This is a genomic window from Citrobacter sp. Cpo069, from assembly GCF_030332785.1.
Lineage (GTDB): Bacteria > Pseudomonadota > Gammaproteobacteria > Enterobacterales > Enterobacteriaceae > Citrobacter > Citrobacter portucalensis.
Map to the genome: position 1 here is coordinate 57672 of NZ_JAOWHD010000030.1, position 56691 is coordinate 114362.

Below are 56691 nucleotides of genomic sequence, written 5' to 3' on the forward strand. Positions count from 1 at the left end.
GGCACCTCTTCCGCCAGCATCATAAACGGGCTGCGTTGTGCCAGTTCATTTTCCGTGACGCGACGTGCCAGATATTCATGACCGCGCAGCCCACCCGGTAATGGTAGCCAGCGGGTGCTGATTTTCGCCAGGTTGTCATCCAGTTGCTTTCTGACATCGGTTCGCAGGCAGGAGATATGAATATGCAGGTGATTTTGCGTACGCCCGCTACGAGAGTTAATGGTCAGAGAGACTGCTTTGTCAGGGATTTCCTGGCCGTATTTTTGGCTCATAAAGCTACGCGCCTGCCAGGCCAGCCAGAAAAAGTTCGGCGTGCCTGATTTCAACAGCAGCGGACTTTCCGTACCGTTGATCCGCCAGGTAGGCATCAACAGATATTGCAGTGGGCCGTTACGGTCTTTGAACACCACATATCCGGCATCCGGCTTTACTTCAGCGCATGGTGCGGGGTCCTGCTGCTGCAACTGGTGCGGCAGGCATTGCTGAAGAACGATCTGGCGTAACGCGTCCGGGTTGCCGGTGAATTTCCAGTACCCGATACCTGCAGCGGCGGCGACCACAATCACCGCCAGTAAAAGATAGCCTGCTTTTTTCATTACGCGTTTCCTGTATCCCATTGAAGGGCAAGAGTAACGCAAAACCATGACAAATAAAAAACCCGGTCGCGCTAGGCCACCGGGTCGGTAAATCACAGACTTATTTATCGTTTACTGATTTGGTCGAACGTACCGCCGTTAGAGAAGTGCTCTTTCTGCGCTTTCGTCCAGCCGCCAAACTCTTCGTCGATAGTGAACAGCTTCAGCTTCGGAAATGCGTTTTCGTATTTCTTCGCGACTTCTGCATCACGTGGACGATAGTAGTTTTTCGCCGCAATTTCCTGGCCTTCCGGAGAGTAGAGATACTTCAGGTAAGCTTCCGCCACCGCTTTGGTATCTTTCTTTTCCACCACTTTATCAACCACGGACACGGTCGGCTCCGCGAGGATAGATTCACTCGGGGTCACTATATCGAATTTATCTTTGCCCAGCTCGTTCGTTGCCAACAGCGCTTCGTTTTCCCAGGCAATCAGTACATCACCGATACCACGTTCAACGAAGGTATTGGTTGAGCCACGTGCACCAGAATCCAGCACCTCAACGTTTTTATACAGGGCCTTCACAAAGTCTTGTGCCTTGGTCTGATCGTTGTTGTTGTGGTGCAGGGCATAGCCCCATGCCGCCAGATAGTTCCAGCGAGCTCCGCCGGAGCTTTTCGGGTTTGGCGTAATGACCGACACGCCCGGTTTGATTAAATCGTTCCAGTCATGAATTTGTTTGGGATTGCCTTTGCGGACCAGGAACACGATGGTGGAGGTGTAAGGCGCGGAGTTATCCGGCAGGCGTTTAATCCAGTTTTTATCGATACGGCCACGTTCAGCAATGGCATCCACGTCGTAAGCCAGTGCCAGCGTCACAACATCGGCTTCAATGCCGTTGATGACGGAAGTCGCCTGTTTACCCGAACCGCCGTGCGACTGGCGGATCACAACGTTGTCGCCCGTTTCCTGCTTCCAGTGCGCGCTGAAGGCCTTATTGTACTGCTCGTACAGTTCACGCGTTGGATCGTACGATACGTTAAGTAACTGAATATCCTTTGCCAGAACGCTGGTCGATGCCAGCAATAATGTTAACCCTACGCCCCATTTGTTCATCGCCCAGCTCTCTTAGGTAGTGTTGTGATGAGCAAAGCGTGCCAGAAAGGCATCCAAACATTAAAGAATAAAAAAAGATTTGCTATAACTTGGGGGAATATATGGCGTCGAATTTTTGCCTGATGGCGCTACGCTTATCAGGCCTACGATTTGCATCATGTAGGCCGGATAAGGTGCAAGCCGCCATCAGGCAATTGCATTTAGTACAGTTTTTTCGCGCAGTCCAGCCAATCACCTTTGAACGGACGCTTCATGTTTTCGATAGCGTCGATGATGTCGTGGTGAACCAGCTGCTCGTTCTGAATACCTACGCAGCGACCGCCGTGGCCTTCCAGCAACAGTGCAATCGCATATGCGCCCATGCGGGATGCCAGGATACGGTCGTAAGGAACCGGGGAACCACCACGCTGGATGTGACCCAGTACGGTTGCACGCGTTTCGCGGCCCGTTTCCTTCTCGATGTAATGCGCCAGTTCGTCAACGTCACACATGTGTTCAGTGATCGCTACGATTGCGTGTTTTTTACCTTTCGCGATGCCCGCTTTGATTTCAGTAACCAAATCGTCACGGCTGAATTCCACTTCCGGAACCACCACGAACTCACAACCACCGGCAATTGCAGCCGCCAGGGTCAGGTCACCACAGTAGCGGCCCATCACTTCGACGATGGAAATGCGCTGGTGAGAAGAAGAGGTATCACGCAGACGGTCAATCGCTTCGACAACGGTACCCAGAGCGGTGAAGTAGCCGATGGTGTAGTCGGTACCCTTGATATCGTTGTCGATAGTGCCCGGCAGACCGATGCATGGGAAGCCCATTTCAGTCAGGCGTTTTGCACCCATGTAAGAACCGTCACCCCCGATAACAACCAGGGCGTCGATGCCACGCTTCTTCAGGTTTTCGATCGCCACCGCACGTACGTTTTCATCACGGAATTCCGGGAAGCGAGCAGAACCGAGGAAAGTACCGCCACGGTTGATCATGTCGGACACGCTGTAGCGGTCAAGCTGGACCATACGGTCTTCATACAAACCCAGGTAGCCATCATGGATCCCCATGACTTCCAGCCCTTCCGTCAACGCTGCACGTACAACACCACGGATTGCTGCGTTCATGCCCGGCGCATCACCGCCGCTTGTCAACACACCGATTTTCTTAATCATGACTACCTCTGAACTTTGGAATGCAAAATGAAATCTGCTGCCGGAAGTCGATTCCGCATATCGAAACGATCCAACGAATATGCAGATAGTATAACAATCACTTCCTGCTGAATTGATTCAGGTCAGGCCAAATGGTGGTAATTTATACACAAAATGCTGGCCCGGTTCACTTTTTTTACAACGAATTATGAAAGCTCAAACATCTTGCCTTCCTTGGGTACGACTGAACAGGGATCCTGATGAATGATGACATCCGATCCCGGGAAACGCCGTAAAATTGCCTGCTCAACCTGTTCAGCCACTAAATGCGCCTGAACGAGCGGCAGATTATCTTCCATTTCCAAATGAATCTGAATAAAGCGGGTCGGCCCTGACTGCCGCGTGCGAAGATCGTGAGCGCCGCTGACTCCAGGCCATGACGTCACTATATCAATAATTTCCTGACGTTCCTCATCGGGTAAAGCGCGATCCAGCAAAGATTGCACTGCCTCATACCCCATGCGTAATGCGCTATATAAAATATAGATGCCAATCCCCAGCGCAAACAAGGCATCTGCACGATGCCAGCCATACCATGCCAGCCCGAGCGCAATGAGAATCGCACCGTTCATCATAACATCAGACTGATAATGAAGCATATCTGCCCGAACGGCCTGACTTTGCGTACGCTTCACTACCCAGCGCTGAAACGAGACCAGAATGATTGTACACACTAACGCAATGATGGTGACAACCACCCCAACGCCCGGATCTTTCATCGGTGTGGGTTGGATGAGATGCTGAATCCCGGTCAGGAATAAAAACAGCGCCGAACCAGAAATAAACATGCTTTGCGCCAGCGCCGCCAGCGATTCCGCTTTTCCGTGTCCGAACGTATGTTCATCATCTGCGGGCTGCAGCGAATAGCGCACCACCAACAGGTTGGTTAACGACGCCGCGATGTCCACCAGAGAATCCACCAGTGCTGCCAGAATACTGACCGATCCGGTGTACCACCACGCGAAAATTTTGATCAAAAGTAACAGCGATGCCATCACGGTTGCCGCGATTGCCGCCCGGCTCACCAGCCGCCCATAGGTTTGATTCATAAACACTCCTGCCAGGATATGCCGCTAGTATAACGGATGAAGTAAAACAGTCAGGCAATAACCGAGGGACAAATTTTGGGCAAAAAAAACCCCCACATCATGTGGGGGAAGACAGGGATGGTGTCTATGGCAAGGAAAACAGGGTTACTACTGGGAACGTGAGTTGCTACTACTCAATAAATTCAACGATGAGCTTTTTTTCCAGTGCGCTACATCGCGCAGTTGCTCCATTCGTTGTTCATGTTTCTCATTTAAAACCGCTTGCTGCTCTGGCGTTAACAGGCGATACATCTGGTTGCGGATCCTGGCTATTTCAACCTGGCGGGCAACCTGTTCTTGCGCCATTCTTTCTGCCTGAGCGCGCACTGCGCTTTCATCAAATTTCTCTGCGGTGACAAGGCGATGCATTGTCTCCATTTCGCTAACATTAACAGGAGGCTGTTCGTGTCTTGCCTGCTGCATTAAATCTCGCATCTGTTGACGTTGATGTTCGGTTAAACTGATACCGTCAAACATGTGGCTCTGAACGCTGCGTTGCGATGAGCCTTCACCCAGGTGCCAGTGATCGCCTGTGACGACTTCAGCTGCATGGCTAAATGTACTGAGTGCCAGCGTTGAGGCCATGACGGCAGCGGTAACTTTGCCCATCACTTGCTCCCAAAATCTTTTCTGTCGCGATTCAACGAGAGACAGTTTACGATTCGGGCTGCAAACATGCGTCAGGGGGTGTAAAACAACGTAAAGTCATAGATTAGCGACGCCTGATGACGTAATTTCTGCCTCGGAGGTACGTAAACAATGAATAAAATCCTGTTAGTTGATGATGACCGAGAGCTGACTTCCCTGTTAAAGGAGTTGCTCGAAATGGAAGGTTTCGATGTGCTGGTTGCCTATGATGGGGAACAGGCGCTTGAGCTTCTGGATGACAGCATCGATTTACTTTTGCTCGACGTCATGATGCCGAAGAAAAACGGCATTGATACGCTGAAAGCACTTCGTCAGACACACCAGACACCTGTAATCATGCTGACCGCTCGCGGCAGCGAATTGGATCGCGTACTTGGCCTTGAGCTGGGCGCGGACGACTATTTACCTAAACCGTTTAACGACCGTGAACTGGTCGCGCGCATCCGCGCTATTCTGCGTCGCTCACACTGGAGCGAACAGCAGCAGAACAGCGATAACGGCTCGCCGACGCTGGAAGTAGATGCGTTAAGCCTTAATCCGGGTCGCCAGGAAGCCAGCTTTGACGGGCAAATTCTGGAGTTAACCGGCACCGAATTCACCCTGCTCTATTTGCTGGCTCAGCATCTCGGTCAGGTGGTTTCGCGTGAGCATCTGAGCCAGGAAGTGCTGGGCAAACGCCTGACGCCTTTCGATCGCGCGATCGACATGCATATCTCGAACCTGCGTCGTAAGCTGCCAGAGCGTAAAGACGGACACCCGTGGTTTAAAACCCTGCGTGGTCGCGGCTACCTGATGGTCTCCGCTTCATGATAGGGAGCTTAACCGCACGCATCTTTGCCATCTTCTGGTTGACGCTGGCACTGGTGTTGATGTTGGTACTGATGTTACCCAAGCTCGACTCACGCCAGATGACCGAGCTACTGGACAGCGAGCAGCGCCAGGGGTTAATGATTGAGCAACATGTTGAAGCTGAACTGGCGAACGATCCACCCAACGATTTGATGTGGTGGCGTCGCTTGTTTCGGGCGATAGACAAGTGGGCGCCGCCAGGACAGCGGTTATTACTTGTTACGACGGAAGGACGCGTGATCGGCGCAGAACGCAACGAAATGCAGATCATTCGTAACTTTATTGGTCAGGCCGATAACGCCGACCATCCGCAAAAGAAAAAATACGGTCGCGTTGAGATGGTCGGGCCTTTCTCCGTCAGAGACGGTGAAGATAACTACCAGTTGTATCTCATACGACCTGCCAGCAGCTCACAATCTGACTTTATCAACCTGCTGTTCGACCGACCGCTGTTGTTGCTGATCGTCACCATGTTAGTCAGCTCACCGCTATTGCTTTGGCTTGCCTGGAGTCTGGCGAAACCGGCGCGTAAGTTGAAAAACGCGGCGGATGAAGTAGCTCAGGGTAACCTGCGTCAGCATCCAGAGCTGGAAGCCGGTCCGCAGGAGTTTCTGGCGGCAGGCGCAAGCTTTAACCAGATGGTTACGGCGCTGGAACGGATGATGACCACACAGCAACGCCTGCTGTCGGACATCTCTCACGAGCTGAGAACACCGCTAACGCGTCTGCAACTGGGCACCGCTCTGCTGCGCCGTCGTAGCGGTGAGAGCAAAGAGCTGGAGCGCATTGAAACAGAAGCACACCGACTGGACAGCATGATCAACGACCTGCTGGTGATGTCACGTAATCAGCAGAAAAACGCGCTGGTCAGTGAAACAGTGAAAGCTAATCAGCTTTGGGGCGAAGTGCTGGATAACGCCGCCTTTGAAGCTGAGCAGATGGGTAAATCGCTCACGGTGAATTTCCCGCCGGGTCCGTGGCCGCTGTACGGTAACCCAAATGCGTTGGAAAGTGCGCTGGAAAACATTGTGCGCAATGCCCTGCGCTATTCACATACGAAGATTGAAGTTGGCTTCGCGGTGGATATCGACGGGATTACCATCACCGTGGACGACGATGGCCCAGGCGTTAGCCCTGAAGACAGAGAACAGATTTTCCGTCCGTTCTATCGTACCGATGAGGCGCGCGATCGCGAGTCTGGCGGAACGGGTCTGGGTCTGGCGATTGTTGAAACCGCAATTCAGCAGCATCGTGGCTGGGTGAAGGCCGAAGACAGCCCGCTGGGTGGTTTACGGCTGGTGATTTGGTTACCGCTGTATAAACGCGCTTAACAGGCTTCCCCGGTACGACATAATTACCGGGGAAGCATTCACGTTATGCCGCCGCAGCCGCCGCCGCTAGCTTTTGCTTTTTAATTCGCTTCACCAGAATGGTCGAACAGATAAAGCCCATTAAGCTGAACGCAATCATCACGCTAAAGACATAGTTGTAGCCAGTGATGCCGCTATTGGTATCCAGCAAATAGCCGTACAACGTGTACGCAAACATCGCTGGCATATAACCGATGATGCAACCAAATGCCATTGCCGAGCCCGCATACTCACGTGGGGTACCGATCTCATCCATCGGCGCGAAGAAAATGGCGCGCTGTGAGAAGATAATCGCTCCGAACCCTAATGTCGCCGCCATACCGATATACACGTTCATTGTTTGATGCGGTAACTGCATGAACACAAGCATCGCCACAGCAGAGATCAGGAACGTCCACTTCAGATACACTGTCGGTGATTTAGCAACTTTATCTGCCAACATTCCACCAATCGGCCCGCCTACCATTTTTAACGCATACTGGTTGATGATGCCGTACGCACCGACGAGAGCTACCGGCAGCATATAGATATCTTTTAAGAACGGGATAAAGTAAGTCAGTCCACAGTACGCGGCATAAACGAAGAAAATACCTAAAGAAGCCAGCCAAACATTAGGGCAGGACAAAACATGTTTGATACCCTTTAACACTTCCATGTTGGCACTGGTTTTCTCGCCGCCTTTCACTTTGTCATCATCGACAATAAAGTACGTCACAATACCTGCCACAAGCGTAATTACCGTATAGAACAACAGGCCCGCCTGCATCCCCGCTTTACCTTCACCAAACTGGACGAAGACAAACAGAGCACCAGATGCAACGATAACATCCACCACGCCACGTCCGGCTTCTAAAAAGCCGAACATGCGTCCTTGTTCTTCTTTCGTTCCCAGCAAACGAACGGCTTTCAGCAATACCGGCCAATAAACCACATCGGCAAAGAAAGCCATCGCGGCAAAGCAAATGAGATAACCAGTAAATGACGGTAGCGTTGCCAGATATAAACCACATAACCCAACGCCAATCAGACCGAACGGTAATAATATTTTCTTGGAGTAACGATCTGCGATATAGAGAGAAAGAAAAAGTCCAGTTGTCTGAACAATCGTATAAACCGTAAAGCTCAACCCAATTTGCGTATTAGTTAAACCCCAGTCATTCTGCATTGGCACATAGAAAACATCTTTCATACTTGAAAGCTTGAATATCGTGCCGCCGCCTAAAATCAAAAAACAGAGCCTTGCCCATTTATTCATGAACATGATTAAACCCTCATTGCTTGTTGAGAGAAATATCTAAATTAAATTGTATAATTAATAAAGCCAGGGGATTACTTTCATAATCCTTTCCGCATTTAATAATATTTTAAGAAAACTAATTAATTGCCTATAAACTTGTCACATATATCACGAATGTATTTTATTTGGGCAAGAGCATGTTCTTTTTCCTGCGCCAGTCGCGCATCAACCATGTTGCTGTCAGGCAGCGGCGTATAACTTGCATCGCGCCATGGGATCCATGGATTATCACCCTCATCGTCGAAGCGAAATGCAGGGGCATAATATTCAACTTCTTCTTCCAGGCCAAAAGCATGTACTTGCGGTTTATCTTCACCTAAAAGTAATAATGCCTTAAGCATTTCTTCCATGGGTAAATCGCCGTGTCCTGAACGACAAGCCTCATGCCCCCAGCCTTTACCTTCTTTAATAATTTTTGCGTCTTTGATATGCACCTGAGTGATCAGAGGAGACATAACCTCTAACGCAGAAAGCGGCTGTTCATTAGCATTAATCATGTTGCCAAAATCAAACAGAATAGAGAGATTTTTCATCCCGCTATTGTTAACCAGCGTCACCAGCTCATGGCCTTGCAGATCTTCATGCTGTTCGATAGTAAAGCTTAGTCCGCAATCGTCATACTGAGACAGCCATGCAATATCATTGGCAATCTTCGCCATAACATCGTTGAGATGCCCTTCATAACGCGGGTAGAAACGCACTGAAGTTGCACCAGTAGCAACAGCAATACGGATGGCATCCGTCAATGTCGCCTTATCCGATGCGCTTGTTTCGATATGCACATCCAGATTATATTTTTTGGCCTTCTCTTTAAAATCGTGTAGCTGCTGATCGTTCAGTTTCTGCAGTGATTGGGACTCACCATCCTCAACATGTATTTTTACACCCTTCAATTTTTGCTGATGCGCAATATCCAGAAGATCCCCCGGCAGGACTCTCTCGTAGCGCATATTCAGATGAAAAGCATAAGCATGTAGGTACAGCGGTATATTTCTCGCGCGTTCCGCAAGAAGTTCTTGGTTACATTTTCCCATTATTTTTCTCATTCATCGCGAATAACAAGTTCCACTGATTCAAGTCGCCAGTATTCGAAATCAACCTGAACCACTTTTTTATCTCGGGTAGCCCGATGTTTTTCTACTAAAATTCCATACGTATTAGGCGCAACACCCAGCTCTTTGCAGGCCACTTCTGGCATATTGACCGGTTTAAAAATCATTTCTTTGATATTTAAAACATGGCCAAACGCATCTTCCCAGACGCTGGCAAAAGACTGATTGCCCAATTTATTAATGAATCCTGGCGCAACATCAGCATCAATATAGGATTCATGGTAAAACACTTTATGTGAATCAAGACCGCACCAGCCGGTAACTAAATAGCGGTCACCGGAGGAGAGAAAAACATCATCAACATGATGCGGAACTGTATCAATGGTTTCTTTGGTTAAATAATCCCAAAAAGGCTTACGTCCCTGAGCACAGGCTTCAGCATTGAAACTGGAAAGTGATTTAGGGTTATAAATAAATCGCTTCGACGAAATAAACCAACCACTGCGGTTCTTGCGGAAAATACGCGCATCGATCTCAAGCTCAATCAGAACCTGACGTAAGGTCATACGCTTTGCATCCAGCAGCTCACATAACTCCCTTTCCGAAGGCAATTTGGACCCCGCTGGTAAATTCTTCTCGTTTAACCAGCTTTCAAAGCGCTCCCTGAGCACATCAACATTGTTTTTCTTTTTCATTTTGCTCATCTGGTTTAAACCAATTTGAAGCTAAGATATTTGAGTGCAGGAAATACTCAAGTTTTTTTTCAACGCAGAGTTTCTTTTTGTGGGCCAGGTATCAAGAATGGCTTTGAAGCAAACCGAGATCGTCAGGTTTTTGCCCGGTTTTGTACGCAGGGAGATGAACCACAGGGAGAGGTAAATCAGGTGTCGCCACCTGATTTAATTGCCAGATGAAGGTAGGTTTATTTTCCCCACAAACGACGGGAATTGTCTTCGATCTTGCCGCTTAAACGGCGCTTTTGCATCGTTCTGGTCCAGCTTTTTGATAACCCGGCAGCCGACAGCAAACGATGATATTGCGAATCATCAAACGGCATATGCCAGGCGATAGCAATTGCCTCCTGTACGCTGACGTCGCTCACGCGTGACGCCAGGATCAACGGCGCGTCTGCTGACACCTGACCAGGCGCGATGACGCTACACAGCCAGCCCGTCTTGCCCGCATCTTGCATCTGGCTGGCCATATCGCTGATGCCAAAATGGAAATTCAGCTTAAAGCACGGCGAGCGCGGCTGCGTGACTTGAATCATCGCCTCTCCCCACTGGAAAATGTCGCCAATATACACATTCTCTTCAGTTAGCCCCTCAGTAGAGAGGTTCTCACCAAACGCAGGCGCGACAAATAGCTCCGCCTGCTCCGGAAACGCTTGTCTCCAGTGCTGATAGTGTTCACGCGGATAGTGACACAGCGCGCGATCCGGCCCGCCGTGAATTTTCGTTTCCGCCTGTTCATCCCCCGTCAGCCCCAGTTCGGTCAGTATCAACTCACCGTCAATCTGGACTTTAGCAATCGCGCTGGGACGGCTTCCCGTGTAGTCCCGAACTTTGCCCGTAAAAACATCGACCGGATATCGCATCTGTTCCCTCTCCCGATAAATTTCCCCCATTACACCACATTTATTTTACCCCAGTCGCTCAAAATGAGAGCACGGTTCACATGAAACTTAGGGACACATGCTATCAATGTAATCTGGTTTTGAAACATCATTTCAAATAAGGAGTCGACAACGTGACTGGTCAATCGCAATTTGCTGGCGTCTGGTGTCCTTCCATTACGCCAATGGACAATGATGGCAAGATCGATCTCAACGGTCTAAGCCAACATCTCAAACGCCTTACCGAGGCCAAAATCGACGTGATTTTGCTGATGGGCAGCATCGGGGAATTTGCCTCCTTCACGCTCGAAGAAAGACTGCTGCTGATCCGCGAGGCCCGCGCCATGAGCTCGCTGAAGATGGTCGCCAACGTCTCATCCACCTGCCAGAATGATGTTTTATTGATGGCGCAGGAAGCGTATCGCTCAGGTTACGATGCCGTGATGATCCTGCCGCCCTACTACTACGGACAAACGGCGAAACAGCTGCTGAGCTACTTCCGTCAGTTGGGGCAGAAACTCAGCGGCAAATGGTTTGCTTATAACTTCCCGGCACGCACCGGCTGCGATTTAACCCCCGAACTGGTAGCCACCCTCGCCGCCGAGTTCCCGAATTTCGCTGGCATTAAAGACACCGTCGACTGCCAGTCCCATACCCGCAGTATGATTCAGACCACCCGCGCCGTGCGGGAGGATTTTGCCGTGCTGTCCGGCTATGACGAATACTACATTCCCAACCTGTTAGCAGGTGGCGCGGGGATTATTTCAGGGTTGAACAACGTCATGCCGGAACTGTTTGTCAGCGCGCGGGAAGCGTTCAAACAGGGCGACCTGGCAGCGCTTCGCGATATTCAGGACCAGATTGGCACCTACATGTCCATCTATGCCATCGGCGAAGATTTTGTCACCACCATCAAAACCGTGGTATCGCGTAAGTTTGGCTATTGTACCAGCGTGTCACGTAATGCCGGTGGAGAGTTGAACGAGAGTGAGTGTCGAACAATCGATGAGGTGTTTGTCGTCAAAGGGTAAATAATTAAGCCGGATGGTGCACCATCCGGCTTAAGAGACTTACTTCACGGTGCCACGAATATCAATTTCTGCCGCCCTTGCTTTGGCCCTTTTCGACCAGATAGACGTGATAATCGGCACCAGAATGGAGGTCACAATCACCGACGTGGCGACCAGGGAAGTTGCTGCCGGTGCCATCGGTTTAAATGCCGGAACCATTTCAGCAATCAGCACAGGCGTAGCAACCGCCGCCCCCGCAGAACTGGAAGCGGCAATCCCCGCCGTACCATCGCCACCACCAATCAGTTTATCGGCGATAATCAATGGAATACCAGTGATGATAATCACCGCCACGCCCAGCAGAATACCCAGCACGCCGGTCTGCGCAATCACGCTCAAATCAATGGTGTTACCTAATGCGAAGGCAAAGAACGGGATCAGCGTCTGCACCGCTTTGCTGAAGAACTCCCGCAGTTCAGGGTCCAGATTCCCCAGCGCAAAGCCAATCAGGAACGGCAATACCGCACCAACAAATACGTGTGGTTCAAACGACGCGATCCCGGCGGTTCCCAGAATCACCATGGTCATCAGCGGGCCAGACTCCAGCGACATCAGGACAAACGCCCCGGCCTCTTCTTTGGTGCCGTACTGCTGCATAATCGAGGCATACAGCCCGCCGTTGGTCATATCCATCGCGGCCACCAGCGCCAGCGTAGACAACCCAGCGAAGAATCCGACCTCTACACCATGTTCCGGCAGAATGCGTGAAGCAATCGCTGCAACCACCCACGCCACCAGAATCTTGGTGATGACTAACGTACCTGATTTACGCAGCACGGTGCCGGTGGCGCTTAGCTTGATCGACGCCCCCATGCAAAAGAACCAGACTGCCAGGATAGGCACCGTACCGGTGATCATACCGTTGGTAAAAGAACCGAAATATTTCCCGGCGCCGGGGGAAAAGGTATGACACAACGCGCCCAGGAAAAGCGGCACCAGCATCATACCGCCTGGGATTTTCTCTATCGTACGTTTGATCTGCATTTCCATCACCTGTAGACATAAAAATGGGGCAATTTTTATGGGCGATTGCATCTTGCTTTGAGATGCGCCCGTCTTGATGAAAAGAAGATAGACATTCATAGAGACTATAAAAGTGATCCCACTCTCATAATAAAACCTTGTTTCAATTTAAGTGGATCATTGTTTTTATATTGAGTTTGATCACAAAAAAACCCCACAAGCATCGCTTGCAGGGCTTTGTTAAAGCGTAGAACTTATTTTTTTGCTGCGAAACGCGCGGCAGCTTCGTCCCAGTTCACAACGTTCCAGAACTCTTTGATGTAGTCCGGGCGACGGTTCTGGAATTTCAGGTAGTAAGCGTGTTCCCAAACGTCCAGGCCCACGATTGGGAAACCGGAAGCGCCAGAGATAGCTTCACCCATCAGCGGGGAATCCTGGTTGGCGGTGGAAACAACAGCCAGTTTGTCACCTTTCAGAACCAGCCACGCCCAGCCGGAGCCAAAGCGGGTTGCCGCTGCTTTTTCAAATTCAGCTTTGAAGTTGTCAACGGAGCCGAAGTCACGTTCGATAGCCGCTTTCAGGTCGCCCTGCAGCGTAGTACCGGTTTTCAGGCCTTTCCAGAACAGGCTGTGGTTAGCGTGACCGCCCGCGTTGTTACGCAGTACGGTTTTCTTGTCTGCTGGCAGTTGATCCAGTTTGGTGATCAACTCTTCAACGGACAGGCTGGCGAATTCAGGCAGGCTTTCCAGCGCAGCGTTGGCGTTGTTTACGTAAGCCTGGTGGTGTTTGGTGTGGTGAATTTCCATCGTCTGCTTATCGAAGTGCGGTTCAAGGGCATCATAAGCGTACGGCAGGGATGGCAGTGTATAACTCATAATCATCTCCAGTATTGTCGGGCGGCCAGTGTTAACGCCGCGTAAGCAGTTGGGTCATTATAGTTAATTAAATGATATTGAAAATGATTATCAATGCCGTACTTTTTACAGGGTCTTAATGAATCAAACCCATTGTTAAAGATGTGAGCCGAATCACCCACTTAACGTGATAATTGCCAACATGCGCAAAAGGGCGGCAATCGTCAAAAGGTTAACCACCTGCGTAATTTTTAAACTCGTTAGGTCGGAGGGGTCATTACCGACGATAAAAAATAACGAGGATTAAGTCATGAGTAACGCGATTACGATGGGTATCTTTTGGCATTTGATAGGGGCAGCCAGTGCCGCCTGTTTCTATGCCCCGTTCAAGCAAGTCAAACATTGGTCATGGGAAACGATGTGGTCGGTTGGCGGGATCGTCTCCTGGATAATCCTGCCGTGGACCATCAGCGCCATGTTACTTCCCGATTTCTGGGCCTACTTCAGCTCCTTCAGCCTCTCCACGCTGGCGCCGGTATTTCTGTTTGGTGCAATGTGGGGGATTGGCAATATCAACTATGGCCTGACCATGCGCTATCTCGGTATGTCGATGGGTATCGGGATTGCGATAGGTATTACGCTGATTGTCGGCACGCTGATGACCCCGATTATCAACGGCAATTTTGATGTACTGATCAATACCTCTGGTGGCCGCATGACGCTGCTTGGCGTACTGGTCGCGCTGATTGGCGTGGGTATTGTTACCCGTGCCGGTCAGTTAAAAGAACGCAAAATGGGCATCAAAGCGGAAGATTTCAACCTGAAAAAAGGTCTGGTTCTGGCCGTCATGTGCGGTATTTTCTCCGCCGGGATGTCCTTTGCGATGAACGCGGCGAAACCGATGCACGATGCCGCCGCCGCGTTGGGCGTCGATCCGCTGTATGTCGCCCTGCCTAGCTATGTGGTCATTATGGGCGGTGGCGCGCTTGTTAACCTGGGCTTCTGCTTCATTCGTCTGGCAAAAGTGAAGAACTTGTCGATAAAAGCCGACTTCTCGTTAGCCAAACCGCTGATTATCACCAACGTACTGCTCTCTGCGCTTGGTGGCTTGATGTGGTATCTGCAATTCTTCTTCTACGCCTGGGGCCACGCACGTATTCCGGCGCAGTATGACTATGTAAGCTGGATGCTGCACATGAGCTTCTATGTTCTGTGCGGCGGGATTGTCGGTCTGGTATTGAAAGAGTGGAAAAACGCGGGTCGTCGTCCGGTCAGCGTGCTAAGCCTCGGCTGCGTAGTGATCATTGTCGCGGCAAACATTGTCGGTCTGGGAATGGCCAGCTAAGCATGCTGAGTACTGAGATGACGCCACTGGCTCGGCGTCATCCCGGTTTCCCGCGTAAATACCACCGAAAAGTAGTTACTGTCCTCAAAGCCGCAGCGCATGGAAATCTCGCTAATCATCAACCGACTATGTTTGAGCAGATACTGCGCATGGCAAACCCGCACCTGGCGGAGATACTGGTTGATGGTCATCCCGGTCTGGCTGCGAAACTGCTGGCGCAAAACGCGCTCGCTGCATTGTTCGCGCTCGCAAAACGTATCCAGTTCAAACGCATGCTCATGGCTACCGGCTAACGCGGTGATCAGTTTATCCAGCAGCGTTTCACTGGAGGTCGCCGGGAGCGTATCCGTGGCATAACGATGCCGCTTAAGGTGTGTCACCAGTTGCCCGAACAGCAGCTCAGCCATGGTAAAAGCCTGTGCATCACGTTGATTACTTTCATGTTCAAGCTGGCTTATCACCTGTCGGACCTGGCTCATGCCAACGCTGCCGAGTCGCCAATGCGGCTGCCTCGGCGTACCGTTAAATCCGGGGATCGCCCCTTGCCAGTCAACATTCAGCGTCAACCGCTCCGGGCAGTAGATGATATTTTGCAACACCAGGTCGTTCACGGAGGTGTAGGAGTGTTTATCTTCGGCGCGAATGTAAAACAGATCGCCACGGGTTATCCGGTACGGGCGATCGTTAAGGACATGCAGACCATTACCGCGCCAGACCATGACCAGCTCGCAAAACTCGTGGGTATGCTCAGCAAAGACATCCTGCGGATAACGGTCAGCCACGGCCACAGCCTGCTGCTCATGCGCAAAGAAGTCTGATTTCAGAAGGACCAGATGATTCGCCATCACAATATTCCCTGTCGGATGGCGGCTACGCCTTATCCGACCTACAGATTACGTGACACGTAGGCCGGATAAGGCGTAGCCACCATCCGGCGTTAAGGGACATGATTATCTGAGATTCGGCGGTAAAAAACGTTGATAGCTTTCGCGTTACTGGAGGCGGCTTGCCACAACGAGATCGCGCCCCTGACGAATATCGCGTGGTGACCACTTGAACTCACGACGAAAAAGCGTCGAAAAGTGGTTACTGTCGCCGAATCCGCAAAGATAAGCGATGTCTGTCACACTGTCATCACTGTGGCGAAGCAGATGCCGGGCCTTGATCAGCCGCAAGCGGTTAAGGTAGCGCTGCGGCGTCAATCCGGTTTGCTGTTTGAGCTGGCGATGCAGAGTGCGCAAAGAGAGGGAAAACTTCTCGGCCAGCGCCTCCCAACACACCTCGTCGGCAAAGTTATCTTCCAGCCACGCCATCAGGAGGTTAAGCCGCGCGTCGTTATCGGTCGCTGCTTCCATCAGGCTGCTTTTACGCAGCAGCACCAGCAGCTGCATAAACAGGATCTCGCGGTTTGCCGCCGTTGGTGTATCCATCCCCTCACCGAGCGCTTCCATCTGCCCCACCAGTTGTCGAACCTGCTGCAACACCCCCTGATTCACCCGCCAGTGGGAGGGATACTGCCCGTTCTGTTCCTGAGGTAAAAGCTGATTCAGCCCAGCCAGAAATTGAAACGCATCCGGGGAGCGATACAACACATTGGTCAGGCACAGATTGTCAGTATGTTCATATAAATGCCGGTCATGATCGCGAACGAAACACACCGTACCGCCGCTGATGGTGTAAGGCTGCCCGTTGAACACATGGATCCCCGTTCCATGTTCGACCACCACAATTTCATGAAAATCATGATGATGCTCTGGAAACGCAGGTTGAGGAAGCCGCGGTTCAATAGCCACTGGCGCTTTACCTGTCGGAAAAAAATCCACGCAATGCAATACCGTCATGATGACATCCTTCCCGATCAAATGAACATGGCTGAATAGTAATTAAGGGTTATCACCCTCACCTTAAATTTTTGACGCCAAAGTGCGTAAACACGGTCAATTCTTCAAGAAATGGCGGGAAAGATCGCGAATTGCGGAAGGCGTCACATCCGCTAAAACAGGTCCTATTAATAGAAATTGTGAACAGCGTCACGTTCACCTTTGCCATGTTGCCAGCCGCTAATTGTGGCTGTCACTGTCAAGAAGGTACGCTTTATCTGGGGTTCTTAGACTGAGTGCAATAAAACTCAGAAGGACCTCGCTATGACTTTTCGCCATTGTGTCGCAGTCGATCTCGGCGCATCCAGTGGGCGCGTAATGCTGGCGCGTTACGACAGTGAACACCGCTCCCTGACGCTACGTGAAATCCACCGCTTCATGAACTGCCTGCAAAAAACAGACGGTTTTGACACCTGGGACATCGACAGCCTGGAAAACGATATTCGTCTTGGCCTGAAAAAAGTCTGCGATGAAGGCATTCGGATAGACAGCATCGGCATTGATACCTGGGGCGTGGATTACGTTCTGATCGATAACATCGGTCAACGTGTCGGTCTGCCGGTCTCTTACCGTGACAGCCGCACGACCGGCATTATGGCGCAGGCGATGGAGCAGCCGGGTAAAGGTGAAATTTACCGCCGTAGCGGCATTCAGTTTCTGCCCTTTAACACCCTGTATCAACTGCGTGCGCTGGTTGAACAGCAGCCAGAACTGCTCCCGCAGGTGGCCCACGCCCTGCTGATCCCCGACTACTTCAGCTTTCGCCTGACCGGCAAAATGAACTGGGAATACACCAACGCCACCACCACCCAGCTCGTCAATATCAATACCGACGACTGGGATGACACACTGCTGGCGTGGACCGGGGCAGACAAAGCCTGGTTTGGTCGCCCGACGCATCCAGGGAACGTGATCGGCCACTGGATTTGCCCACAGAAAAACCAAATTCCGGTTGTCGCCGTCGCCAGTCACGACACGGCCAGCGCGGTCATTGCTTCTCCGCTGGCCGACAAAAACAGCGCCTATCTCTCTTCCGGGACCTGGTCGCTGATGGGCTTTGAGAGCAGAACACCGTATACCAACGATGCGGCGCTGGCGGCGAATATTACCAACGAAGGCGGCGCGGAAGGACGCTACCGTGTCCTGAAAAATATTATGGGGCTGTGGCTGCTCCAGCGCGTATTAAAAGAGCGCCAGATTACCGACCTGCCAACGCTTATCAGCCAAACGCAAGCGCTGCCGGCCTGCCAGTTCCTGATAAACCCGAACGACGATCGCTTTATCAACCCCGACGATATGAGTGCAGAAATTCAGGCAGCATGCCGTGAATCAGGCCAACCCGTTCCCCTGCAAAACGCCGAACTGGCGCGCTGTATCTTCGACAGCCTGGCGTTGCTGTACGCCGACATCCTGCAAGAACTGGCACAACTGCGTGGTGCAGCATTTAGCCAACTGCACATTGTCGGTGGCGGCTGCCAGAACACCTTACTGAACCAGCTATGTGCGGATGCCTGCGGTATTCGCGTGATGTCCGGGCCGATTGAGGCTTCCACGCTCGGCAATATTGGCATCCAACTGATGACGCTGGACGAGCTGAACAACGTCGATGATTTCCGTCAGGTGGTGCGCGCCAACTACGAACTGACCACCTTCATTCCCAATCCTGAAAGTGAAATTGCCCGCTACCAGGCGCAGTTTCAATCACTACGACAGACAAAGGAGCTTTGCGCATGACCACTCAACTTGAACAAGCCTGGGAACTGGCAAAACTGCGTTTCGCCGCGGTAGGCATTGATGTCGAGGCGGCCTTACGCCAGCTCGATCGTCTGCCGGTCTCCATGCACTGCTGGCAGGGCGATGATGTCGCCGGTTTCGAAAACCCGGAAGGCTCGCTCACTGGCGGTATTCAGGCTACCGGTAACTATCCGGGTAAAGCGCGTAACGCCACCGAACTGCGGGCCGATCTGGAGCAGGCGCTGAGCCTGATTCCTGGTCCAAAACGTCTGAATTTGCACGCGATCTATCTGGAATCTGATACGCCGGTTGCCCGCGACCAAATCAAACCTGAGCACTTTAAAAACTGGGTGGAGTGGGCGAAAGCGAACCAGTTAGGGCTGGATTTCAACCCATCCTGCTTCTCACACCCACTGAGCGCCGACGGTTTCACGCTGGCGCACGCCGACGACACCATTCGCCAGTTTTGGATCGATCACTGCAAAGCCAGCCGTCGCGTCTCGGCGTATTTTGGCGAGCAGTTGGGTACACCATCGGTGATGAACATCTGGATCCCGGATGGCATGAAAGACATCACCGTTGACCGTTTAGCGCCGCGCCAGCGTCTGCTGGACGCACTGGACGAAGTGATCAGCGAGAAACTCGACCCAGCGCACCATATCGATGCCGTCGAAAGCAAGCTGTTTGGCATCGGTGCGGAAAGCTACACCGTGGGCTCTAACGAGTTCTACATGGGTTACGCCACCAGCCGCCAGACCGCACTGTGTCTGGATGCGGGCCACTTCCATCCGACTGAAGTGATCTCCGACAAAATTTCCGCCGCCATGCTGTATGTACCACGCCTGCTGCTGCACGTCAGCCGTCCGGTGCGCTGGGACAGCGATCACGTGGTGCTGCTGGATGATGAAACTCAGGCGATTGCCAGCGAGATCGTTCGCCACAACCTGTTTGACCGCGTACACATTGGCCTCGACTTCTTCGACGCCTCCATTAACCGCATCGCCGCGTGGGTGATCGGCACCCGCAATATGAAAAAAGCCCTGCTGCGCGCGCTGTTAGAACCCACCGAGCAACTGCGTCAGCTCGAAGCCAGCGGCGACTACACCGCACGTCTGGCCCTGCTGGAAGAGCAAAAATCGCTGCCGTGGCAGGCCGTCTGGGAGATGTATTGCCAGCGCCACGACACGCCTGCGGGCAGCCAGTGGCTGGACAGCGTGCGCGCTTATGAAAAAGAGATTTTGAGCAAACGTAGCTAACCGTGACGCCAGGCTTGTAGGCCGGATAAGACGCCCCGCGTCGCCATCCGGCAATAAATGAAACACGATTGCCGGATGGCGCTTCGCTTATCCGGCCTACGTAAGACCCGATAACGTTCGGGCAATAAACAGGAACACCGAACATGCAAAAAATTACGACTTCCTGGTTCGTCCAGGGGATGATCAAAGCCACTTCTGATGCGTGGCTGAAAGGCTGGGACGAGCGTAATGGCGGCAACCTGACGCTGCGTCTTGATGAAGCAGATATCGCGCCGTTTAGCGCCGATTTCCACGAAAAACCACGCTATATTGCGCTAAGTCAGCCGATGCCGCTGCTGGCAAACACACCGTTTATCGTCACCGGTTCCGGTAAGTTTTTCCGTAACGTTCAGCTCGATCCCGCGGCAAACTTGGGCGTGGTACAAATAGACAGCGACGGTGCGGGCTACCACATCCTCTGGGGCCTGACCCACGAGGCCGTGCCGACCTCTGAACTGCCGGCTCACTTCCTCTCTCACTGCGAACGCATTAAAGCGACGAACGGTAAAGACCGCGTGATCATGCACTGCCATGCCACCAACCTGATCGCTCTGACCTACGTACTGGAAAACAACACAGCGCTGATTACCCGCAAGCTGTGGGAAGGCAGCACCGAGTGCCTGGTGGTGTTCCCGGATGGCGTTGGCATTCTGCCGTGGATGGTGCCGGGTACAGATGAAATTGGTCAGGCTACCGCCGAGGAAATGCAGAAACACTCGCTGGTACTTTGGCCGTTCCACGGCGTGTTCGGAAGCGGACCTACCCTCGACGAAGCGTTCGGTTTGATAGATACCGCAGAGAAATCCGCCGAAGTTCTGGTCAAAATCTTTTCGATGGGCGGTATGAAGCAGACCATCTCACGTGAAGAGCTGGTCGCACTTGGCAAACGCTTTGGTGTTACGCCGCTGGCAAGCGCCATAGAGCTGTACTGATACCTCCCAACTCAACGCCGGATGCGGCTTCGCTTTATCCGGCCTACAGGATTTTATTATTAAGGAGAATAATGATGAGCTTTATGTTGGCACTGCCAAAAATTAGCCTGCATGGCGCCGGCGCGATTGCCGATATGGTGAATCTCGTGGCGAATAAACAATGGGGCAAAGCGCTGATCGTCACCGATGGTCAACTGGTAAAACTGGGCCTGCTGGATAGCCTGTTTGCCGCGCTGGATAAACATCAAATGTCTTACCACCTGTTTGATGAAGTATTCCCGAACCCGACAGAAGAGCTGGTACAAAAAGGTTTTGCGGCCTATCAGAACGCAGAATGTGACTACATCATCGCCTTCGGTGGCGGCAGCCCGATCGATACCGCCAAAGCGGTGAAAATCCTGACAGCCAACCCTGGCCCTTCTACCGCTTACTCCGGCGTGGGCAAAGTGAAAAATGCTGGCGTCCCGCTGGTCGCCATCAACACTACCGCCGGTACGGCAGCAGAGATGACCAGCAACGCGGTCATTATCGACTCTGCCCGTAAGGTTAAAGAGGTGATCATCGACCCGAATATCATCCCGGACATCGCTGTGGATGATGCCAGCGTAATGCTGGAAATCCCGGCCTCCGTCACCGCCGCAACCGGTATGGACGCCCTGACCCACGCGGTGGAAGCCTATGTTTCCGTTGGTGCTCATCCGCTCACCGACGCTAACGCACTGGAAGCGATTCGCCTGATCAACCTGTGGCTACCAAAAGCGGTCGACGACGGTCATAACCTCGAAGCTCGTGAGCAAATGGCGTTTGGTCAGTATCTGGCGGGGATGGCATTTAACAGCGCTGGTCTGGGTCTGGTGCATGCGCTGGCGCACCAGCCGGGCGCAACCCATAATCTGCCACACGGCGTCTGCAACGCCATCCTGCTGCCGGTAATCGAAAACTTTAACCGTCCGAACGCCGTGGCGCGTTTTGCCCGCGTGGCGCAGGCAATGGGCGTCGATACCCGTGACATGAGCGATGAAGCGGCAAGTATAGAGGCCATCAACGCGATTCGTACACTCAGCAAGCGTGTTGGTATTCCTGCGGGCTTTAGTTCCCTTGGCGTGACGAAAGAGGATATTGAAGGCTGGCTGGATAAAGCGTTGGCCGATCCGTGTGCGCCGTGCAACCCGCGCACCGCCAGCCGCGACGAGGTCCGCGAGATGTATCTGGAGGCGTTATGATCCGCAAGGCCTTTGTGATGCAGGTGAATGCCGACGCGCACGTTGAATATCAACGTCGGCACAATCCCATCTGGCCAGAGCTGGAAGCGGTGCTGAAAGAGCACGGCGCCCATCACTACGCGATTTATCTCGATCAGGCGCGCAATCTGCTGTTCGCCACCGTTGAGATTGAGTCCGAAGAACGCTGGAATGCCGTTGCCAGCACCGACGTTTGCCAACGTTGGTGGAAGCATATGCGTGACGTAATGCCAGCAAACCCGGACAACAGCCCGGTTAGCGCAGAGCTAAAAGAAGTGTTTTATTTGCAGTAAGTTATATGCCCGGTGGCGCAAGCTTACCGGGCCTACGGTTTTATTTTTTGTAGGTCGGATAAGCGATAGCGCCATCCGGCAATTCAATTTTGCTCAGAAACCAGAATCGCCTGAGTGTCAGGCTCCAGCGCTTTAAAAATATGCGCCCGATCGGCGGGGTAACAAATATAGTCCCCCTCGCCTAACTCCTCCGGCGCTTCCGTCAATCCTACTATCGCCTTACCCTGCGTCACGATGATGTGTTCAACCGATCCAGGTGGATGCGGCTGTGAAATACGATCCGCGCCCGGTTGCGTCAGCAGCAGATAGATATCCCGCCGCGCCCCCGGCGGGCAGGCGGCCAGTAAAATGGCCTGGTAGTGGGCCTGCTCAGCCACCACCTTTGTCCCTTCGCCGCGACGAATCACCTGCGTTTTTTGTTCCTGCGGCTCCAGCAGGCGAGCAAAGGGAATATCCAACGCCACACACAGCGACCAGAGCGTTTCCAGGCTAGGATTGCCATTGCCCGCTTCCAATTGCGAGAGTGTCGATTTTGCAATCCCTGCGCGACGGGCAATCTCTGCCAATGACAAACCGGTGCGCTGACGTTCACGCACAAGGCTTTTCGCGATCATACTGATGGGCTGGGTCATTCACGACTCCATGTTCTTTATATCGAACGATTCGTTCGACTTGTAATATTAGCTGGTCGCGTTCATTATAATGGAAATTCGTTCGATATGGCTAAAACGGTATGAAACATTATTTTTCCAGTCTCAAAGGCGACACGATAAAAGCAATTTTTTTAGTCTGTCTGGCCGTCGGCGTAGTCGGCATGTCATACGGCTCGCTGGCGATGGCCTACGGCTTCCCGCTGTGGGTACCGTTTGTGCTTTCGATTACGGTACTGGCGGGTGCGTCCGAGTTTATGTTTATCGGTATCGTCGCCAGCGGCGGTAACCCACTGGCGGCGGCGGCTGCCGGTTTACTGGTCAACGCCCGACACGTGCCGTTTGGCGTCACGGTGCGCGATCTGGTGGGCTCCCGGGCTGCGAGTTTCCTCGGCTGTCATATCATGAACGACGAAAGCGTAGTCTTTGGCCTGTCGCAAAAAACGCCCGAACAACGTAAAGCCGCCTTCTGGCTGTGCGGTCTGGGCGTCGCGATTTTCTGGCCTGTTGGCACACTGATCGGCGCGGGCGTAGGCAAACTGCTCCCTGCCCCGGAAACCATCGGTCTGGATGCCGTCTTCCCTGCAATTTTATTAGCCTTAGTGGTCCCGGCCTTTAAAAACCGCACCACGCTGATTCGCGCCTGTAGCGGCGCCGGGTTGTCGCTTGCCGCCATCCCCTTTGCGCCGGTCGGTTTACCTGTTTTGCTCTCACTGTTTGGCTTACTGACGAGGAAAAAATAATGGGCAACATGACGCTGTTTATCGTCGGTATCGCCATGTTATCTCTGGGAACGTATTTAATGCGTTTAGGAGGAGCGAAGCTTGGAAGCCGTTTAGCGTTCTCAGAACGCTCGCAGGCGCTGCTTTCCGACGCCGCAACGGTATTACTGTTCTCCGTTGCGCTGGCGACTACCTTTTACGAAGGCGAACACTTTGCTGGCATGGCCCGCGTGCTGGGCGTGGCTTTTGCGGTATTTATCGCCTGGCGCAAGATGCCGCTAATCGTGGTGATCGTCGCTGCCGCAGTGGTGACCGCATTGCTGCGAATGGCGGGTATAAACTAAAAAAGCGCCTCAAGGGCGCTCTTTCGACAGTACTAAGGTATCTTATTTCAGCAGTTCGGCGGTCATGTGCACGCGGTTACCGGTGTATGCCTGAGTGATTTTGTAATCGCTGGCGCCTGCACGTTCAGCCTGAGCGGCGATTTTTGCTTCAGCGCTTTCCAGCGTAGAACCGGTTGCGGTCACTGTCTGAGCAGCGAAAGAACCGAAAGAAGTAGCCAGAGCGATAACTGCGACAAAAGTTTTGATGCTTTTCATGATATAAACCCTTTAACTTAGTTGTTTGAGTAAGGCACCGTGCCTTGATGTGATAAATAATAGGCTGATATCCGAACAACTGAAAGCGGAAGGATTTGCCAGTCTTATTCAAATTATTTGAGAGATAAGATGTTACGTAATCAGGAATCACAATGGCTTGCTGGCAGCCGTAGAAAAACGCAACCGGCGGGTAATTGGTTACTTCGTCAGGGTGAACTACAAAGTAAAATTCATCTTTTACATCATGGTGTGGCTCGTGCGGTTTATCACGCGGATAACGGCGTTGAAAGGGTTAAAGAGTTCTACTTTGCCGGGGAATACTGCTTTCTGTACCTGAACTGGCTAACTAACACACCTGCCGATTACAGCCTACAAATGATCGCCGCGGGAGAAACCACTGAAATCCCCTTGGCTTTGCTTGATGCGCCGGAAAATCAGGATATTAAGACTCAGCTACTGGTCCAGCAATTGATCTACAAAGAGAAAAAAGAGCAAATGCTGCTGCTCAATACCCCAGAGCAACGCTATCAGTACGTACAAACACACTTCCCGGACTGGGAGTCACAGCTCACCCAGCGCGATCTTGCCAGCTATATCGGCATTACCCCCGTTAGCCTGTCCCGTATTCGCCAGCGTCTTAACAAAGGTTAACGCCTTACGGTGATGCGTCGATTATTGTCCCGTCACTCTTTAATAGATGGCGACCACAATGAACGCATTTCTTCTTTCTCAGATGCTGGCTGGCATCAGCTTCTTACTGGATATTTCCGCTTTTCATTTTCAACGCCGGGCTATCACTTTAACGCTGCTCACCAGTTCTACGTCTCTGTTAGCTATCCATTTCTATCTTTTGGATCAACACGCTGCGGCTGGGTTAATGATCATTGCCGCATGCCGCTACGCGACAGCCATCGTCACCTTTCACCGCTGGGTGATGTGGGGATTTATGCTGGGGTCGCTGCTGTGTAGCATTTATCTTTGGCAAAATCTGTCGAGTATTTTGCCGCTGATGGGAAGCCTGCTGATGACCTTTGCGTCATTTCAAAAACGCAGCGGAAAATTACGGGGATACACCTTGTGCGGCAGCCTGTGTTGGCTGCTGAACAATGTGATTGTTGGCTCGCCAGTTGCCGTAATCATGGAACTGGCATTTTCCGGCAGTATTCTGGCCGCCTGGTGGCGTCACAGCGCGACCAGACGTTGCGGATGCGTATAGATCGTCGCCCTGCCCGGTTTGCAAAAACCCACCAGCGTCAGGTTACAACGTTCGGCAACTTCCACGGCGAGCGTTGTCGCCGCAGAAACAGCAAACAGGATCTCCACACCGCACATCGCCGATTTCTGCACCATCTCATAACTGGCACGGCTGGAGACTAATACCGCGCCCTGTTGCCAGGTTTCCCCTTCGATTGCACGTCGTCCCAGCAGTTTATCCAACGCAACATGACGTCCAACATCTTCATGCCCGCCCGCCAGATGACCTGACGGCTGTACCCAGGCAGCCGCGTGCGTGCAGCCTGTCAGTTGCCCCACGGGTTGAAAATCGTTGAGATGTCGTAAAGCGTTATCAAGATTCGCCAGATCGAATGTCTGGGTAAACGGCAGCGGCTGGACCGGCTTGCCAATGTCATTGAGCTGCTCCACGCCACAAACGCCGCAACCGGTGCGACCGGCCAGCGCGCGACGACGCTCCTTCAGCCCCATAAAGCGACGGCTGGACAGTTCAACCTGCACTTCCAATCCGTTGCAGGAAGGCACTACGTCCATTCCGTAGATATCCTGCGGGGACTCAATAATGCCTTCAGAAAGTGAAAAACCCACCGCGAAGTGCTCAAGATCTTTCGGTGATGCCATCATCACCACGTGCGAAATCCCGTTGTATACCAGCGCAACAGGCACTTCTTCAGCTACCTCATCAGGCTGAGGATGTTGCAAATCCTCGCGCTTCCAGAGGGTCAACTGGCGCGATCCTGTCGAAGATGTCACATTCTTGATGTTTTCTTGAATAATCTTATTCACTTTCTTTTAACCATATTGGAACACGCATACCAACATTGTGGTATTCTTTACAAATCCCTCCTGGACGGAGGGAAATTCACCCAATTCTGGACCTTTGCGGTCCCGTCCGCAAAGAAAAATAACAACCACTTCCCTCGCGTTCGCGTTACAGAAAAGCGAAGGGAACGTGACAATGTCGAAACAAGGAGCGAACCATGCAGGTCAGCAGAAGGCAGTTCTTTAAGATCTGCGCTGGCGGTATGGCAGGCACCACGGCAGCGGCACTGGGTTTTGCACCCGGCGTAGCGCTCGCGGAAACACGGCAATATAAACTGCTGCGCACCCGCGAAACCCGTAACACCTGCACTTACTGTTCCGTTGGCTGTGGACTGTTAATGTACAGCCTCGGTGACGGCGCAAAAAACGCCAAAGCATCCATCTTCCATATCGAAGGGGACCCGGATCACCCGGTGAACCGTGGCGCGCTGTGCCCGAAAGGGGCAGGACTTGTGGACTTCATCCACTCCGAAAGCCGCCTGAAATTCCCGGAATATCGCGCACCAGGCTCAGATAAGTGGCAACAGATTAGCTGGGATGAGGCATTTGACCGCATCGCTAAGCTGATGAAAGAAGACCGCGACGCTAACTACGTTGCACAAAACGCTGAAGGCGTAACCGTTAACCGCTGGCTTTCCACCGGAATGCTGTGTGCTTCCGCTTCCAGTAACGAAACCGGCTATTTAACGCAAAAATTCTCCCGCGCGCTCGGTATGCTCGCGGTCGACAACCAGGCACGCGTCTGACACGGACCAACGGTAGCAAGTCTTGCTCCAACATTTGGTCGCGGTGCGATGACCAACCACTGGGTCGACATTAAAAACGCCAACCTCGTCGTGGTGATGGGCGGTAACGCCGCTGAAGCTCACCCGGTCGGATTCCGCTGGGCGATGGAAGCCAAAATTCACAACGGCGCGAAGCTGATTGTTATCGATCCACGCTTTACGCGAACCGCTGCGGTGGCTGATTTCTATGCGCCAATTCGTTCCGGTACTGACATTGCTTTCCTGTCAGGCGTTTTGCTGTACCTGCTGAACAACGAAAAATTCAACCGCGAATACACTGAGGCCTATACCAACGCCAGCCTGATCGTGCGTGAGGATTACGGTTTCGAAGATGGCCTGTTCACCGGCTACGACGCGGACAAACGCAAGTATGACAAAACCAGTTGGAACTACGAGCTGGATGAAAAAGGCTTCGCCAAACGCGACGTCACCCTGCAACATCCGCGCTGCGTATGGAACCTGCTGAAACAGCACGTCTCCCGCTACACGCCGGACGTCGTAGAAAACATCTGCGGTACACCAAAGGCCGACTTCCTGAAGGTCTGTGAGTACATCGCAGAAACCAGCGCCAAAGATAAAACCGCGTCGTTCCTGTACGCCCTGGGCTGGACACAACACTCCGTGGGTGCGCAGAACATCCGTACCATGGCGATGATCCAGTTGCTGCTTGGCAACATGGGGATGGCAGGCGGCGGTGTTAACGCCCTGCGCGGTCACTCCAACATTCAGGGCCTGACCGACTTAGGCCTGCTGTCACAAAGCCTGCCAGGCTATATGACGCTGCCAAGCGAGAAACAAACTGACCTGCAAACCTACCTTGCAGCCAACACGCCAAAACCGTTGCTGGAAGGTCAGGTGAACTACTGGGGCAACTACCCGAAATTCTTCGTTTCGATGATGAAAGCCTTCTTTGGCGATAAAGCGACAGCGGAAAACAGCTGGGGCTTCGACTGGCTGCCGAAGTGGGATAAAGGGTACGACGTCCTGCAGTACTTCGAGATGATGAACCAGGGCAAAGTGAATGGCTATATCTGCCAGGGCTTTAACCCGGTCGCGTCATTCCCGAACAAAAACAAAGTTGTGGCTTCACTGTCCAAACTGAAGTTCCTGGTCACTATCGACCCGCTCAACACCGAGACCTCCACCTTCTGGCAGAACCACGGTGAGTCAAACGATGTTGATCCGTCGAAAATCCAGACCGAGGTATTCCGTCTGCCGTCCACCTGCTTCGCTGAAGAGAACGGTTCTATCGTTAACTCCGGTCGCTGGCTGCAGTGGCACTGGAAAGGCGCGGATGCCCCGGGGATTGCCGTTACCGATGGCGAAATCCTCGCCGGTATCTTCCTGCGTCTGCGCAAGATGTATGCCGAGCAAGGTGGCGCGAACCCGGAACAGGTGCTGAGCATGACCTGGAACTACTCCACCCCGCACGAACCAGCTTCGGAAGAAGTGGCGATGGAGAGCAACGGTAAAGCGCTGGCCGACATTACCGACCCGGCAACCGGTGCGGTTATCGTCAAGAAAGGCCAACAGCTTAGCTCGTTCGCCCAACTGCGTGACGATGGCACGACCTCCAGCGGCTGCTGGATTTTTGCCGGTAGCTGGACGCCGGAAGGCAACCAGATGGCACGTCGCGATAACGCCGACCCGTCAGGCCTTGGTAATACGCTGGGCTGGGCCTGGGCATGGCCGCTTAACCGACGCATTCTGTATAACCGCGCCTCCGCTGATCCGCAGGGGAATCCGTGGGATCCAAAACGTCAGATCCTGAAATGGGATGGGGCGAAGTGGAGCGGGATGGATATTCCGGACTACAGTGCCGCCGCACCTGGCAGCAACGTAGGGCCGTTCATCATGCAGCCGGAAGGGATGGGACGCCTGTTTGCTATCGATAAGATGGCGGAAGGTCCGTTCCCGGAACACTACGAGCCGTTTGAAACACCGCTGGGGACTAACCCGCTGCACCCGAACGTTATCTCTAACCCTGCCGCACGCATCTTTAAAGGTGACGAAGAAGCACTGGGTAAAGCAGATAAGTTCCCGTACGTCGGTACAACCTACCGTCTGACCGAGCACTTCCACTACTGGACCAAGCATGCGCTGCTGAATGCCATCGCTCAGCCGGAACAGTTTGTGGAAATTGGCGAGAAGCTGGCGAATAAGCTCGGTATCTCCCACGGCGATACCGTCAAAGTCTCCTCTAATCGCGGCTACATTAAGGCCAAGGCGGTGGTGACCAAACGTATTCGCACGCTGAAGGCTAACGGTAAGGATATCGACACAATCGGTATTCCGATTCACTGGGGCTACGAAGGTGTGGCGAAAAAAGGCTTTATCGCTAACACGTTAACGCCATTCGTCGGTGATGCGAACACGCAGACGCCGGAATTTAAGTCCTTCCTCGTGAACGTGGAAAAGGTGTAACGGAGACGACCTATGGCTTATCAATCGCAAGACATCATTCGTCGTTCCGCCACTAACGGTTTCACCCCCGCGCCTCAGGCGCGGGACCATCAGGAAGAAGTGGCGAAGCTTATCGACGTCACCACCTGTATCGGCTGTAAAGCGTGTCAGGTGGCGTGTTCTGAATGGAACGACATCCGTGATGAAGTGGGCAACAACGTTGGGGTGTACGACAACCCGGCTGATTTGACCGCCAAATCCTGGACGGTGATGCGCTTCTCGGAAGTGGAACAAAACGACAAACTGGAATGGCTTATCCGCAAGGATGGCTGTATGCACTGCGCCGATCCGGGCTGCCTGAAGGCGTGTCCGGCTGAAGGCGCAATCATTCAGTATGCCAACGGTATCGTCGACTTCCAGTCTGAGCAGTGCATCGGCTGTGGCTACTGCATCGCGGGCTGCCCGTTCGACGTGCCGCGCCTCAATCCGGAAGACAACCGCGTCTACAAATGTACGCTGTGCGTTGACCGTGTTGTGGTCGGGCAAGAACCGGCCTGCGTGAAAACCTGTCCAACCGGCGCCATTCATTTCGGCACCAAAGAGTCGATGAAAACCCTGGCAGGCGAGCGCGTGGCGGAGCTGAAAACGCGTGGTTACGAAAACGCGGGTCTGTACGATCCGGCGGGTGTTGGCGGTACGCACGTAATGTACGTATTGCACCATGCGGACAAACCGAATCTGTATCACGGCCTGCCGGAGAACCCGGAGATCAGCGCAACCGTTAAGTTCTGGAAAGGCATCTGGAAACCCCTCGCAGCCGTCGGCTTTGCAGCGACATTTGCGGCCAGCATCTTCCACTACGTCGGCGTAGGCCCGAACCGTGCGGAAGAAGAAGAAGACAATCTGCATGAAAAAGACGACGAGGTGCGCAAATGAAACGACGTGACACCATCGTGCGCTACACGGCGCCGGAACGCATCAACCACTGGATCACCGCCTTCTGCTTCATTCTGGCGGCGGTGAGCGGGATGGGCTTTCTCTTCCCGTCTTTTAACTGGCTGATGCACATCATGGGCACTCCACAACTGGCGCGAATTGTGCACCCGTTTGTCGGCGTGATCATGTTTGCCTCGTTTATCATCATGTTTTTCCGTTACTGGCACCACAATCTAATCAATCGGGATGATATCTTTTGGGCGAAGAATATTCGTAAGATTGTCGTCAACGAGGAAGTAGGTGACACGGGACGTTATAACTTCGGCCAGAAATGCGTATTCTGGGCGGCGATTATCTTCCTGGTCCTGTTGCTGGTGAGCGGAGTGGTCATCTGGCGTCCGTATTTTGCGCCTGCTTTCTCAATCCCGGTGATCCGATTCGCGTTAATGCTGCATTCATTTGCCGCAGTAGCGTTAATTGTGGTTATCATGGTGCACATTTACGCCGCCCTTTGGGTGAAAGGCACCATTACCGCGATGGTGGAAGGATGGGTTACCAGTTCATGGGCGAAGAAACATCACCCACGCTGGTACCGTGAAGTCCGCCAGAAACAGGAAAAGTCATCTGAATGAGTATTCGCATAATCCCGCAAGATGAGCTGGAGAAGAGCGAGAAACGCACGGCGGATATGATTCCGCCGTTATTATTCCCCAGACTCAAAAATTTGTATAACCGCCGCGCTGAGCGCCTGCGCGAGCTGGCCGAGAACAACCCGCTGGGCGATTATCTGCGCTTTGCCGCGCTGATTGCCCACGCGCAGGAAGTGGTGTTGTACGACCATCCGCTGCAGATGGATCTGACCGCTCACATCAAAGAAGCGAACGATCAGGGCAAACCGCCGCTGGATATCCACGTCCTGCCGCGCGACAAGCACTGGCAAAAACTGCTGCAGTCGTTAATTGCTGAGCTGAAACCAGAAATGAGCGGCCCTGCGCTTGCCGTGATCGAAAATCTGGAAAAAGCCTCAGAGCAGGAACTGGAGCTGATGGCCAGCGCGCTGTTTGCCTCTGATTTCGCCTCCGTCAGCAGCGATAAAGCGCCGTTCATTTGGGCTGCCCTGTCGCTCTACTGGGCGCAGATGGCAAGCCTGATCCCCGGCAAAGCCCGTGCGGAATACGGTGAACAGCGTCAGTACTGCCCGGTGTGTGGTTCAATGCCGGTCTCCAGCATGGTGCAAATCGGTACCACTCAGGGGCTGCGTTATCTGCACTGCAACCTGTGTGAAACCGAGTGGCACGTGGTGCGCGTGAAATGCAGCAACTGCGAGCAAAGCCGTGATTTGAACTACTGGTCGCTGGATAACGAACAGGCGGCAATTAAAGCTGAAAGCTGCGGCGACTGTGGGACTTATCTGAAGATTCTCTATCAGGAAAAGGACCCTAAAGTTGAAGCCGTGGCTGACGATCTCGCTTCACTGATGCTGGACGCGCACATGGAGCAAGAGGGCTTTGCCCGCAGCTCTATCAACCCGTTCCTGTTCCCAGGTGAAGGGGAGTAAGTTTTAAGATCTTCCCCCGGCAATTGAACCAAACTGCCGGGGATTATCTTAGTGCCTGAATGACATGTTTTGGATCATTGGCAATAGCACGTAACAACGCTTTTGCTGGACCGGTCGGTGAACGACGCCCTTGCTCCCAATTTCGCAACGTATCCACGCTTACCGATATCAAATCTGCGAAACGACTCTGTGATAATCCTGAAGACTGGCGAATTTCCTTTATTTTCATGGCGTCAATATGAAAGGTACGGGAAGGTTGTCGCGTTCCTTCAGCGATCTCATTCATCTGAACCATACTTTGAGTTAATCGCTCAAATAGTGCCTTATCCATTTACCACCTCTCATTCAACATACGCAGCAGCACTTTTTCTTGTGGAGTCAGATCATCCTTGATCCCTTTCTGATAAATCAGCAACAATCGAATTTGTGATTTTCTGATTTGATGAAAGTAAATAATCCTCACACCGCTACGTTTGCCTTTCCCTCGCGCTCTCCAGCGAACCTTTCTCAGTCCGCCCGTTTCTTGTATCAGATCGCCACAATCAGGCTGAATCGCAAGGAATATCTGTAATCTACGGTATTCATCATCATCCAGTAATTTTTTGACGTCTTCAGTGAAGATTTCCGTTTCTATGAATAGCATTTTGAGTACGCCATTGGACTATATTAATAGAAATTAACTATACGTCAATGGCGTATAGTACATTTTCCTCACAATACAGAATTCAAACAGCAGAAACCAATGACGGTATTTAATCTGCGAACCGCTTTCCAGAATCATAACCCCCCCCATTTTTCCCATTTTCATTCTTAGTTATCCAGGTTATAAACCTGTATATCCATACAGATAAGGAGATGTGAAAATGGCACTGGAAAGCGGGATTGCACAGCTGGTTGAGGCATTTATCGCGGCGGGACGCCCTTCTTCGCGCGAGCAGAATATTGATGACCGGAGAGCAGGCTACATCGCCAGCACGGTCCTGGCCGGAGACACTGAACCCCGCGTACAGGTTGAAGATATTGAACTCGATGCCATGATGTTTCGCGTAGTTTCGCCGCGGGGCAGCACGGGAAATCTCCCCTGCGTTATCTATTATCACGGCGGCTGCTTTGTCAGCGGCGGATTTACCACACATGATAACCAGCTAAGGCAGCTCGCGTGGTACAGCGGCTGTCGGGTCATTGCGGTGCAGTATCGCCTCGCACCAGAGCACATCTTCCCGGCAGCACATAACGATGCTGAATCGGGGGCCAATATTATCTGGAAGTATGCCAAGAAACTGGGAGTAGACCGGGACAACATTACGCTGGCTGGCGATAGCGCTGGCGGGCATCTGGCGCTGGTCACCGCACTACGCCTGAAAGCTACCAGGCAATGGCAACCTGCGCAGCTTATGCTGATCTACCCGATGCTGGATGCAACCGCCAGCTTTGCGAGCTATGACCATAATGGACAGGATTACATTATCACCCGCGACACACTCCTGTCGGGCTACGAGATGTATATGCCGCAAACCGATCCATTGCATCCCGAAGCCAGCCCGCTCTGGCGTGAAGACTTCAACGGTTTACCGCCCACGCACATCATTACAGCTGAATTCGACCCACTGCGAGATGAGGGTGAGGCCCTGTATCAACGGTTCCAGGAGCAGGGCGTGGATTGCACCTGCCAACGCTATCTCGGTGTTATCCACGGATTTTTCCAGCTAGCAGGGGTGAGTCAAGCGGCACGAAGCGCAATGCGGGATGTTGCCTGGCGCGCCATAAATTCTACAGCAATAAGACATGCTTAATTAATATAGTGTTTTCATCTTGTAAACTTAATTGCGTTGCGTTATTTTGTTTTCAGGTTGAAAACCTTGTAATGGAACTACACCTTGCATGTTATCAGCCGAAAACCTTTTAACGAGGCAATGCTCATGTATCCAAATCATCAGCTTGCTCTCGCTGATTTACTGAATGTTTTGGAGAAAAAAACATTCATTCAGCCTGAAGAGATGAAGCAGTATATTCCTTCACTGGATAATTTTAAGTACAGAGATAAATGGTGGGTGATTGATGTTTCTGGTAACAGCCTAAGACTCATCTCCTACATAGATTTCAGGTCACATAAGATATTTGTCAAACATATCGTTTCCCATGCCGAATATGACAAACTGACAGCATATTATCGGGGTAATAAAGAATGAGAACGCATCGTCATATGGATACAGCCAGCGCAAAAAAGATTGTTGATACCTTCAGCGATGCGGTAAAAACCATCCCACTGTTGGGGGAAGACCGAAATGACACTGAGTATCGCAGGGCACTTGCGCTAGTGGAGTATCTGGTCGACCACGACAATCTTGAAAACCCACTATTTGAATTGCTCTGTGCCCGAATCAGTAAATATGAAAAACATGCGCCGGAATTCAAAGCACTCAACCAACACCTGGAGAAAACACCCTCTGGCGTTTCAGTATTGCGTACGCTCATGGACCAATACAGTCTCAAAGCAGCAGACCTTGCCAACGAACTCGGTTCAAAATCGAACGTCAGCAACATCTTAAATGGTCGCAGAGCACTGACTGTAAGCCATATTAAAGCGCTTGCAGAACGCTTTAATCTTCCGGCAGACGCATTCATCGAGTAGAGAAGATACCCTCTGACTTACTCTTCCTCGTTCCCGCCTTCTTCATATGCGCCAAAAGGTTTTGCGGGTAGCACAATGTAGGTGCCTTCGAACACCACGCCCGGCGTGTCGTCGCCAAATACCCCGACCTGCATCTGAACGCGCGCCTTACGACCTCTTGCCAGACGGTCCAGGTCTCCGCTCAGCGAGCCCAGATCGGCGATAGCGGTAGGTTTCCCGGTGATCGGCCTGCTGTACCGTATATGCGCGTCAGCAAGGATTATCGTCCCGCCGAGATGACGCTCGCGCAGCATCAGCCAGATAAGCCCCCAGCCCGTTAGCGTCGCCAGGGAAAACAAGCTACCGGCAAACAGCGTATGGTGCGGGTTCTGATTGCCCGTCTCGGGCATCGTGGTGATAAACTTCTGCCCGGTATACTGCTGAATGCGCACACCCATTTTCTCACTCAATGGAATATGTTCGTACCAGGCTTGCTGTAGTTGTCCGCACCAGTCCCCGCGATGGAGAATGTCGTCCAGCGTCGCAATGGGTTTAATCATCAAAAAGTGACGCACCGGCGTGGTTTGCGGCGTAGTGATTTCTCCCTGGCTCACAAACCCCAGTTTGGCAAAAAATTCGACCGCATCTTCACGGGCGCTACAGGTTACGCGCTTTACCCCTTCCTGACGCGCCACAGACTCCAGGGTCATCGCCATCAGCGTGCCCAACCCTTTCTCCTGCACGGAGGGGTCAACGGCCATAAAGCGTATGGAGGCTTCGTTATCCGCATTGATGTACAGACGTCCTACCGCGACCAGATTCCCCTCTTCGTCCACCACCATCTGGTGATGCGCCATCGCATCCCAGGCATCCCGTTCGGAGCCTTTAGGCTGGTGCAAAGGTTTACGCAGCATCTCCCAGCGAAACTGGTAGTAACGCTCCAATTCTTCTTCTGTTTGCGGTACTCGAAGGTGATACATCGTCGTATTCTCTCTTGTTGTCCGCGGCCACACCGGTAGCTGGTTCATACTTGTAACCAGAACGTCACGGGGCCATCATTAACCAGTGAAACCTGCATATCCGCAGCGAATCGACCGGTTTGCGTATTCATTTCCTGTTGGCGGCAACGCTCAACAAAGTACTCATACAGCGCCTCTGCACGATCGGGCGCAGCCCCTTTTGAAAATCCTGGGCGCATGCCGCGTTCGGTATCTGCCGCCAGCGTGAACTGTGAAACCACCAGCACGCTGCCCCCTGACTGCTGCACGTTAAGGTTCATTTTGCCTTCGGCATCGCTAAAGATTCGATAGCCGAGTACGCGCTCGCACAGGCGGTTCGCTTTCTGTTCGTCATCATCCCTTTCGACACCTAACAGAACCAAAAGTCCTGGGCCAATTTCACCCGTCACCTCGCCCTCCACGGTGACGCTGGCACGGGTTACGCGCTGAATTAATGCAATCATGGTTGCTCTGCTTCTTCTTGTTCTGCGGCTTGTTTAAGTTTGCGGTATTCCCCGAGAGTGACAGTTATTTCCGCGCCTAGCAAGACGATACACCAGGTCCAGTATACCCAGACGAATAAAATGGGGATCACAGCCAGGACACCGTAAATGAGCTGATAAGACGGGAACATCGTGATATAGAGCGCAAATCCTTTCTTTCCGGTTTCGAACAACACAGCGGCCACAAAGGCGCCAATAACCGCATCACGGTTAGGTACACGTGTAGTCGGTACGATGCTGTAAAGCAGCCAGAAAGAGAGCCAGGAAAGCACCAGCGGGAAAATACGCAGGACGTTATCGATCACCGTGTTGAGGTCGCTGGCCCAGCGCAATGACAACAGATAAGAGCTGATCGCCAGACTGGCCCCCGCCAGCAGTGGCCCCAGCGTTAAAATCATCCAGTAAACGGCGAAAGAGTAAACTTTAGGCCGAGTACGCTTGCTGCGCCAGATAGTATTCAGCGCGTTATCAATGGAATACATCAGTAATAGCGCTGTCACAATCAGCCCACACGCCCCAACGGCCGTCATTTTGTTCGAGTTGGCAACGAACTGTTCGATATAACGTTGAATGACATCTCCCGTCGCCGGGATAAAGTTTGCGAAAATGAAATGACGTAGCTGGACGCTGACGTCAGAAAACATCGGAAATGCGGCGAAAAGCGCAAAAACTACGGCAATAAGCGGCACTAATGAGAGTAATGAGACATAGGCAAGATTCCCTGCCAGCGTCGTCATGTTGTCCTCATCAATCCGCTGCCATAGTAGCTTCAGCCAGGCCCGAACAGGACGCGTATGGTGCCTGGCTTGTTGCTGAACATTTTTTAGCATAGCAACTTCGCGAAATAGTCCGGAATGGTCGTTTTATCGACAACCTGGATGCTGGTAATCCCTAACCGATTAGCCCCTTCAATATTATCGGCATTGTCGTCGAAAAATACCGCCTCATGCGCAGAAAAACCTTCAGACTGCAGGACATGCTGGTAAATCCGCGCTTCCGGTTTACGCATGCCCAGATCCTGGGAAAGGTAAATATGGTCAGCAGCCTGACGGATTTCGGGGTATTCGTCCGGCCAAAACGTCGTGTGCAGACGGTTAGTATTCGACAAGACGACCACCCGATGCCCCTGCTCACGCAGCTTTTGCATGATGTCGATGACTTCAGGACGCAAGGCAACAAAAACGGCCTGCCAGCCGTGGGAGAACTGCTCATAGCTTAGCGGTAGCGCCATGTCATGACATAGCGCTTCGGCAAAGGCTTCATCCGTTATTTCACCTCGCTCGTGCTGGTGAAAAGCCTCTCCCATGGTGAAACTTTGCTTTAACGAAGCCAGCGGTACACGGCTCAGATCGCTCCAAGTACCTAACACGCGATTGAAGTCGATATCGACAATCACATTACCCAAATCAAAGATATAGAGCATGCCCTTCTCCTTATTCGCCGTGGATGAATAACTGTAGCGGGAAAGGAGAAGTTTGACTATGAGTCCCTGTCGGGATTATTGGCTAAGCCATCAGAATTCCTGTGTAAATTGCCAGCGCGACTCAATCACCAACGGAAGACCTGCACTGACAAACTGCGGTGTCCTATTTATCGCATTTGGCGCCTGAGTAAGCGGATTGACACATGTTGCGTCGGGCTGTTTGTCAAAAACGACCAGGCTTTGCGCACTCGATGTCATCGTCATACTCAGCTTACCTGGCCACTGTAATCTGACATTGAGACCATCATTAAAACCAAAGCAGTCATCCCACGGGCCTGATTGTGGGGGGATTTTATTACCTGTTGGTAACTCATTATTCCCGGCTTCTTCCTGCCAGTCGGCCTTAAAACATACCAGTAATTCATCTTCTTCATTCTGCTGGCCCAGTTGTTTTGCAAACCAAGGGTGCCATCCAGCAGATGCCGGAAAAGTTTCAGACATGGTGTGAATTTCAAGTCGCAGAATTAACGCATCGTCTTCAAGAGTCAACGTCTGCAGGACCTCTCCTTCCCAGGGCCAAGGAGCGCCCAGTGGCATGCGCAGTTTCAAGGTATCCGCTTTATGTTCGACAATTTCCCATGATGAATAACAGGCCATACCATGTAGAGCATGAGGCGGTTTGTTAGCAGGTAATACGTACTGTTTCTCCCCCACGGTCAATGTTGCATCGCCAAGGCGGCCTGCCCAAGGAACCATAGGAAAGCAGCCATACTGAAATGCTTTACGCTGTGGCTCCCATTGACGTAACACTTCAAAACCAAACGCCTGAAGCGAGGTGATTCTGGCACCATCGCGCGGAAAAATTTGCAGACGTAGATGTCCTTTTTCCAGAAAAATAGGTTGGCCGATCGGTCCCGGCCAGGCGGTATCAAAAGCACGTTGTAATGCTTGATAATGCTCAGTATTCAATTCATTGTTCATGTTATTGCTCTCTGATATTTCGGTAAGAAGTTAAATGTTATTAGCGTCATTTTTATTGTCTGAATGTGGCTCGATAAGCCAGACGCAACTGAATGAAAGTATTGAGATAACAAACAGAAACAGTGCTACATACCACGGTTTCCCGCCTCCCAGCGCCAACAAGCTGGAGGCAATGAGCGGGCTTAACCCACCCAGAATTGCTGAGAACTGATAGGCAAAGGAAAGACCCGTATAGCGCACTCGTGTTCCGAACATACGGGTAAATAAGGTGGGCTGTACTGCAAACATCATCGTTGGCCCCAGGTTATAGCCAAGGATCATGCAGCACCAGATGATAAGTGTGCTTTTCGTATCCAGCAGCAGGAAGAATGGGAATGCAAAAAGGATGCAAAAACCAGCGCCAAATAAATACATCTTCCGTTGCCCAACGCGGTCAGAGATCCAACCAATTAATGGACAACACACAATGCCAATTGCTGAGGCGATTAGCATGCCGTTGAGTGGAATATCCCTTGATAATGCCAACTGGCTGGAAATATAGACAATACCAAAGGCATTAATGATGTTCGACGAAACGCTCTCCGCCAGCCTGGCCCCTAGCGCTAACAGAATATTCCGTGGATGCTTACGGAAAAGTTCAATCAACGGTGGTGCTGATTGTTCCTGTGAGACAGCCGTTTTTTGTTTTTTAAAATCCAGTGTTTCTTCAGTATGTAACCGTATAAACATCCCAACAATTAACATGATGGCAGATAGCCAAAAAGGGATACGCCATCCCCAGGCCAGAAACTCTTCCTGAGTCAGGAAGTGATTGCATAATGCAAACACCCCTGTCGCCAGCATTATCCCAACTGAGGCTGCCGTTTGTGGGAGCGAACCTAAAAACCCGCGCTTCGCCTCAGGCGCAGATTCAATAGTCATCAATGCAGCCCCGCCATATTCCCCACCCAGACCGAACCCCTGAACCAGGCGCAGAACCATCAATATAATCGGGGCCCAGATACCAATATCCTGGTATGTTGGAATGAAACCGATTAAAAACGTTGAGGAGCCAACTATCGCTAACGTCCAAATCAACGTTATTTTGCGACCGACTTTATCGCCAAAGTGGCCAAAAACAATGCCTCCAAGCGGACGTGACAGAAAACCCACACCAAAGGTGGCGAATGCGGCGATTAAACCAATAAAAGGATCGCTATCAGGGAAAAACAGGGGAGCAAAGACTAGCCCTGCCGCCGTTCCGAAAATAAAAAAATCGTACCATTCCATCAACGCGCCAGCGAAACTGCCCATGACAACGCGTCTCATGGCTTTGCCGGATAGCTCTTTCCCTGGTACATGTTCTATTTCAGCCATAATTTTCCTCTCCGGGTCGGCGAGAAATCTGCGCAATAAAATCACTAAAAAAGCGGCGGATTTATACGAAAAAGCGCGTCGACATGTTGCGACGCGCTTGCTTGTTATTTATCCAGCTCAGCCAGTACCTCAGCGTCTTCAGCGTCAACGTTTGCACCAAGTGGTTCCCACTTAATCAACACGCATGTCAGGAAGCCGAGAAAAGGAACAATTGCCAGCCAATAGAACGCTTCTGTCTTTAATGCACCCCACAACATAGGCCAGAAAATAAGTCCGGCAATCGCCCCAGTACGCATAATTGCACGAGCAAATCCTACGCCTGTCGGGCGAATAGATGGCGGATAAGAAAGTGTGGCAATGGTCATTCCCAGGCCGCCCGGGCCCGCTGAATGGAAGAAAATGATTGCGCCCAACAAACCTAAAGAAAGCCATGGGTTGGTGGTTGCTAATGCACCTAAAGCCAGTAATGCAACCGTTACGACGGCGAAACCATACATCGACTGAAGGCGAGTTCCCAAACGCTGGAGGATAAGAGAACCAATCAATCCACCTGTAATGCCACACAGGGCATTCACTACCGCAGAACCGCTAAGAGCCCCAGTTAATCCACCGCTCAGTATTCCCGCCAAAGTCAGCGGTAAATAAACACCCACGGCGTTATATTGCCAGGCTTGCATCGTCGCCACAACGCAGCCGAGAATAGTGCGTTTGCGATAACGTGAGTTAAATAAAATCCCATAGCCGCCATGAAACTTACTTTCTGTTTTTTCAGCAGAAAAATCATCGTTTTTTGGTTTGGCAGCAACGCGAGCATGAACACCATAGCGTTTAGCCAGAATATCGCAGGCTTTATCATAACGTCCGACTCGTGCGGCCCACATTGCAGACTCACCGATGAAGAAATAACGCAGAATCATGATAATGACGGCAAAAATAGCACCAATGAAAATACCATAGCGCCATAATTGCTCTTCCGCGATACCCGACAACAACAGTGGAAGCAGCACAAGATAGACAACCGTAGTTGATACATACCAGGCCATTTGCCAGAGATTAACTGACGAACCGGTTTTCTTAGATGTTGAGCCGCGTAGTTCTGCCACCGCATTTGTTGCCAGCGGGAAATCAATACCCAAGCCAAATCCCATGATTACGCGACACACCAGCACCCACCAGATGTTCGGGGCTATCGCGACAGCTGCGGCACCTATTGTGCACAGGCCCATTCCGATGATAAATGCACGCTTTTGACCAAAGCGGTTAATCACACGGTTCGCCAGTAATCCACCAATCAGGGCGGCGACTAAAACAGAGGCGTTAACCGTCGCCGCCAGCCCCGGTGAAATACCAAATTGCAATGCGATATATTTATTACCAAAACCCACCATCGCCGCCTGATAGGCATCAATTAGAATGCCACCAAGAGCGATAAAAATGACGCCGACACTGGTGTTTACTGCTGAATGTTTATTAACAATATCAATCACGTCCTGGGGACGACCGATCGAGTAAGGTGTAGGACTGGTGATGTGACTCATCGCTGCATCCTTTTTCATTGTTGTAGGATGGCGCTACCCTTAAGCAGCGCCAGACAGAGGGTTACAGCATCAAACCTCAGCAAATTGCAGCATGACTTTTATAGAGTCATTTTGCTGCGCACGTTCAAACGCCTTATCCGCATCTTCGACAGGGAAGAGATCGGTCACCAGTTCGCTGGTGTCAAACCGCCCATCCGCAAGCCATTCAATCACGGCATCGAAGTCTTCCGGGATGTACATGCCGGAATTCAACAAATCGCGTTCGAAGCGCTGCATCATCGGAAGAGGAATTTCACGTGGGCCACTCGGTACCCCCATGCACACTACCGTTCCGCCAGCATAAACATGGGTAAATGCATCATTCAGCGTGGCCTGGGCGGCAACAACATCAATTGCCCCCGTAAAACGGACCTGTGCATCCAATTCCCCCGGAGCCCAGACTTCCGTGGCACCTAGTTTTAACGACAACGCGCGCTTGGCGGCATCAGGCTCGATGACGGTGATCTTTCCCGCGCCCATGATGCGCAATGCTTGAACGATGGATAAACCAATTGTCCCTGCACCAATCACTAATACACTTTCCAATGACGCTTTCGGCATACGGCTCACGCAATGACGCGCGCAGGCTGCGGGCTCAGCGAAAGCCAGTGCTTTTAGTGGTAACGAAGCAGGTGCAACATGGCAGTTTCGTGCAGGTACAATGTGCTGCGAGCGGGCAAAACCCGGCGCCCGGAAGCCAGCAACCTGTGGAGGTTCACACAGATTAAAGCGACCCGCTTTACAAGCACGACACTCCATGCAGGCCATAATTGGGTCGACTACGACATGATCGCCCGGCTTAACATTCGTTACTTCACTGCCCACTTCAGTTACGCGTGCCGCAATTTCATGTCCAGGCACAACCGGAGGTTTTGCAAATGGGTGTCCTCCTTTCAGTACATGCAGATCAGAGCCACATATTCCGTAAAACACCGGAGCAATGCGGACTTCTTGCGGTTTAAGTTCCTGGTGCGGCAGCTCAACATATTGGGTGGTCACCTTCCCAATATCAGAAAATAGAACTTGGGTAATCTTATCCATGGTTCTTCTCCAGATTCGTTAAAATGGGTGATTAACGCTGAGAAATCCCTTCATCGACGATTTCTGCCAGGCGTTGTAAGCGTGGAACCGACACATCACGCAACATTGTTTGCGGATCTTGAGCACCAACAACCGATGCCCAAACGGCACGCCCTGCCAGGAATCCGGAAGCTCCACCCTTCATGGCGATACGGACCGCGCGGCCAAAAATATCCGCATCAACACCAGAAGAAAGAATGACCCACGGCATTTTCATTTGTTCATGCAACTTTTGACACGCAGCAAGTAGGGTCTGTTCATCACCTTTGCCGCCTAATGGCATTTCAGCTTTATAGAGGTCAGCATCGGTGCAGCCGAGTTCAGCCGCTGCGGCAACGATGGCGCTTTCCCGGTCAAATTCCCAGCCACGACGAGGAGGACGAACGACCGGCTCAATGATGCTGACCAGCCCTGCGCTACGACAGCGTTGAACAAACTCAGCCACCATAGCCAAACGTTCTTCTGCGGGTTCATCTTCACGCCACAGCACTAACAACTTCATGGCTTTCGCACCCATTTCGCGGGCTTTATGCGGATCAATTGCTCTGTCAATTTCGACACTATCAACCGGAATACCATTACCCGGAACAAAATGGTCAGCCGCCACAATCAGTCCACATGAATCAGCGACTGCACCTTGAGAGACAATCTGATCGAGACAAAATTGTTTATCTGCCAGAACCGCTGAAGCGTAGGGAGACAGAATTTGTGTTGCTGCAACTTTAAAATCAGTCAATACGCTGTCGGCAACAGGTTTAGGATGTCCAGAGGCTGCAAACATCAGACGCATTGCTTCACGCTGATCAACGGCCAGCATGGCAAATCCACCGCCAGGGCGAGAAATATCTTTCAGCGTGTATGGGGTATTGTGGGAAGACATAATAACTCCTGTAACTGTTTAAAATTTAGAGTGAATCTGGTCGGCCAGCCTGCTGACGAACCTGAGATAACAGCGCACTCCAGTCCTGACGGCCTCGACCGTTCTCGCTGGCACGGGTGTAATAGGTTTCTGCTGCAATGCCCATATTGAGCGGCGCACCGGTCTGACTAGCGACATCGACGGCAATACGCAGGTCTTTCAACGCGAGGTCCACCATGAATGCCGGAGAAAGGTCTCCTTTAAGTACCTTGCCAGGCCAGGTTGTCGTAAAGTGCCCCTTGCCTGCGGCAGTACCGCTCATGACCTTAATGGCCACATCAAGGCTCAAACCCAATGACTCGCAAAGAACAGCGGCTTCCGCTGACAAGGCGTTCAGCGCAATACTCATATAGTTATTGATGAGCTTTACGCGGATCCCCATACCGGGACCGCCAGCTTCCACCAGCTCATTCCCCATACACATCAGCACAGGGCGAGCACGTTCAACCTGTTCAGGCGTTCCGCCAGCAAGAATCAGCAGCGTGCCGTCAATCGCGTTAACTGACGTCCTGCCCACAGGAGCATCCATCATGCTGATGCCTTTCTCTTTCATCTCATGAATCAACTCATCGGTCTGCAATGGATGAATCGTGGACATGTCAATAACCAGGGCATTGGGGGACAGGCCTTCGCTGACGCCATCTTTACCCAGCAGAACTTGCCGAACGATGTCGCCATTTGGCAGCATAGTGATTATGAATTCGGCTCCTTTAGCGGCTTCAGCGGGTGTTTGAGCAGCAGTCGCACCTTTTTGTACTAATTCATTGACTGCCTGTTGGTTTACGTCGAACACACGCAAAGCATGTCCCTTTTGCAACAGATTATTAGCCATTGGGCTGCCCATCTGGCCCAAGCCCAAAAATGCAACGGTTGTCATGAATGCTCTCCTGTGTCAGGTTGACAAAATAATTACAATTAAAAACTCGTTTTCGTCTGTTTTTGAGCATATTTGTAATTTATGACTAAAAACAAGACACGCGTCACTAATTTGATCATTTATGTCATTAAAATGAACAAAAGAAGACAAGATCACACAGGACTAACCAAATATGACCAGAATTGCATGTGTTGGAATCACCGTTCAGGACCGTATTTATTCTCTGAACAACCTGCCCGATGGCGGGGGAAAATATCAGTCAAATCAATATCTGGAGACAGGTGGCGGCCCGGCGGCAACAGCAGCTGTCGCCATTGCCCGGCTTGGTATTGACGTTGATTTTATAGGCCGTGTAGGCGATGACAGTTGTGGGAATACCTTGCTTAACGAGCTTCAGAGCTGGGGGGTCAATACGGCGTTCTGCCGGCAATACCCGAACTCCCGTTCATCCCAGTCCGCAATTTTGGTCGACCAGCATGGCGAACGCATTATCGTGAACTATCCAAGCCCGGATCTCGATACGGATGCAAGGTGGCTGGAGTCGATTGATTTTTCCCGTTATGACATCGTTCTGGCCGATGTACGTTGGCATGAAGGGACGTTGAAATCCTTCGAACTGGCACGTGCCGCCGGAGTTCCAACGCTGTTGGATGCCGATATGACACCACAAGATATAACCCCATTGGTGGCGCTTGCCGATCATGCCGTTTTTTCAACTCCAGGTCTGAAGAGAATGACCGGGCAAGATGATGCACAACAGGCACTTAAACTGGCCGCTGAGCAAACCAATGGTAAAGTGTACGTTACGCTTGGTGGCGAAGGGTCACTATGGATCGAAAATGGTCATATGTGTCAACAGACTGCATTTTCTGTCAATGTTGTGGATACAACCGGTGCAGGCGATGTTTTCCATGGTGCAATGGCAGCAGCTCTTGCAGAGCAAATGCCGACTGACCAGGCGATTCGCTTCGCAAGTGCGGTGGCGGCGATGAAATGCACTCAGGCGGGCGGACGAGCCGGAATTCCTAATCGTGCGCAAACCGAATCATTTTTGTCACTTTATGCGTAAAATAGCCAACAATTACGGGGAAGAAGTCCAGGAGTATTCATGAGCATCATTGAAGTCACCGGTAATCCGCGACACGATCAACTTGTTCATTACATTACAGAACGCGGCTATATGAATATCGAAGAGCTCGCACAATTGCTGGACGTGTCCACGCAAACCGTGCGCCGGGATATTCGTAAGTTAAGCGAACAGGGCTTGATCACCAGACATCATGGTGGAGCCGGACGTGTATCCAGCGTCATGAATACCGCCTTTGAACAGCGAGAGTTGTCCCTTACCCAGGAAAAAGAAGCGATAGCGGAAGCGGTTGCTGATTATCTTCCTGAACGCTGTACGGTATTTATTACCATTGGTACAACGGTGGAAGCCGTCGCACGAGCTTTGCTGAACCGTCGGGATCTTCGCATCATTACTAACAGTCTTCGTGTTGCGCAGATCTTATATAAGAATCAAGATCTTGAGGTTATGGTGCCCGGTGGAACGTTACGTGCTCATAATGGCGGTATTGTTGGCCCAGGAGCAGTGAACTTTATTGAAGGATTTAGAGCCGACTATTTGATTACCAGTATTGGTGCCATCGAGGAAGACGGCACACTATTAGAATTTGACGTTAACGAAGCGCTTGTCGCCAAAACGATGATTAAGCATGCACGTAATACGCTGTTAGTTGCTGATCATACTAAGTTTACCGCCTCAGCCGCTGTATCCATCGGTAATATGCGTAAAATTCGGGCATTTTTTACCGATTCCCAGCCACCAAATTCATTCAAGCAATTGCTTGATTTAGAAAATATTGAGCTAGTCATTGCAGAGCAGGAAACGACCTGATCTTTTAGATAAAAAAAGCCGCTGATAATCAGCGGCTTTTTTGTGCTTACCTGAAAAAGAGTGTTAATTACTCTTCTTTCGCGCCACGCATTGCACGGCGACGATCGTTTTCAGTCAGGTGACGCTTACGGATACGGATAGAGGTTGGTGTTACTTCTACCAGTTCGTCGTCATCGATGAATTCCAGAGCCTGCTCCAGAGTCATCTTAACCGGCGGAACCAGAACCGTTGCTTCGTCAGTACCAGACGCACGCATGTTGGTCAGTTTCTTACCGGTCAGGCAGTTTACAGTCAGGTCGTTAGAACGGCTGTGAATACCGATGATCTGGCCTTCGTAAACTTCAGCACCGTGACCCAGGAACAGCTTACCGCGGTCCTGCAGGCTGAACAGTGCGAACGCAACTGCTTTACCCTGGCCGTTGGAGATCAGTACGCCGTTCTGACGCTGACCCACATCACCCGCACGAACGTCGTCGTAGTGGCTGAAGGTGGAGTACAGCAGACCGGTACCAGAAGTCATGGTCATGAATTCTGAACGGAAGCCGATCAGACCACGGCTTGGGATCACGTAGTCAAGACGTACGCGGCCTTTGCCATCTGGATTCATGTTTTTCAGGTCGCCTTTACGCTCACCCAGAGCCTGCATCACAGAACCCTGGTGCTGCTCTTCAACGTCCAGCGTTACGTTTTCGAACGGCTCTTGTTTACGGCCGTCGATTTCGCGGAAGATTACTTTCGGACGGGAAACCGCCATTTCGAAACCTTCACGACGCATGTTTTCGATCAGAACAGACAGGTGCAGCTCACCACGACCGGATACACGGAACGCATCCGCATCTTCGGTTTCTTCAACGCGCAGCGCAACGTTGTGCACCAGCTCTTTGTTCAGGCGGTCAAGGATCTGACGAGAGGTAACATATTTACCTTCTTTACCGCAGAACGGAGAGGTGTTTACGCAGAAGAACATGGTAACGGTCGGTTCATCAACGGACAGAGCTGGCAGCGCTTCAACATTCTGCGGGTCGCAGATGGTGTCGGAGATGTTCAGTTCGCCCAGACCGGTGATCGCGATGATATCGCCTGCTTCGGCAATATCACTCTCGATACGTTCCAGACCCAGATGGGTCAGAACTTTACCGACTTTACCGTTACGGGTTTTGCCTTCGCTATCAATGATAGTGATCTGCTGGTTCGGTTTAACTTTACCGCGTTTGATGCGGCCGATACCGATTACGCCAACGTAGTTGTTGTAGTCCAGCTGAGAGATTTGCATCTGCAGCGGGCCATCAAGATCTACGCTCGGAGCCGGTACACGATCAACGATAGTCTGATACAGCGGAGTCATGTCTTCAGCCATGTCTTCGTGATCCAGACCCGCGATACCGTTCAGCGCAGAAGCGTAAACGATCGGGAAGTCCAGCTGCTCGTCGGTAGCATCGAGGTTAACGAACAGGTCAAATACCTGATCAACAACCCAGTCAGGACGCGCGCCAGGACGGTCAACTTTGTTGATAACAACAATTGGCTTCAGGCCATGGGCAAAGGCTTTTTTGGTCACGAAGCGCGTCTGCGGCATCGGACCGTCCATTGCATCCACCACCAGCAGCACAGAGTCGACCATGGACATTACACGTTCAACTTCACCACCGAAGTCGGCGTGCCCCGGGGTATCAACGATGTTGATACGGTAGTCATTCCATTTGATAGCGGTGTTTTTAGCGAGGATGGTAATCCCACGCTCTTTCTCCAAATCGTTGGAGTCCATCACGCGCTCTTGGGTTTCAGCACGTGCATCGAACGTACCGGATTGTTGGAGCAGCTTGTCTACCAGGGTCGTTTTACCATGGTCTACGTGCGCGATGATGGCGATGTTACGCAAATTTTCGATCACAACTTTGCCTCAGGCATTTTAGAAATAGCGCGTTATTGTACACGGATTAATCGCAGTACAAAACAGGATCACAAACATCCTCCGCAAACAAGTATTGCAGAGTTTCTTTGTGATCACATTCACGGAGCGTTAAAAGGGGTAATCTGACATGCTTTGCACCAATATGGTGCTTAATGTTCACATTAAAGCACTATAATGGTGCAATACAACCTTCATGGTGCAGCCCCTTTGCACGATGGTGCGCATGATAACGCCTTTTAGGGGCAATTTAAAAGTTGGCACAGATTTCGCTTTATATTTTTTATGGCGACACGGCCAATTTTTGCAGAATTGAAGACTTCGTTACCACGACGACAATGACCAATCCGGGAGAGTAAGTATGTCCGCTGAACACGTTTTGACGATGCTGAACGAACACGAAGTGAAGTTTGTTGATTTACGCTTCACTGATACCAAAGGTAAAGAACAGCACGTCACTATTCCTGCTCATCAGGTAAATGCCGAATTCTTTGAAGAAGGCAAAATGTTTGACGGCTCCTCAATCGGTGGCTGGAAAGGCATTAACGAATCAGACATGGTTCTGATGCCAGATGCGTCTACTGCTCTCATCGACCCGTTCTTTGAAGAGTCTACCCTGATCATCCGTTGCGATATCCTGGAACCAGGTACGCTGCAGGGCTACGACCGTGACCCGCGCTCCATCGCTAAACGCGCTGAAGAGTATCTGCGTTCTACCGGCATCGCAGACACCGTTCTGTTCGGGCCAGAGCCAGAATTCTTCCTGTTTGACGACATCCGTTTCGGCGCAACTATTTCCGGTTCCCACGTGGCTATCGATGACATCGAAGGCGCATGGAACTCCTCCACCAAATACGAAGGTGGTAACAAAGGTCACCGTCCAGGCGTGAAAGGCGGTTACTTCCCGGTTCCTCCGGTAGATTCTTCTCAGGATATCCGTTCTACCATGTGTCTGATCATGGAAGAAATGGGCCTGGTTGTTGAAGCGCATCACCACGAAGTGGCGACTGCCGGTCAGAACGAAATCGCGACCCGCTTTAACACCATGACCAAAAAAGCGGACGAAATTCAGATCTACAAATATGTCGTTCACAACGTCGCTCACCGTTTCGGTAAAACCGCGACCTTTATGCCAAAACCAATGTTTGGCGATAACGGTTCCGGCATGCACTGCCACATGTCCCTGTCCAAGAACGGCGTAAACCTGTTCTCCGGTGACAAATATGCGGGTCTCTCTGAGCAGGCGCTGTACTACATCGGTGGCGTAATCAAGCACGCTAAAGCGATCAACGCCCTGGCTAACCCGACCACCAACTCCTACAAGCGTCTGGTCCCGGGTTACGAAGCACCGGTAATGCTGGCTTACTCTGCCCGTAACCGTTCTGCGTCTATCCGTATCCCGGTAGTTGCTTCTCCGAAAGCGCGTCGTATCGAAGTGCGTTTCCCGGACCCGGCTGCTAACCCATACCTGTGCTTCGCAGCGCTGCTGATGGCTGGTCTTGACGGTATTAAGAACAAGATCCACCCGGGCGAAGCAATGGACAAAAACCTGTACGACCTGCCGCCGGAAGAAGCGAAAGAGATCCCACAGGTTGCTGGTTCTCTGGAAGAAGCACTGAAAGAACTGGATCTGGACCGCGAGTTCCTGACCGCAGGCGGCGTGTTCACCAATGAAGCGATCGATGCGTACATTGCGCTGCGTCGCGAAGAAGATGACCGGGTGCGCATGACTCCGCACCCGGTAGAGTTTGAGCTGTACTACAGCGTTTAATCGTTTGAGTTGCCGTGGAACTTTTAGCCTGCTCAGGCAGGCTTGAGATCGATGGTGAATGATAGGACGCCTGATGGCGCAAACTTATCAGGCCTGGAGGGTAACATTACCTTGTAGGCCGGATAAGGCAAATCCGCCATCCGGCATCTATGTTTGCCAGTCATCTGTAGCCCATCTCTGGATGGGCTTTTTTCTCCACTAACAACCTGCTTTTTCGCGCTTTTTTGATGTAAAAAGCTATAATGCACTAAATTGGTGCAACACTTTTCAGGAGACTGCTGAATGGCAACCGGCACGCTGCCCGATGCTGGGCAGATCCTAAATTCTTTAATCAACAGCATCTTACTCGTCGACGATGAGCTGGCTGTACATTACGCCAACCCGGCGGCACAGCAGTTGCTCGCCCAAAGCTCCCGCAAACTGTTTGGTACACCGCTTCCCGATCTGTTGAGTTATTTCTCCTTAAACATCGGACTGATGCGAGAGAGCCTGGAAGCAGGCCAGGGCTTTACGGATAACGAAGTGACGCTGGTGATAGACAGCCACTCACATATCCTCTCTGTGACCGCTCAGAGGCTGCCTGATGGCCTTATCTTGCTGGAGATGGCCCCTATGGATAACCAGCGCCGTCTGAGTCAGGAACAGCTCCAGCACGCTCAGCAGATTGCTGCCCGCGATCTGGTGCGTGGTCTGGCACATGAAATTAAAAACCCGCTGGGCGGATTACGCGGTGCGGCGCAACTTCTCAGTAAAGCGCTTCCGGACCCGGCGCTGACCGAATATACCAAAGTCATTATTGAACAGGCGGACCGCCTGCGTAATCTGGTCGACCGTCTGCTGGGGCCACAACAGCCCGGCATGCACATCACGGAAAGTATTCACAAAGTGGCGGAACGCGTGGTGGCGCTGGTCTCGATGGAGCTGCCGGAAAACGTCACGCTAATCCGGGATTACGACCCAAGTCTGCCCGAATTACTGCACGACCCGGACCAGATCGAGCAGGTTTTGCTGAACATCGTACGCAATGCTTTGCAGGCGCTGGGACCGGAAGGCGGCGAGATCATTCTGCGCACCCGCACCGCGTTTCAGCTCACGCTACACGGCATGCGTTACCGTCTGGCGGCACGAATTGATGTAGAGGATAACGGTCCAGGTATTCCCTCGCATTTACAGGATACGCTGTTCTACCCAATGGTTAGCGGTCGCGAAGGCGGTACCGGCCTTGGATTATCTATCGCCCGTAATTTGATTGATCAACATTCCGGCAAAATTGAATTTACCAGTTGGCCGGGTCATACCGAGTTCTCGGTTTACCTGCCTATCAGGAAATAAGGTGACGTTTATGCAACGAGGAATAGTCTGGGTCGTTGATGACGATAGTTCCATCCGTTGGGTGCTTGAACGTGCGCTCGCAGGGGCAGGGCTAAGCTGTACCACATTTGAAAGTGGTAAAGAGGTACTGGACGCGCTGGCCAGCAAAACGCCGGACGTGCTGTTGTCGGATATCCGCATGCCGGGTATGGACGGCCTGACGCTGTTAAAACAGATTAAACAGCGGCATCCGATGCTTCCGGTCATCATAATGACCGCGCACTCCGATCTGGATGCTGCCGTCAGCGCCTATCAGCAAGGAGCGTTTGATTATCTGCCCAAACCTTTTGATATTGATGAAGCGGTGGCGCTGGTCGAGCGCGCCATCAGTCACTATCAGGAACAGCAGCAGCCGCGCAATGTTCAGATTAACGGCCCTACAACCGACATCATCGGCGAAGCGCCAGCAATGCAGGACGTCTTTCGCATTATTGGTCGCCTGTCCCGGTCTTCAATCAGCGTATTGATTAATGGGGAGTCAGGAACCGGTAAAGAGCTGGTCGCCCATGCGTTGCACCGTCATAGCCCGCGCGTCAAAGCGCCGTTTATCGCGCTGAACATGGCGGCAATCCCGAAAGATTTGATCGAATCTGAGCTGTTTGGCCACGAGAAAGGCGCGTTTACCGGGGCGAATACCATTCGTCAGGGGCGCTTTGAACAGGCAGACGGCGGTACGCTGTTCCTCGATGAAATTGGCGATATGCCGCTGGACGTGCAAACGCGTTTATTGCGCGTATTAGCCGACGGACAGTTTTACCGCGTTGGCGGTTACGCGCCCGTAAAGGTAGATGTACGCATTATCGCCGCCACGCACCAGAATCTTGAACTGCGCGTGCAGGAAGGCAAATTCCGTGAGGACTTATTCCATCGCCTGAACGTCATTCGGGTACATCTGCCGCCACTTCGCGAACGTCGGGAAGATATCCCCCGCCTGGCGCGTCATTTCCTGCAGGAGGCCGCCCGCGAACTGGGGGTGGAAGCCAAACAATTACACCCGGAAACCGAGGCTGCGCTCACCCGTCTGGCCTGGCCAGGTAACGTGCGTCAGCTTGAGAATACCTGCCGCTGGTTAACCGTAATGGCCGCCGGGCAGGAAGTACTGATTCAGGACTTACCAACCGAGCTGTTTGAAACCTCTGTGCCAGATGCACCGTCCCATATGCAGCCGGATAGTTGGGCAACGCTATTGGCACAGTGGGCGGATCGGGCATTACGCTCCGGTCATCAAAACTTGCTTTCTGAGGCCCAACCAGAGATGGAGCGCACGCTGTTGACTACCGCGCTACGTCATACCCAGGGGCATAAACAGGAAGCGGCACGCTTGCTCGGTTGGGGTCGTAATACCTTGACGCGTAAGCTAAAAGAACTCGGAATGGAGTGACATATCGTCACTGTGTAAAGATTAATAATTGAGCGCAAATAGCTGCTATTTTGCGCTTTACTGTTCCGATGAGTTAAGTATGATCGTGCCCGACTAACGGGGGGAAGTCATCATGCTGGAATCAATCATTAATCTGCTGTCGAGCGGTGCAGTCGAAAGCCATACGCCACAAACTGCGGTCGCCGCAGTATTGTGCGCAGCGCTGGTTGGACTGTTCAGCTAGCGGGTTCGCCGGGTGGCGCTTCGCTTACCCGACCTACGTATTGAGATTTTCGTAGGCACGATAAGCGAAGCGCCACCCGGAAAAGCGTTAAATCACCCGCGAGAATTGCTGCATCCGTGCTTTCTGGCGCAGATACGCATCGAAGCACATGCAAATATTACGGATCAGCAGACGGCCCTTCGGCGTGACCTGAATCCCCTTCTCATCGACATCCACCAGCCCATCCTTCGCCAGCGGTGCCAGCAGTTTCAGGTCTTCGGCAAAATAGTCAGCGAAGTTCAGATCCCATTGCTGTTCCACAGCGGCATAGTCGAGGCGGAAGTTGCAGATCAGGAGCTTAATAACATCCCGACGAATGCAGTCGTCGCGGGTCAGGGCGATTCCGCGCCACAGCGCGTTCCCCTGCTCGTCTACCTGCTGATAATAGCGCTTCAGCTCTTTCTGGTTCTGCGCGTAGTTGTCACCAATCATACTAATGGCTGACACGCCCATTCCCAGCAGATCGGTATCACCCTGGGTGGTATAGCCCTGGAAATTGCGATGCAGAACACCCTCGCGTTGTGCAATGGCCAATTCGTCATCTGGGCGGGCAAAATGATCCATACCAATAAACTGATAACCGGTTTCGGTCAGTGACGAGATGGTTTCCTGCAAGATATCCAGCTTCTGCTGCGCGCTGGGCAGGTCGGCATCTTTAATCTTACGCTGAGCGGCAAACAGCGTTGGCAGGTGCGCGTAGTTAAAGACGCTCAGTCGGTCTGGATTCAGCTCAGCAACGCGTTTCAGGGTGAAGGCGAAACTTTCCGGCGTCTGTTTTGGCAAACCATAAATCAGATCGATATTCGTCGAGGTAAAGCCAATCTCACGCGCATGATTCAGCAGTGCAAAGATGAATTCCTCATCCTGCTCACGGTTCACCAGGCGCTGAACTTCTTTATTGAAGTCCTGCACCCCCATGCTCAGGCGGTTAAAACCTTCAGCGCGTAAATGATCAAGCACATCCAGCTCAATTTCACGCGGATCCACTTCGATCGAAATTTCGGCGTCGTCGTTAAAGTTAAAGTTGCTACGCAGCAGCGACATCAAACGACTGATTTGCGCTTTATTCAGGTACGTAGGCGTGCCGCCGCCCCAGTGCAGCTGACTGACATGGCGTCCGGAGAACAGCGGTGCGCGATGAATAATTTCTTGTTCTAAGACATCGAGGTATTGATCGGCTTTGTGCTGCTGGCGAGTCACGACCTTGTTACAGCCGCAGAAGTAGCACAGCTTGTGGCAGAACGGGATGTGAACGTACAGCGAGAGAGGACGCTCAGGATAACGCGCCACGGCCTTTAGAAATGCCTCAGTGCCGTAGTCTTCAGAAAACTCCAGCGCGGTCGGGTACGAGGTATATCGTGGCCCGGAATAGTTATATTTCTGGATCAGGGCCAGGTCCCAGTCTATTAACTGCTCTGACATGCTCACTCCTTCCGATGGCGTCTCTGGCGGGTACGGCGTACCGACTTAACCCCAGTACGGGTGATAAGTCGGTTGCGCAGCCACTTCTGTCGCCGCGACAACCGCTGTAGTTTAACGAATAACCACACCAGATAACATATAACCGGAAGGGTTATAAGCAGGACGGGAAGACCCACGGTGTAAAACCGTTAGTTGCCGCCTTTCAGCAGGCGCATCATGTCTTCCTGCTTTTCTTCTTCTTCCTCTTCTTCCTCGTCATCGTAGGAAAGACCCAGCTTTTGCATCAGCTCATCGATGCGGTCCAGCTTGGCATCAACCCAGGACTGATCTTCCGCGCTCAGGGTTTCTCCTGCTTCAAGACGCTCCAGCAGCGCATCCAGGCGCTCATCCGTTTCCAGTAAATCCAACTCAGCCTGCGGTGAAAGCATAGGTTTCTCACTCTTCGGTTTGTGCTGTTTGGTGACTTTTTCGGTCACGCCCAATGGAATGGGGGTTTTGCTGCCAATACGAGGATCTTTTTGCTTATTTTGGTTTCCGCCACCAGATGCGCCTTCGCTACCGGACGCACGGCTACCTGCCGCATGACCACGGTGTTTTTTCTGGCGCTTACGGTCGCGAGCTTCCTGGTTAATTTCTTCGCGTGTTTTACGACGCGCTTTTGCAGGACCTTTACCGCGTGGTGTAGAAGTTGGTTTCATCATGATTCGTCTTTGGCTGTTTTTATTCAGTATATAATTGCGCCGGAATCTAGCAGAAATAAAGAAAAAAGGCGACAGAGTAATCTGTCGCCTTTTTTCCTGACTCTCAACCCTTACGGGCTCTACAATCCCTGTTGGCTATCAACACACCCTGTTTTTCCCTTAGCCTCTAACATTCCGTGTTGTTTCCATTTCCTTTTACTAACGTCTCCGGACGTTTGTCTTCCTGACAATCCTGTGTCTTCGCCTCCTGGCGCTCCTGACCCTCATCCTGAGTCGTCTATCCTGTCAGCTTCCTCGCTATGGACGCTACTTTACCGTTTTGGTTTAAACGTACAAGTAACCTGGGTAACAATTTCTGATTTTAAGAATAGCGCCCAAATGTAACCATATGATTTATTTTAGTTCTGTCATTTTTTACTCTGTCATCTCGTATAGAAACTGTCGGCAATGTCTCACAAAGCGCGAGGTTTTTACTTACACAGCTCACTCGTCGAAAAACCAGCCTTTTGCTGGGGTTCAGGTATAATCGCTGCAAAGCCCTGATTGATGGAGAGGACTGCTTTGACTAACTTGAATTATCAACAGACGCACTTTGTGATGAGTGCGCCTGATATTCGCCACTTACCTTCCGATACCGGTATCGAAGTGGCTTTTGCTGGCCGTTCCAACGCAGGCAAATCCAGTGCGCTAAATACCCTGACGAATCAAAAAGGTCTGGCGCGTACATCTAAAACGCCGGGTCGTACTCAGCTCATCAACCTGTTTGAAGTCGTTGACGGCAAACGCCTGGTCGATTTGCCAGGATACGGTTATGCCGAAGTTCCAGAAGAAATGAAGCGTAAATGGCAGCGCGCGCTGGCTGAATATCTGGAAAAACGTCAGAGCCTGCAAGGTCTGGTGGTACTGATGGATATTCGTCACCCGTTAAAAGATCTCGATCAACAGATGATCCTGTGGGCAGTTGAGAGCAACGTTCAGGTTCTGGTACTGCTGACTAAAGCAGATAAGCTGGCCAGCGGTGCACGCAAAGCGCAGCTGAATATGGTACGTGAAGCCGTACTAGCATTTAACGGTGATGTGCAGGTAGAAGCATTTTCATCGCTGAAAAAACTGGGTGTGGACAAACTGCGGCAAAAACTGGATAGCTGGTTTAGTGAACTGGCACCGGTTGAAGAGGTGCAGGAAGGGGAATAACCCACCGATATGCCGGATGACGCCGCTGCGCGTCTTATCCGGCCTACAGCATGTGCAAAACTTTTCTTTCGCACAATAAAAAACGCCCCAGTCATTACTGACTGGGGCGGCTAAAATATTCAGCCAAATCCGATTACGTGAAGTAAAAGGTCTGAAAGATAGAACATCTTACCTCTGTACCCTACGAGAATAACTTTACTCTTTTTTGAGCAGCTCAGAAAGCACTTTTTGTAATTTTTTTTCATTCCTTACATAGGGAATTCTAATGGACATCACAAAAAGCTCTCTCTTATGTTGCTTAGTTACGAAAAAGGAGCGTTATTAAGTAAACC

The 56691-nt window shown here is 51.8% G+C and carries 59 protein-coding genes and 1 pseudogene (1 of these 60 cut by a window edge); 27 read left to right on the forward strand and 33 right to left on the reverse strand.

Annotated elements, in window-relative coordinates:
* The 5 genes from OGY08_RS01240 to cpxP all read right to left on the reverse strand — a co-directional run.
* Nucleotides 1-596, reverse strand: the 5' portion of a protein-coding gene (locus OGY08_RS01240; protein ID WP_020996109.1) for a CDP-diacylglycerol diphosphatase. The gene continues 154 nt to the left of window position 1, outside the view; only the first 596 of its 750 coding nucleotides appear in the window; the start codon lies at nucleotides 594-596; its stop codon lies off the left edge, out of view.
* A 104-nt stretch (nucleotides 597-700) separates the two neighbouring features.
* Nucleotides 701-1690 carry a sulfate/thiosulfate ABC transporter substrate-binding protein Sbp gene (gene sbp, locus OGY08_RS01245; RefSeq protein ID WP_125363046.1) on the reverse strand — a complete coding sequence of 330 codons (990 nt, stop codon included), beginning with the start codon at nucleotides 1688-1690 and terminating at the stop codon, nucleotides 701-703.
* A gap of 200 nt (nucleotides 1691-1890) precedes the next feature.
* Complete coding sequence (gene pfkA, locus OGY08_RS01250; protein ID WP_048237083.1) at nucleotides 1891-2853, reverse strand: 6-phosphofructokinase; 963 nt, start codon at nucleotides 2851-2853, stop codon at nucleotides 1891-1893.
* A gap of 185 nt (nucleotides 2854-3038) precedes the next feature.
* Nucleotides 3039-3941, reverse strand: a complete 903-nt coding sequence (gene fieF, locus OGY08_RS01255; RefSeq protein ID WP_003825216.1) for a CDF family cation-efflux transporter FieF — start codon at nucleotides 3939-3941, stop codon at nucleotides 3039-3041.
* 147 nt (nucleotides 3942-4088) lie between these two features.
* Nucleotides 4089-4589, reverse strand: coding sequence for a cell-envelope stress modulator CpxP (cpxP, locus tag OGY08_RS01260; RefSeq protein ID WP_008787022.1), 501 nt, complete (start codon nucleotides 4587-4589; stop codon nucleotides 4089-4091).
* Nucleotides 4590-4739: 150 nt separating this feature from the next.
* On the opposite strand from cpxP, the gene cpxR reads away from it, so the two are divergent.
* Both cpxR and cpxA read left to right on the forward strand, forming a co-directional pair.
* Nucleotides 4740-5438: an envelope stress response regulator transcription factor CpxR gene (cpxR, locus tag OGY08_RS01265; protein WP_003028763.1), complete on the forward strand. Its 699-nt coding sequence runs from the start codon at nucleotides 4740-4742 to the stop codon at nucleotides 5436-5438.
* Nucleotides 5435-6808 carry an envelope stress sensor histidine kinase CpxA gene (cpxA, locus tag OGY08_RS01270; RefSeq protein WP_003028758.1) on the forward strand — a complete coding sequence of 458 codons (1374 nt, stop codon included), beginning with the start codon at nucleotides 5435-5437 and terminating at the stop codon, nucleotides 6806-6808. The genes cpxR and cpxA overlap by 4 nt, the downstream gene beginning before the upstream one ends.
* Nucleotides 6809-6851: 43 nt before the next feature.
* Here cpxA and OGY08_RS01275 read toward each other — a convergent pair whose 3' ends face one another.
* From OGY08_RS01275 to yiiM, 4 genes are all read right to left on the reverse strand, one after another.
* Nucleotides 6852-8102, reverse strand: coding sequence for an MFS transporter (locus tag OGY08_RS01275; RefSeq protein WP_095533158.1), 1251 nt, complete (start codon nucleotides 8100-8102; stop codon nucleotides 6852-6854).
* Between the two features lie 122 nt (nucleotides 8103-8224).
* Complete coding sequence (locus OGY08_RS01280) at nucleotides 8225-9178, reverse strand: sugar phosphate isomerase/epimerase family protein (RefSeq protein WP_048215188.1); 954 nt, start codon at nucleotides 9176-9178, stop codon at nucleotides 8225-8227.
* An 8-nt stretch (nucleotides 9179-9186) separates the two neighbouring features.
* Nucleotides 9187-9891 (reverse strand): GntR family transcriptional regulator, encoded by a 705-nt coding sequence (locus tag OGY08_RS01285; protein ID WP_020996112.1) that lies wholly within the window; start codon nucleotides 9889-9891, stop codon nucleotides 9187-9189.
* Nucleotides 9892-10118: 227 nt separating this feature from the next.
* A complete protein-coding gene (yiiM, locus tag OGY08_RS01290; RefSeq protein ID WP_125363047.1) occupies nucleotides 10119-10793 on the reverse strand; it encodes a 6-hydroxyaminopurine reductase in 675 nt (224 codons plus the stop codon).
* A 152-nt stretch (nucleotides 10794-10945) separates the two neighbouring features.
* Here yiiM and OGY08_RS01295 point away from each other — a divergent pair, with 152 nt between their 5' ends.
* A complete protein-coding gene (locus tag OGY08_RS01295; RefSeq protein WP_125363048.1) occupies nucleotides 10946-11842 on the forward strand; it encodes a dihydrodipicolinate synthase family protein in 897 nt (298 codons plus the stop codon).
* A gap of 39 nt (nucleotides 11843-11881) precedes the next feature.
* On the opposite strand, the gene kdgT is transcribed toward OGY08_RS01295, so the two are convergent.
* Together kdgT and sodA are read right to left on the reverse strand one after the other, a co-directional pair.
* Nucleotides 11882-12865, reverse strand: coding sequence for a 2-keto-3-deoxygluconate transporter (gene kdgT, locus OGY08_RS01300; protein ID WP_020996114.1), 984 nt, complete (start codon nucleotides 12863-12865; stop codon nucleotides 11882-11884).
* Nucleotides 12866-13098: 233 nt separating this feature from the next.
* Nucleotides 13099-13719 (reverse strand): superoxide dismutase [Mn], encoded by a 621-nt coding sequence (sodA, locus tag OGY08_RS01305; RefSeq protein ID WP_003825239.1) that lies wholly within the window; start codon nucleotides 13717-13719, stop codon nucleotides 13099-13101.
* A 289-nt stretch (nucleotides 13720-14008) separates the two neighbouring features.
* On the opposite strand from sodA, the gene rhaT reads away from it, so the two are divergent.
* On the forward strand, nucleotides 14009-15043 hold the full coding sequence (gene rhaT, locus OGY08_RS01310) for an L-rhamnose/proton symporter RhaT (protein ID WP_003825242.1): 1035 nt from the start codon (nucleotides 14009-14011) through the stop codon (nucleotides 15041-15043).
* Here rhaT and rhaR read toward each other — a convergent pair.
* Nucleotides 15040-15888, reverse strand: a complete 849-nt coding sequence (rhaR, locus tag OGY08_RS01315) for an HTH-type transcriptional activator RhaR (protein ID WP_008787014.1) — start codon at nucleotides 15886-15888, stop codon at nucleotides 15040-15042. The genes rhaT and rhaR overlap by 4 nt on opposite strands.
* Nucleotides 15889-16035: 147 nt before the next feature.
* The gene (rhaS, locus tag OGY08_RS01320) at nucleotides 16036-16884 is read right to left on the reverse strand and encodes an HTH-type transcriptional activator RhaS (protein WP_008787013.1); all 849 of its coding nucleotides are present in this window, start codon (nucleotides 16882-16884) and stop codon (nucleotides 16036-16038) included.
* 303 nt (nucleotides 16885-17187) lie between these two features.
* Between rhaS and rhaB the strand changes: the two genes are divergently transcribed.
* The 5 genes from rhaB to rhaM all read left to right on the forward strand — a co-directional run bounded on the left by rhaB (nucleotide 17188) and on the right by rhaM (nucleotide 22418).
* Nucleotides 17188-18657 (forward strand): rhamnulokinase, encoded by a 1470-nt coding sequence (gene rhaB / locus OGY08_RS01325; protein WP_048237087.1) that lies wholly within the window; start codon nucleotides 17188-17190, stop codon nucleotides 18655-18657.
* On the forward strand, nucleotides 18654-19913 hold the full coding sequence (gene rhaA, locus OGY08_RS01330) for an L-rhamnose isomerase (RefSeq protein WP_008787011.1): 1260 nt from the start codon (nucleotides 18654-18656) through the stop codon (nucleotides 19911-19913). The genes rhaB and rhaA overlap by 4 nt, the downstream gene beginning before the upstream one ends.
* A gap of 143 nt (nucleotides 19914-20056) precedes the next feature.
* The gene (rhaD, locus tag OGY08_RS01335; protein ID WP_008787010.1) at nucleotides 20057-20884 is read left to right on the forward strand and encodes a rhamnulose-1-phosphate aldolase; all 828 of its coding nucleotides are present in this window, start codon (nucleotides 20057-20059) and stop codon (nucleotides 20882-20884) included.
* A 74-nt stretch (nucleotides 20885-20958) separates the two neighbouring features.
* Nucleotides 20959-22107 (forward strand): lactaldehyde reductase, encoded by a 1149-nt coding sequence (fucO, locus tag OGY08_RS01340; RefSeq protein WP_125363055.1) that lies wholly within the window; start codon nucleotides 20959-20961, stop codon nucleotides 22105-22107.
* A complete protein-coding gene (gene rhaM, locus OGY08_RS01345; RefSeq protein WP_003825253.1) occupies nucleotides 22104-22418 on the forward strand; it encodes an L-rhamnose mutarotase in 315 nt (104 codons plus the stop codon). The genes fucO and rhaM overlap by 4 nt, the downstream gene beginning before the upstream one ends.
* A gap of 83 nt (nucleotides 22419-22501) precedes the next feature.
* Here the strand turns inward: rhaM and OGY08_RS01350 are convergent, their stop codons facing one another.
* Nucleotides 22502-23050 carry a helix-turn-helix domain-containing protein gene (locus tag OGY08_RS01350; protein ID WP_103015338.1) on the reverse strand — a complete coding sequence of 183 codons (549 nt, stop codon included), beginning with the start codon at nucleotides 23048-23050 and terminating at the stop codon, nucleotides 22502-22504.
* Nucleotides 23051-23151: 101 nt separating this feature from the next.
* Between OGY08_RS01350 and OGY08_RS01355 the strand changes: the two genes are divergently transcribed.
* Both OGY08_RS01355 and OGY08_RS01360 read left to right on the forward strand, forming a co-directional pair.
* Nucleotides 23152-23811, forward strand: coding sequence for an AzlC family ABC transporter permease (locus tag OGY08_RS01355; protein ID WP_003825259.1), 660 nt, complete (start codon nucleotides 23152-23154; stop codon nucleotides 23809-23811).
* The gene (locus tag OGY08_RS01360; protein WP_125363049.1) at nucleotides 23811-24134 is read left to right on the forward strand and encodes an AzlD domain-containing protein; all 324 of its coding nucleotides are present in this window, start codon (nucleotides 23811-23813) and stop codon (nucleotides 24132-24134) included. The genes OGY08_RS01355 and OGY08_RS01360 overlap by 1 nt, the downstream gene beginning before the upstream one ends.
* Nucleotides 24135-24176: 42 nt before the next feature.
* On the opposite strand, the gene OGY08_RS01365 is transcribed toward OGY08_RS01360, so the two are convergent.
* Nucleotides 24177-24389, reverse strand: coding sequence for a YdgH/BhsA/McbA family protein (locus OGY08_RS01365; RefSeq protein WP_003825262.1), 213 nt, complete (start codon nucleotides 24387-24389; stop codon nucleotides 24177-24179).
* A 129-nt stretch (nucleotides 24390-24518) separates the two neighbouring features.
* On the opposite strand from OGY08_RS01365, the gene OGY08_RS01370 reads away from it, so the two are divergent.
* Nucleotides 24519-25040: a Crp/Fnr family transcriptional regulator gene (locus OGY08_RS01370; RefSeq protein ID WP_125363050.1), complete on the forward strand. Its 522-nt coding sequence runs from the start codon at nucleotides 24519-24521 to the stop codon at nucleotides 25038-25040.
* Nucleotides 25041-25098: 58 nt separating this feature from the next.
* Entirely contained in the window at nucleotides 25099-25605 is a 507-nt protein-coding gene (locus OGY08_RS01375; protein ID WP_032945569.1) for a YgjV family protein, read from the forward strand.
* On the opposite strand, the gene fdhD is transcribed toward OGY08_RS01375, so the two are convergent.
* Entirely contained in the window at nucleotides 25572-26408 is an 837-nt protein-coding gene (gene fdhD / locus OGY08_RS01380; protein ID WP_071692610.1) for a formate dehydrogenase accessory sulfurtransferase FdhD, read from the reverse strand. The genes OGY08_RS01375 and fdhD overlap by 34 nt on opposite strands.
* A 194-nt stretch (nucleotides 26409-26602) precedes the next feature.
* Here fdhD and fdnG point away from each other — a divergent pair, with 194 nt between their 5' ends.
* Genes fdnG through fdhE form a run of 4 tightly spaced genes read left to right on the forward strand, consistent with a single transcriptional unit; the run spans nucleotide 26603 to nucleotide 32126 of the window.
* Nucleotides 26603-29653, forward strand: coding sequence for a formate dehydrogenase-N subunit alpha (fdnG, locus tag OGY08_RS01385; protein ID WP_100247862.1), 3051 nt, complete (start codon nucleotides 26603-26605; stop codon nucleotides 29651-29653).
* A 12-nt stretch (nucleotides 29654-29665) separates the two neighbouring features.
* On the forward strand, nucleotides 29666-30568 hold the full coding sequence (gene fdoH, locus OGY08_RS01390; RefSeq protein WP_003825273.1) for a formate dehydrogenase O subunit beta: 903 nt from the start codon (nucleotides 29666-29668) through the stop codon (nucleotides 30566-30568).
* A complete protein-coding gene (fdoI, locus tag OGY08_RS01395; RefSeq protein ID WP_003028686.1) occupies nucleotides 30565-31200 on the forward strand; it encodes a formate dehydrogenase cytochrome b556 subunit in 636 nt (211 codons plus the stop codon). Before fdoH ends, fdoI begins: the two co-directional genes overlap by 4 nt.
* Nucleotides 31197-32126 carry a formate dehydrogenase accessory protein FdhE gene (gene fdhE / locus OGY08_RS01400; RefSeq protein WP_125363052.1) on the forward strand — a complete coding sequence of 310 codons (930 nt, stop codon included), beginning with the start codon at nucleotides 31197-31199 and terminating at the stop codon, nucleotides 32124-32126. Before fdoI ends, fdhE begins: the two co-directional genes overlap by 4 nt.
* Before the next feature lie 43 nt (nucleotides 32127-32169).
* On the opposite strand, the gene nadS is transcribed toward fdhE, so the two are convergent.
* Both nadS and OGY08_RS01410 read right to left on the reverse strand, forming a co-directional pair.
* Complete coding sequence (gene nadS, locus OGY08_RS01405) at nucleotides 32170-32457, reverse strand: NadS family protein (RefSeq protein ID WP_048215199.1); 288 nt, start codon at nucleotides 32455-32457, stop codon at nucleotides 32170-32172.
* Nucleotides 32458-32769, reverse strand: coding sequence for a hypothetical protein (locus tag OGY08_RS01410; protein ID WP_060683044.1), 312 nt, complete (start codon nucleotides 32767-32769; stop codon nucleotides 32458-32460).
* Nucleotides 32770-32989: 220 nt separating this feature from the next.
* Between OGY08_RS01410 and OGY08_RS01415 the strand changes: the two genes are divergently transcribed.
* From OGY08_RS01415 to OGY08_RS01425, 3 genes are all read left to right on the forward strand, one after another.
* Nucleotides 32990-33919 carry an alpha/beta hydrolase gene (locus OGY08_RS01415; RefSeq protein ID WP_125363053.1) on the forward strand — a complete coding sequence of 310 codons (930 nt, stop codon included), beginning with the start codon at nucleotides 32990-32992 and terminating at the stop codon, nucleotides 33917-33919.
* 84 nt (nucleotides 33920-34003) lie between these two features.
* The gene (locus OGY08_RS01420; RefSeq protein WP_048215202.1) at nucleotides 34004-34315 is read left to right on the forward strand and encodes a type II toxin-antitoxin system HigB family toxin; all 312 of its coding nucleotides are present in this window, start codon (nucleotides 34004-34006) and stop codon (nucleotides 34313-34315) included.
* Nucleotides 34312-34758: a helix-turn-helix domain-containing protein gene (locus OGY08_RS01425; RefSeq protein ID WP_125363054.1), complete on the forward strand. Its 447-nt coding sequence runs from the start codon at nucleotides 34312-34314 to the stop codon at nucleotides 34756-34758. The genes OGY08_RS01420 and OGY08_RS01425 overlap by 4 nt, the downstream gene beginning before the upstream one ends.
* 17 nt (nucleotides 34759-34775) lie before the next feature.
* Here the strand turns inward: OGY08_RS01425 and fabY are convergent, their stop codons facing one another.
* From fabY to yihU, 10 genes are all read right to left on the reverse strand, one after another.
* Nucleotides 34776-35717, reverse strand: a complete 942-nt coding sequence (gene fabY / locus OGY08_RS01430; RefSeq protein ID WP_003825286.1) for a fatty acid biosynthesis protein FabY — start codon at nucleotides 35715-35717, stop codon at nucleotides 34776-34778.
* A 44-nt stretch (nucleotides 35718-35761) separates the two neighbouring features.
* Entirely contained in the window at nucleotides 35762-36199 is a 438-nt protein-coding gene (dtd, locus tag OGY08_RS01435) for a D-aminoacyl-tRNA deacylase (protein ID WP_003825289.1), read from the reverse strand.
* The gene (locus OGY08_RS01440) at nucleotides 36196-37068 is read right to left on the reverse strand and encodes a virulence factor BrkB family protein (RefSeq protein ID WP_008786998.1); all 873 of its coding nucleotides are present in this window, start codon (nucleotides 37066-37068) and stop codon (nucleotides 36196-36198) included. Before OGY08_RS01440 ends, dtd begins: the two co-directional genes overlap by 4 nt.
* Entirely contained in the window at nucleotides 37062-37661 is a 600-nt protein-coding gene (gene yihX / locus OGY08_RS01445) for a glucose-1-phosphatase (RefSeq protein ID WP_008786997.1), read from the reverse strand. Before yihX ends, OGY08_RS01440 begins: the two co-directional genes overlap by 7 nt.
* Before the next feature lie 90 nt (nucleotides 37662-37751).
* Complete coding sequence (locus tag OGY08_RS01450) at nucleotides 37752-38642, reverse strand: aldose epimerase family protein (protein WP_111466284.1); 891 nt, start codon at nucleotides 38640-38642, stop codon at nucleotides 37752-37754.
* A gap of 30 nt (nucleotides 38643-38672) precedes the next feature.
* A complete protein-coding gene (locus OGY08_RS01455) occupies nucleotides 38673-39998 on the reverse strand; it encodes an MFS transporter (protein WP_020996120.1) in 1326 nt (441 codons plus the stop codon).
* A gap of 104 nt (nucleotides 39999-40102) precedes the next feature.
* Nucleotides 40103-41536 (reverse strand): MFS transporter, encoded by a 1434-nt coding sequence (locus tag OGY08_RS01460; protein WP_008786994.1) that lies wholly within the window; start codon nucleotides 41534-41536, stop codon nucleotides 40103-40105.
* Between the two features lie 69 nt (nucleotides 41537-41605).
* Nucleotides 41606-42616, reverse strand: a complete 1011-nt coding sequence (locus OGY08_RS01465; RefSeq protein ID WP_008786993.1) for a zinc-dependent alcohol dehydrogenase — start codon at nucleotides 42614-42616, stop codon at nucleotides 41606-41608.
* A 31-nt stretch (nucleotides 42617-42647) separates the two neighbouring features.
* The gene (locus tag OGY08_RS01470) at nucleotides 42648-43535 is read right to left on the reverse strand and encodes an aldolase (protein WP_008786992.1); all 888 of its coding nucleotides are present in this window, start codon (nucleotides 43533-43535) and stop codon (nucleotides 42648-42650) included.
* 25 nt (nucleotides 43536-43560) lie between these two features.
* Nucleotides 43561-44451 (reverse strand): sulfolactaldehyde 3-reductase, encoded by an 891-nt coding sequence (gene yihU / locus OGY08_RS01475; protein WP_008786991.1) that lies wholly within the window; start codon nucleotides 44449-44451, stop codon nucleotides 43561-43563.
* Nucleotides 44452-44623: 172 nt separating this feature from the next.
* Between yihU and OGY08_RS01480 the strand changes: the two genes are divergently transcribed.
* Nucleotides 44624-45520: a sugar kinase gene (locus OGY08_RS01480; protein ID WP_008786990.1), complete on the forward strand. Its 897-nt coding sequence runs from the start codon at nucleotides 44624-44626 to the stop codon at nucleotides 45518-45520.
* A gap of 39 nt (nucleotides 45521-45559) precedes the next feature.
* Nucleotides 45560-46348, forward strand: a complete 789-nt coding sequence (locus OGY08_RS01485; protein ID WP_008786989.1) for a DeoR/GlpR family DNA-binding transcription regulator — start codon at nucleotides 45560-45562, stop codon at nucleotides 46346-46348.
* 67 nt (nucleotides 46349-46415) lie between these two features.
* On the opposite strand, the gene typA is transcribed toward OGY08_RS01485, so the two are convergent.
* Nucleotides 46416-48239, reverse strand: a complete 1824-nt coding sequence (gene typA / locus OGY08_RS01490; protein ID WP_008786988.1) for a ribosome-dependent GTPase TypA — start codon at nucleotides 48237-48239, stop codon at nucleotides 46416-46418.
* Nucleotides 48240-48618: 379 nt separating this feature from the next.
* Here typA and glnA point away from each other — a divergent pair, with 379 nt between their 5' ends.
* From glnA to OGY08_RS01510, 4 genes are all read left to right on the forward strand, one after another.
* A complete protein-coding gene (gene glnA, locus OGY08_RS01495; RefSeq protein ID WP_008786987.1) occupies nucleotides 48619-50028 on the forward strand; it encodes a glutamate--ammonia ligase in 1410 nt (469 codons plus the stop codon).
* Nucleotides 50029-50310: 282 nt separating this feature from the next.
* Complete coding sequence (gene glnL / locus OGY08_RS01500; RefSeq protein WP_008786986.1) at nucleotides 50311-51360, forward strand: nitrogen regulation protein NR(II); 1050 nt, start codon at nucleotides 50311-50313, stop codon at nucleotides 51358-51360.
* Between the two features lie 10 nt (nucleotides 51361-51370).
* Nucleotides 51371-52780 carry a nitrogen regulation protein NR(I) gene (gene glnG, locus OGY08_RS01505; RefSeq protein ID WP_003825317.1) on the forward strand — a complete coding sequence of 470 codons (1410 nt, stop codon included), beginning with the start codon at nucleotides 51371-51373 and terminating at the stop codon, nucleotides 52778-52780.
* A gap of 112 nt (nucleotides 52781-52892) precedes the next feature.
* Nucleotides 52893-53003 carry a YshB family small membrane protein gene (locus OGY08_RS01510; protein WP_020996121.1) on the forward strand — a complete coding sequence of 37 codons (111 nt, stop codon included), beginning with the start codon at nucleotides 52893-52895 and terminating at the stop codon, nucleotides 53001-53003.
* An 87-nt stretch (nucleotides 53004-53090) separates the two neighbouring features.
* Here the strand turns inward: OGY08_RS01510 and hemN are convergent, their stop codons facing one another.
* The 3 genes and pseudogenes from hemN to OGY08_RS01525 all read right to left on the reverse strand — a co-directional run bounded on the left by hemN (nucleotide 53091) and on the right by OGY08_RS01525 (nucleotide 55517).
* Nucleotides 53091-54464: an oxygen-independent coproporphyrinogen III oxidase gene (gene hemN / locus OGY08_RS01515; protein ID WP_057066646.1), complete on the reverse strand. Its 1374-nt coding sequence runs from the start codon at nucleotides 54462-54464 to the stop codon at nucleotides 53091-53093.
* A 188-nt stretch (nucleotides 54465-54652) separates the two neighbouring features.
* On the reverse strand, nucleotides 54653-55162 hold the full coding sequence (gene yihI, locus OGY08_RS01520; protein ID WP_003028627.1) for a Der GTPase-activating protein YihI: 510 nt from the start codon (nucleotides 55160-55162) through the stop codon (nucleotides 54653-54655).
* A 169-nt stretch (nucleotides 55163-55331) separates the two neighbouring features.
* Nucleotides 55332-55517 (reverse strand): annotated as a pseudogene (locus OGY08_RS01525) (hypothetical protein).
* A gap of 209 nt (nucleotides 55518-55726) precedes the next feature.
* Here OGY08_RS01525 and yihA point away from each other — a divergent pair.
* A complete protein-coding gene (yihA, locus tag OGY08_RS01530; protein ID WP_008786982.1) occupies nucleotides 55727-56359 on the forward strand; it encodes a ribosome biogenesis GTP-binding protein YihA/YsxC in 633 nt (210 codons plus the stop codon).
* 119 nt (nucleotides 56360-56478) lie between these two features.
* Here yihA and spfP read toward each other — a convergent pair whose 3' ends face one another.
* On the reverse strand, nucleotides 56479-56526 hold the full coding sequence (gene spfP / locus OGY08_RS25275; RefSeq protein ID WP_071892919.1) for a small protein SpfP: 48 nt from the start codon (nucleotides 56524-56526) through the stop codon (nucleotides 56479-56481).
* Nucleotides 56527-56691 lie beyond the last annotated feature (165 nt).

Excerpts from the sequence above, each read along its gene's own strand:
- sbp (WP_125363046.1), bottom strand. The coding sequence starts at position 1,690 with ATGAACAAATGGGGCGTAGGGTTAACATTATTGCTGGCATCGACCAGC.
- pfkA (WP_048237083.1), bottom strand. The coding sequence starts at position 2,853 with ATGATTAAGAAAATCGGTGTGTTGACAAGCGGCGGTGATGCGCCGGGC.
- fieF (WP_003825216.1), bottom strand. The coding sequence starts at position 3,941 with ATGAATCAAACCTATGGGCGGCTGGTGAGCCGGGCGGCAATCGCGGCA.
- cpxP (WP_008787022.1), bottom strand. The coding sequence starts at position 4,589 with ATGGGCAAAGTTACCGCTGCCGTCATGGCCTCAACGCTGGCACTCAGT.
- cpxR (WP_003028763.1), top strand. The coding sequence starts at position 4,740 with ATGAATAAAATCCTGTTAGTTGATGATGACCGAGAGCTGACTTCCCTG.
- cpxA (WP_003028758.1), top strand. The coding sequence starts at position 5,435 with ATGATAGGGAGCTTAACCGCACGCATCTTTGCCATCTTCTGGTTGACG.
- OGY08_RS01275 (WP_095533158.1), bottom strand. The coding sequence starts at position 8,102 with ATGAATAAATGGGCAAGGCTCTGTTTTTTGATTTTAGGCGGCGGCACG.
- OGY08_RS01280 (WP_048215188.1), bottom strand. The coding sequence starts at position 9,178 with ATGGGAAAATGTAACCAAGAACTTCTTGCGGAACGCGCGAGAAATATA.
- OGY08_RS01285 (WP_020996112.1), bottom strand. The coding sequence starts at position 9,891 with ATGAAAAAGAAAAACAATGTTGATGTGCTCAGGGAGCGCTTTGAAAGC.
- yiiM (WP_125363047.1), bottom strand. The coding sequence starts at position 10,793 with ATGCGATATCCGGTCGATGTTTTTACGGGCAAAGTTCGGGACTACACG.
- kdgT (WP_020996114.1), bottom strand. The coding sequence starts at position 12,865 with ATGCAGATCAAACGTACGATAGAGAAAATCCCAGGCGGTATGATGCTG.
- sodA (WP_003825239.1), bottom strand. The coding sequence starts at position 13,719 with ATGAGTTATACACTGCCATCCCTGCCGTACGCTTATGATGCCCTTGAA.
- rhaT (WP_003825242.1), top strand. The coding sequence starts at position 14,009 with ATGAGTAACGCGATTACGATGGGTATCTTTTGGCATTTGATAGGGGCA.
- rhaR (WP_008787014.1), bottom strand. The coding sequence starts at position 15,888 with ATGGCGAATCATCTGGTCCTTCTGAAATCAGACTTCTTTGCGCATGAG.
- rhaS (WP_008787013.1), bottom strand. The coding sequence starts at position 16,884 with ATGACGGTATTGCATTGCGTGGATTTTTTTCCGACAGGTAAAGCGCCA.
- rhaB (WP_048237087.1), top strand. The coding sequence starts at position 17,188 with ATGACTTTTCGCCATTGTGTCGCAGTCGATCTCGGCGCATCCAGTGGG.
- rhaA (WP_008787011.1), top strand. The coding sequence starts at position 18,654 with ATGACCACTCAACTTGAACAAGCCTGGGAACTGGCAAAACTGCGTTTC.
- rhaD (WP_008787010.1), top strand. The coding sequence starts at position 20,057 with ATGCAAAAAATTACGACTTCCTGGTTCGTCCAGGGGATGATCAAAGCC.
- fucO (WP_125363055.1), top strand. The coding sequence starts at position 20,959 with ATGAGCTTTATGTTGGCACTGCCAAAAATTAGCCTGCATGGCGCCGGC.
- rhaM (WP_003825253.1), top strand. The coding sequence starts at position 22,104 with ATGATCCGCAAGGCCTTTGTGATGCAGGTGAATGCCGACGCGCACGTT.
- OGY08_RS01350 (WP_103015338.1), bottom strand. The coding sequence starts at position 23,050 with ATGACCCAGCCCATCAGTATGATCGCGAAAAGCCTTGTGCGTGAACGT.
- OGY08_RS01355 (WP_003825259.1), top strand. The coding sequence starts at position 23,152 with ATGAAACATTATTTTTCCAGTCTCAAAGGCGACACGATAAAAGCAATT.
- OGY08_RS01360 (WP_125363049.1), top strand. The coding sequence starts at position 23,811 with ATGGGCAACATGACGCTGTTTATCGTCGGTATCGCCATGTTATCTCTG.
- OGY08_RS01365 (WP_003825262.1), bottom strand. The coding sequence starts at position 24,389 with ATGAAAAGCATCAAAACTTTTGTCGCAGTTATCGCTCTGGCTACTTCT.
- OGY08_RS01370 (WP_125363050.1), top strand. The coding sequence starts at position 24,519 with ATGTTACGTAATCAGGAATCACAATGGCTTGCTGGCAGCCGTAGAAAA.
- OGY08_RS01375 (WP_032945569.1), top strand. The coding sequence starts at position 25,099 with ATGAACGCATTTCTTCTTTCTCAGATGCTGGCTGGCATCAGCTTCTTA.
- fdoH (WP_003825273.1), top strand. The coding sequence starts at position 29,666 with ATGGCTTATCAATCGCAAGACATCATTCGTCGTTCCGCCACTAACGGT.
- fdoI (WP_003028686.1), top strand. The coding sequence starts at position 30,565 with ATGAAACGACGTGACACCATCGTGCGCTACACGGCGCCGGAACGCATC.
- fdhE (WP_125363052.1), top strand. The coding sequence starts at position 31,197 with ATGAGTATTCGCATAATCCCGCAAGATGAGCTGGAGAAGAGCGAGAAA.
- nadS (WP_048215199.1), bottom strand. The coding sequence starts at position 32,457 with ATGGATAAGGCACTATTTGAGCGATTAACTCAAAGTATGGTTCAGATG.
- OGY08_RS01410 (WP_060683044.1), bottom strand. The coding sequence starts at position 32,769 with ATGCTATTCATAGAAACGGAAATCTTCACTGAAGACGTCAAAAAATTA.
- OGY08_RS01415 (WP_125363053.1), top strand. The coding sequence starts at position 32,990 with ATGGCACTGGAAAGCGGGATTGCACAGCTGGTTGAGGCATTTATCGCG.
- OGY08_RS01425 (WP_125363054.1), top strand. The coding sequence starts at position 34,312 with ATGAGAACGCATCGTCATATGGATACAGCCAGCGCAAAAAAGATTGTT.
- fabY (WP_003825286.1), bottom strand. The coding sequence starts at position 35,717 with ATGTATCACCTTCGAGTACCGCAAACAGAAGAAGAATTGGAGCGTTAC.
- dtd (WP_003825289.1), bottom strand. The coding sequence starts at position 36,199 with ATGATTGCATTAATTCAGCGCGTAACCCGTGCCAGCGTCACCGTGGAG.
- OGY08_RS01440 (WP_008786998.1), bottom strand. The coding sequence starts at position 37,068 with ATGCTAAAAAATGTTCAGCAACAAGCCAGGCACCATACGCGTCCTGTT.
- yihX (WP_008786997.1), bottom strand. The coding sequence starts at position 37,661 with ATGCTCTATATCTTTGATTTGGGTAATGTGATTGTCGATATCGACTTC.
- OGY08_RS01450 (WP_111466284.1), bottom strand. The coding sequence starts at position 38,642 with ATGAACAATGAATTGAATACTGAGCATTATCAAGCATTACAACGTGCT.
- OGY08_RS01455 (WP_020996120.1), bottom strand. The coding sequence starts at position 39,998 with ATGGCTGAAATAGAACATGTACCAGGGAAAGAGCTATCCGGCAAAGCC.
- OGY08_RS01460 (WP_008786994.1), bottom strand. The coding sequence starts at position 41,536 with ATGAGTCACATCACCAGTCCTACACCTTACTCGATCGGTCGTCCCCAG.
- OGY08_RS01465 (WP_008786993.1), bottom strand. The coding sequence starts at position 42,616 with ATGGATAAGATTACCCAAGTTCTATTTTCTGATATTGGGAAGGTGACC.
- OGY08_RS01470 (WP_008786992.1), bottom strand. The coding sequence starts at position 43,535 with ATGTCTTCCCACAATACCCCATACACGCTGAAAGATATTTCTCGCCCT.
- yihU (WP_008786991.1), bottom strand. The coding sequence starts at position 44,451 with ATGACAACCGTTGCATTTTTGGGCTTGGGCCAGATGGGCAGCCCAATG.
- OGY08_RS01480 (WP_008786990.1), top strand. The coding sequence starts at position 44,624 with ATGACCAGAATTGCATGTGTTGGAATCACCGTTCAGGACCGTATTTAT.
- OGY08_RS01485 (WP_008786989.1), top strand. The coding sequence starts at position 45,560 with ATGAGCATCATTGAAGTCACCGGTAATCCGCGACACGATCAACTTGTT.
- glnA (WP_008786987.1), top strand. The coding sequence starts at position 48,619 with ATGTCCGCTGAACACGTTTTGACGATGCTGAACGAACACGAAGTGAAG.
- glnL (WP_008786986.1), top strand. The coding sequence starts at position 50,311 with ATGGCAACCGGCACGCTGCCCGATGCTGGGCAGATCCTAAATTCTTTA.
- glnG (WP_003825317.1), top strand. The coding sequence starts at position 51,371 with ATGCAACGAGGAATAGTCTGGGTCGTTGATGACGATAGTTCCATCCGT.
- OGY08_RS01510 (WP_020996121.1), top strand. The coding sequence starts at position 52,893 with ATGCTGGAATCAATCATTAATCTGCTGTCGAGCGGTGCAGTCGAAAGC.
- hemN (WP_057066646.1), bottom strand. The coding sequence starts at position 54,464 with ATGTCAGAGCAGTTAATAGACTGGGACCTGGCCCTGATCCAGAAATAT.
- yihI (WP_003028627.1), bottom strand. The coding sequence starts at position 55,162 with ATGAAACCAACTTCTACACCACGCGGTAAAGGTCCTGCAAAAGCGCGT.